Below are 57,671 nucleotides of genomic sequence, written 5' to 3'. Positions count from 1 at the left end.
CATGGCGTAGATGCGCCGGCCGACCGTCGTGCGTTTGGTAACGAAGGCGTAGATCGCGATCAGCACCAGCATGACGACGAGAACGTTCGGCAGGCCCCTGTAGCTGGACAATTGGTAGCCGAGCCACAGAATGGCGAGTGAAACGACCAGGTTCTGGCCAATGAAGAAGCCCAGCGGCTCGACATCGATGCCATGGCTTTCGTTCACCTTGCGGCGACGCCAGGCGAGGTAGAAGAGGATGACCGGCAGGATGACCGTCAGGATCAGCGAGGTCGACTGCACGGGCGCGCCGAAGATGTTGATCATGTCGCCCGGCAGGAAGCCGGTGCTGATGACCTGGAATTCCTTCGGGAACGGGCCGATGTTCTTGCCGGCCAGCACCGTCAGCGTCAGGCCGCGGAAGATCAGCATGCCGGCGAGCGTCACGATGAAGGACGGGATGCGGTGATAGGCGATGAAATAGCCCTGCGCGGCACCGATAATGCCGCCGACGATCAGACAAATCAGGCCGGCGACCCAGAAATTCATTCCCCATGTCACGGTGAAGATTGCCGCGAGCGCGCCGACGAAGGCGACGATCGAACCGACGGACAGGTCGATATGCCCAGCCACGATGACGAGCAGCATGCCGAGCGCCATGATGACGATGAAGGAATTCTGCAGGACGAGGTTCGTCAGGTTGACCGGCTTGAAGAGAATGCCGCCGGTGTAGAGCTGGAAGAATACCATGATCGCGACGAGCGCGATGAGCATGCCGTATTCACGAATGTTGCCGCGGATGTAGTCGGCAACAGAAACGACGTTGCTTTCCTCGGTTGTCGGGTTGACCGGAGTCATTGTCTCTTCTCCCCTGAGCGCATGATAGCGCGCATGATGGTTTCCTGGCTTGCTTCTCCCTTCGGCAGTTCGGCGACGATGCGTCCTTCGTTCATCACGTAGATGCGGTCACAAGTGCCAAGCAGTTCGGGCATTTCCGATGAGATCATCAGAACGCCCTTTCCATCGGCGGCAAGCTGGTTGATGATAGTATAAATCTCGTACTTTGCGCCAACGTCGATGCCTCGGGTAGGCTCGTCGAGGATCAAAATCTCGGGATCGGAGAACAGCCACTTCGACAGCACGACCTTTTGCTGGTTGCCGCCGGAAAGATTGACCGTTTCCTGGAAGATGCCGTGCGAGCGAATGCGCAGCTTCGACCGGTAATCCGTCGCGACCTTCATCTCCTTGATGTCGTCGATGACGCTGTTGTTCGAAATTCCGTCGAGATTGGCGAGCGTCGTATTGTGCAGGATCGTGTCGTTGAGCACGAGGCCGAGCTGTTTGCGGTCCTCGGTGACATAGGCAAGACCCGCATCGATCGCCTTGCGCACGGTGCTGACGTCGACCGGCTTGCCCTCGACGAAGACCTCGCCGCTGACCTTGTGCCCGTAGGACTTGCCGAAGACGCTCATGGCGAATTCGGTGCGGCCGGCACCCATCAGGCCGGCGATGCCGACGACCTCACCTTTGCGGACGGTGACGTTGATGTTGTGCAGCACCTGGCGGTCGCGGTGATGCTGGTGATAGGCGTTCCAATTCTTGACTTCGAAGATCGTTTCGCCGATCGGCACGGAGCGCGGCGGGTAACGGTCGGCGAGGTCGCGGCCAACCATGTTCTTGATGATGATGTCTTCGCTGATCTCGTCGGCGTGACAGTCGAGCGTCTTGACGGTCATGCCGTCGCGCAGGACCGTGATCTGATCGGCGACCTTGCGGATCTCGTTCAGCTTGTGGGAAATGATGATCGAGGTGATGCCCTGATTGCGGAACTCGATCAGCAGATTGAGCAGCGCGTCCGAGTCCTTCTCGTTGAGCGAGGCCGTGGGCTCGTCGAGGATGAGTAGCTTCACACTCTTCGACAGCGCCTTGGCGATCTCTACGAGCTGCTGCTTGCCGACGCCGATGTCGGTCACCAAAGTGTTCGGGGATTCGCGCAGACCGACCTTCTGCAAAAGCTGCTTCGTCCGGTTATACGTCTCTTCCCAACTGATGACTCCGTTCTTGGCATTCTCGTTGCCGAGAAAGATGTTTTCGCCGATCGACAGCAATGGCACAAGCGCCAGTTCCTGGTGGATGATGACGATGCCGATTTCTTCGGAGTCCTTGAGGACCTTAAAATGGCGCGTCTCGCCTTCGTAGACGATGTCGCCTTCATAGCTTCCGGTGGGATAGACGCCTGATAGCACTTTCATCAGGGTCGATTTTCCGGCCCCGTTTTCGCCCACCAACGCGTGAATTTCACCCTTGCGAACCTTGAGGTTCACGTTCTCCAGCGCCTTAACGCCTGGGAACGTCTTGGTGATGCTCCGCATTTCGAGGATTGTGTTGTCCATAGTCAAAGTTCCAGCGCCGGCAGCTTGAAACAGCTGGGGCGATCATAAAATCGAAGGCCGGAACCCGCAAGCACGGGCTCCGGCCTCCTGTTTAACTTACTTCAGCTGGTCTTCGGTGTAGTAACCGCCGTCGACGAGGATCTGCTTGTAGTTGGTCTTGTCGACGGCAACCGGCTTCAGCAGGTAGGACGGAACGACCTTGACGCCGTTGTCGTAGGTCTTGGTGTCGTTGACCTCAGGCTCCTTGCCGGACATGACGGCATCGACCATGGCAACAGTGACCTTGGCGAGTTCGCGGGTGTCCTTGAAGACCGTCGAGTGCTGTTCGCCAGCGATGATCGACTTGACCGACGGGACTTCAGCGTCCTGGCCGGAAACGACCGGGAGCGGCTGGTCAGCGGAACCATAGCCGACGCCCTTCAGCGAGGAGATGATGCCGATCGAGAGGCCGTCATAGGGAGACAGGACGGCGTCGACCTTGGCGTCGGTGTAGTTGGCCGAGAGCAGGTTGTCCATGCGGGCCTGGGCAGTAGCCGCATCCCAACGCAGCGTGCCGACCTTGTCCATGCCGGTCTGGCCGGACTTCACGACGAGCTTGCCCGAGTCGATGTAGGGCTGCAGAACGGACATCGCGCCATCATAGAAGAAGAAGGCGTTGTTGTCGTCCGGCGAACCGCCGAAGAGTTCGATGTTGAACGGGCCCTTGCCATCCTTGAGGCCGAGGGCGTCAACGATGGAGGTCGCCTGGAGAACGCCGACCTGGAAGTTGTCGAAGGTGGCGTAGTAGTCGACGTTGGCCGAGTCGCGGATCAGGCGGTCATAAGCGATGACCTTGATGCCGGCGTCGTGAGCCTTCTGGAGAACGTCGGAAAGCGTCGTACCGTCGATCGAAGCGATGACGAGAACCTTGGCACCCTTGGTGACCATGTTTTCGATCTGCGACAGCTGGTTCGGAATATCATCGTCAGCATACTGCAGGTCGGTCTTGTAGCCGGCGGCCTCAAGCTGCTTGACGATGTTGTTGCCGTCGTCGATCCAGCGAGCGGAGGACTTCGTCGGCATCGCGATGCCCACGAGGCCCTTGTCCTGCGCCATGGCAGGCATGACGAAGGAAGCGACGCCGAAGGCAGCCGCAGCCATCAATGAGATAATGGATTTCATTTCTCTCTCCCTTGTTAATAGAGCAGCGGACGAAAAATCGCCCGCCCCGAAACTGTGGCAGGTTCCGTATTGGATAGTTACTTCAGATGGTGAGAAACGAAGTAGGTCTCCTCCACGATCTCACACGTGTTGAGTGCCAACCAGCACACGGCGGCAAACTGGTATGGATTCCTATAACTGTCAAATAGAATAAGTGGTAATGTGCATAACAATTTTGGTATATCGTTAAAAAGTATTACTTTTGATGGAGCGCAGTGGGAGGCTGCAACCATGACGATCGTTTCAGAGCCCATTTCGATGGATCACGTCGATATCCACAGCGACAGTTTCGGCGACGACAGCTTTCTCCGTTCGGGACTTAAGCTGAATCACCTGCGCATGATCGTCGCAATCGAAGATAGTGGACAGATTTCCGCAGCTGCGGATGTCCTCAACATCTCGCAGCCCGCCGCATCGCGCATGCTGTCGGAAATGGAGGCGATCACCAAGACGCCGCTCTACGAGCGCGTCGCCCGCGGCGTGGTGCTGACGACCTTCGGCGCGGCCCTTGCCAGACGCGCCCGCAAGATCCTTCTGGAGTTGCGCGAGGCGAGCCGCGAGATCGCCGAATTGAAGAGCGGCAAGGGCGGCTCGGTCTTCATCGGTGCGGTCACGGCGCCGGCCATGAGCCTCGTTGTGCCGGCAATCAACAAGGTGCGTAAAGCCTATCCCGGCATCGAGATCAACATTCAGGTGGAGACGAGTAATGTGCTCGCCCGCGAACTGCTCGCCGCCCGCCACGATTTCATCATCGGCCGCATTCCCGACGATCTCAATCCGCGGCTGTTCGAGGTCAGGGAGATCGGCATCGAGCGGGCCTGCCTGATCGTGCGTAACCACCATCCGCTCCTGAAAAGAAAGAAGACGAGCAGCCTTACCGACGTCAGGGATTACGACTGGGTGTTCCAGCCGCCGGGCACGCTGTTGCGTCGCACGATCGAAGACATCTTTCTGTCCCAGGGCGTGGCGCTGCCCGAAAATATCGTCAACACCTCCTCGTTGCTGCTCACCTGCGCCATCGTCTGCGAAACCGATGCGATCGCGCCCGTCGCCGTCGACGTCGCCCATTTCCTGGCAAGCCAAGGCGCCAAGGCGTCCGACGTGCGCATGCTGCCGATCGATTTCGACATCAACGTCAAGCCCTACAGCCTGATCACCGCGAGAGAGCGGGCACTGCCGCCGAGCGCCAGGCTGCTCTACGACATCATTCTCGAGGAGAGCCTGAAGCAGGGGGCTAAAGCATGATGCCGAGAAGGGTCGGCGGTTTTCGGGCGACATCATGCTCCATCGATCGAACCGGCAAGCCCTGCGCCATCTTGACGGGCTCTAATATCCTCGAGAGGAAGGCGCATGCTGTTCGGACAATCGGTATTTCAATCAGTGCTCGAGCGGCTGAAGGCGGAGGAAGAACCGGCCGAAGAGACACAAGCGCCGCCTGCCCACCGCGTATCCGGGCTCGCCACCGGCCTCGCATTCGATGTCATGGAAGGCATCTCGGTTGCCTCGCAGCGCGTCGGCCAGGCCTACTTCGACAATCTCAACGCCGAACCGGCGGCCGAGGAGGCTCCCCCGCAGGAGCCGGAACCGGTCATGCCGGACCATCTCGCCCGCATCGCCCCGGAAGAGATTGCCGCGGAATTGGCGATCGCTGCCGCCGATACCCAACAGACGCTGAACGAGAAGCGGCGCGCCTTTGCCAAGGCCAACCATCCTGACGGCGTCGCAGAGCCTTTCCGCGACAATGCCAACAGGCGCATGATGATCGCCAATCTCTTGATTGACGAGGCGATGCGCCGCCTGCCGCACAGGTGACGTTCTCGAGCGCAGGCAAGCCTTCCCAGAGCAATTCCGTTTTTCGTCGGATCAATGATTGCTCAATCTCTTCGTTTTCACGCAATTCCCGGCGCAAAACCGCTCCACACTTTCTGAATTGCTCGAGACTTTGGGAGAGCCGCCGGTTCCCGGCCCGATTTGTGAACGCTATATAGGCTGTTTTTCTGGGATTCAACCGACCCCCACCATAACCGGTTTGATCATTTCTCGTTATGGTAGCGAATAAATCACCAGCTTTTTGTTACCAGCGATAGCGTATTTCAGGATCCGGATAGACCATGCCTACGCCCTTTTCGGTAGGGCATAGCGCTAACTGGCGAAATTGAGCACGAGAGAACCCGTTGTAACATAGGGCGGTTTAGATGTTTTAAGGGAGACCGCCGACATGTCATCTACGGAAGACCCAAAGCTGCCACGCAACACCGCGCGCAGACATTTTCTAGGTGTGGCTGCAGCTACCGGCGCTCGTCTCGCCGCCATGGCGGCCATGGCCACGGCAATTTCCACCTCTCCGGCCAAAGCGATGGGTCGACGTTGGGGACGCGGCGGCTCCGGTGGACACGGAGGTTCCGGTGGGAGCGGTGGCCCAGGCGGAAGAGGTGGCCGTGGCGGCAGCGGCGCAAATTGCTTCCTGCGGGGAACGGGGATACTCACGGATTGCGGTAAGAAGCCCGTCGAGGATCTCAGCATCGGCGACCGCGTTGCCCTTGCTGACGGCAGCACCCGTCCGGTAAAGTGGGTCGGCCGCCAAACCTTCAAGATGAGCGGCGCGCGCTGGCAAAAGGACGTCGTGCCGATCAGGGTATCCCGCCACGCACTCGATGGGCACACACCCCATTCGGATCTCTTTCTCTCGCCTGGCCACGCGCTGTACCTCAACGGAGTTCTGATCCAGGTGAAGGAGCTCGTGAACGGCACGACGATCGCACCGGTCATGCCCGCCGCCGAGGGATCGATCGATTACTTCGCCGTCATGCTCGATACGCACGAAGTTATCCTTGCCGAAGGTGCTGCGGTCGAAACCTTCCATCTGAAGGACAGCAATCACGAGAACTTCTGCAATTTTGCTGAATACCAGCGTCTCTACGGCGAGGAACGCATCGTGATGACACCGTTTGCGCCGCTGCTGGGAGGTGGCTGGTCACATTTGAGAGCGCTTCTCCTGCTCAGCGTTTCGCCGCTGGTACCGGTGCGCGATCCATTCGGCGATGCCTGCGAAAAGATCGAGGCGCAGGCTAGGGAACCGTCACTCTGACAGGACGGTAATACGTCGGGGGTCGGACTGCGGCATGCGAAGCCGTGCGCCGGTTGTGCAATAGTATCAAACTAGGACGTCAAGCGCGGCGCGCATCGAAACGATCGCGGCGCGCTTCGATCACTCCGCCTTCTTCTCTTCGGCTTTCTTCTCGTCGTCTGCTGCCGGCTCATCCCCGTCCGCGTCATCGGGTGTGACGATTGCAGCGGTCTCCGGCGGTTTCGGATCGAACGTCCAGAACAATACATAGAGGGCGTAGGCGCCGGCGCCGCCCGATATCACGCCCCAGAAGGGATCGCCGGTGACGAATTCGACCGTGGCCCAGGCGAAGCAGACGGCAACGATGGCTATTCGCACCCAGAGGCGGCGATATGCCGGATGGTTCGGATCGATCAGTTGCATTCCTGCTCCACGGTCACTTGTGTCGCACTGCCCTCGGCCTGTGCCGCGCTTGTCTCTAAAGCCTTTCCCGGACAGTTTAAAGCATTCTGTTGAATCGACCGGCATCGAAAGTTCGATCGAACCGCTCCTGCGGGACGCTTCCGTCCGAAGGAAAGGCTCTGGTTCGAATCTTGCAAATGTGAAAGATCCGCGGACTTGACGCGACGCCGAGAAGGTGGAATGAAAATTCCGGATTTTTGGCAATTCGGTTTATTTGTTCCGAATTTGAGGGAGGTTGAAATGACTGTGAGATTTGGTCTTCTCGGCGCCGGCCGTATTGGCAAGGTTCATGCGAAGGCCGTCAGCGGCGATGCCAATGCGACGCTGGTTGCGGTGGCGGACGCCTTTCCGCAGGCGGCAGAAGCCATCGCTTCGGCCTATGGCTGCGAGGTCCGCACCATCGAAGCCATCGAGGCCGCCAAAGACATCGACGCCGTCGTCATCTGCACGCCGACGGACACCCATGCCGACCTGATCGAGCGATTTGCCCGCGCCGGCAAGGCGATCTTCTGCGAGAAGCCGATCGATCTCGACGTCGACCGCGTCAAGGACTGCATCAAGGTGGTGGAAGAGACCGGCGCCAAGCTGATGGTGGGCTTCAACCGCCGCTTCGATCCGCATTTCATGGCAGTGCGCAAAGTAATCGACGAGGGCAAGATCGGCGAGGTCGAGATGGTGACGATCACCTCGCGCGATCCCGGCGCCCCACCGGTCGACTATATCAAGCGCTCGGGCGGTATCTTCCGCGACATGACGATCCACGATTTCGATATGGCCCGCTTCCTGCTCGGCGAAGAGCCGGTTTCGGTGCTTGCGACCGCCGCCGTGCTCGTCGACAAGGCGATCGGCGAAGCCGGCGATTATGACAGCGTCTCGGTGATCCTCCAGACTGCTTCGGGCAAGCAGGCCGTCATCTCCAACTCCCGCCGCGCCACCTATGGCTACGACCAGCGCATCGAAGTGCACGGCGCGAAGGGCATGGCAGCGGCCGAAAACCAGCGCCCGGTCTCGATCGAGGTGGCGAACGGTGACGGCTACACCCGCCCGCCGCTGCACGATTTCTTCATGACCCGCTACACCGAAGCCTATGCCAACGAGATTGCAGCTTTCATCGCCGCGATCGAAAAGGGCACGAAGATCTCGCCCTCCGGCGCCGACGGCCTGGCAGCGCTCGCGCTTGCCGACGCCGCCGTGCAGTCGGTCAAAGAAGGCAAGCTCATTAGGATCGGCTGACGGCCCTCTCCCGACCGTAAGCCGTGCATGAGATGGCCGGGCTCCGCCCGGCCGTTTTGCGTTTTGAGCATCGGCACGCGTATTGAAGACAAGCCGCCTCCCGCCGAGTGCACGGTTGCTTATTCGGGGCATTGGCCTCCACCAGGGGCCGGCGTGGATCCCAGGCTCAAGGCTTGGGATGACGGAGAGTGGGAGCGTCACTGCCAACTCGGCGTCGGCGCGGCGGATGATGCCTTACGCATCCGGCTCCGGACGCGGCGGTGCAGCGCTTATCGGCTGCCGCCACCTTCTCCCAGTTTTACCGGAAAGAAGGAATATGCCGCCCCCAGCCCCTAACCGAAATGTGGAATCCAAGCAGATACTGGTGCCCCTCCCCTTGAGGCATGGGTGTTTGAGGCGGTTTAACTTGCTGGACATATCTTCGTGAAGCAATCTGCGCACTCGCGTCGCAAAAACTGTCGCTTTAGTCAGGGTCTGGCGACAAGAAGGAACCGCAATATGGATGCGATTATTGAGATTGCGACGACAAAAGATGTCGAGCCGTGGGCGCAGCTTCGCGTTGCGCTGTGGCCGCATCACTCGCTTGAACATCATCGAGCTGAGTTGGGCCGGGCGTATCTTTCAGAAAGTGGACAGGCCGTCGCGTTCATCGCTCGAAATCCTGCGAATGAAACCGTCGGGTTTGCTGAGGCGACTTTGCGACATGATTATGTGAATGGATGCAGCAGCTCGCCCGTTTTATTTCTCGAAGGGATTTATGTCCGGCCTGTTGACAGGCGAAAGGGCATCGCACGATTGCTTTGCAATGCCGTTGCCGATTGGGGGAAGTCGCTTGGGTGCATTGAGTTTGGCTCTGACGCGCTGCTTGAGAATTCAGCCAGCCATGCGCTTCATACCGCTTTAGGATTTGAGGAGACACAGCGCGTCGTGTTCTTCCGAAAGCCACTTTAGACCGGAGTTGCCCTTCCACAAGAGCCGCCCGGCGTTTCGCCGTCTCAATCCGTCCCCTGCCCCCCCGAGATCACGATATCCTGGTCGATCACCGACAGCGCCCGGTTGAGGTGACCCTCGAAGACGAGGATGGGTTCGTCGGGGACGACGCGGATTTCGGGCATGCCTTCCATGCGCACGATGTGGGATTGGCCGAGACCCTCTTCGATGCCCTGGCGCAGCAGGTCGTAATAGCGGGTGCCGGGGCCGGTGATGGCGATGGGCATGCGTTCGGTAAGACTGAGCATGCGCGACAGGCCATTGCCCAGCGCCAGCCCGGCCTGGCGGAAGGCGAAGGCGGAGGTGCGGTTACCCTGGCGGGCGCGGGCGGCGATCTTGTCGAGTTCGGCAACCGGGACGAATATGGCGGGGATCGTATCGAGGGGCACTTCGAAGGCGCTGCGCAGGATGGCGTAGAAGCCGGCATAGGCCTCGATGCAGCCGCGCGTGCCGCAGCGGCAGAGGCCGCCATTCGCCATGTGCAGCATGTGCCCGAAATTCGGCGCCGAAATTTCCTGGCCGGTCTGGCCTCCGCGCCGGACGATGCCAAGGCCGATGCTGTGGCCGAGCGACAGCGCCGCGAGCGAGCGGAAATCGGCGCCCTTGGCGATCTCCTCGCGCGCGCCGAGCGCGGCGGCGACGAGCAGCGTCTCGTTATCGAGAATGACCTTGGCCTGCCATTCCGACCGAAGCGCCGATTCGAAATCGATTTGATCGCTGCCGAAGATCGGCGACCAGACGAGGACGGGTTCGGCGGAATGGACGAGGCCCTTGCTGCTGATCGAGATCAGCAGCACCTTTTCCTGGGAAATCCGGGAACGATCGAGAATACGCGAAAGCCCGGCCTGCACCGCTGCGAGGAAACGGGCGGCACCCGAGGGATCATGCGAGCGCTCCTCGCTGAAGCGGTCGATCAGCTTGCCGGCATAATCCACAAGCGAATATTGCACCGCATCCGAGGAGATGACGACAACGATCAGGTAGCCGCAATCGCGCCGCTGGCGCAAAAGCACGCGCGGCCGGCCGCGGCCGCTGGCCGCCTGCTGCTCGGATTTTTCGATGATCTGGGCGCGTTCCAGATCGGCCGTGATCGCCGAAATGGTGGCCGAGGAAAGGCCCGTGAAATCGGATATCTCAGTATGGGCGAGCGCGCCGTGGCGGCGCAGCACGGACAGCACGAGCACGCTGTTTCTCTGCCGGACCAGCTCCGTGCTCGACTTGGTCAGCATGAATGCCGCCCTCTCCCTGTGCTCGCATTTCAACAGCTAGAGCATGACGGCCTGTCTGAAAACCGCTCATGGTTTTCGGCATCATGCTCTGGTTCCGCCCCTCGTTCCCACTGCATCTCCGGCCGCTGCCGCGCAAGCAAATTAAGCCGGTAGTGCAGTGTTGACAGTTGAAAAAATCTCTGACAGTTAATTTCTCGACTGTCGAGAAAAAAATCGAAATCTTTCTCGACAGCTTTCGCGGTGGCCGGAGGAAGCAATGGGCTGGGCCGGTCGCAACTCACTCGGGAGGACATTATGAAGTCTATTATGAAACTGATGGCAGGGGCTGCCATCCTCGTTTCGGTGCATACTGCCGCCATGGCTGCCGATCTTGTCGTCGGCGTTTCCTGGTCGAATTTCCAGGAAGAGCGCTGGAAGACCGACGAAGCCGCCATCAAGAAGGCTCTCGAAGCCAAGGGCGCCAAATATATTTCCGCTGACGCGCAGTCTTCTGCCGCAAAGCAGCTGACCGACGTTGAATCGCTGATCTCGCAGGGCGCCAACGCACTGATCATCCTCGCCCAGGACTCCGACGCGATTGCCCCGGCGATCGAAAAGGCAGCCGCCGAAGGCATCCCGGTTGTCGGCTACGACCGCCTGATCGAAAACCCGGCCGCCTTCTACATCACCTTCGACAACAAGGAAGTCGGTCGCCTGCAGGCCGAGGGCGTCTTCAAGGTGAAGCCGGAAGGCAACTATGTCTTCATCAAGGGCTCGTCTTCCGACCCGAATGCCGACTTCCTGTTCTCGGGCCAGCAGGAGGTTCTGAAGGCTGCGATCGACGCCGGCAAGATCAAGAATGTCGGCGAAGCCTATACCGACGGCTGGCTGCCGGAGAACGCCCAGCGCAACATGGAGCAGTTCCTGACGGCCAACAACAACAAGGTTGACGCCGTCGTCGCCTCCAACGACGGCACGGCCGGCGGCGCGATCGCAGCGCTCGACGCCCAGGGCCTCGCCGGCTCCGTTCCGGTCTCCGGCCAGGACGGCGACAAGGCGGCGCTGAACCGCATCGCGCTCGGCACGCAGACGGTTTCCGTCTGGAAGGACAGCCGCGAGCTCGGCAAGCGCGCCGCCGAAATCGCTCTCGACCTCGCCGGCGGCAAGGACATGAGCAAGATCGACGGCGTTCAGGCCTTCAAGGGCGGCCCGAAGGGCGTGGAAATGCAGTCCGTCTTCCTGAAGCCGCTTGCCATCACCAAGGACAATCTGAACGTCGTCATCGACGCCGGCTGGATTTCCAAGGCTGAGGCCTGCCAGGGCGTCAAGGCCGACGCGGTCGCTGCCTGCAAGTAAGCCAGCGCTGAACTAGAATGACCGGCGCCGCAGCGGATAACGCTGCGGCGCCGGATGCGGACGGGAATTCCAAAGACGAAGTTTTCTCCGCCTCGCCGCACCATCGCAGATTTGCATTCCCTGCCGGAAGAGCGTCGCGACGCCACGCGACCGGTTTCCGGAAGCATCGCGGTGGTCAGTTGAAGAACAGACGAATGACGCCGTTGGCAGCCTCTCGCGCGCCGGCGCAGCCGTCAAAACAAAATGGGGGAACGGCAAACCCATGGCCGATGTATTAAAATCAACGACCTCAAGCGGACCGCGAGCGGCGGAAGCCAATCCGGTGGCCCGCTTCTTCCGCGCCACCGAGATCGACACGCGCCTGCTCGGCATGATCGGCGCGCTCGTCATCATCTGGATCGGTTTCCACATCATCACCGGCGGCCTGTTCCTGACCCCGCGCAATCTCTGGAACCTCTCGGTCCAGACCACCGACATCGCGATCATGACGACGGGCATGGTGCTGATCATCGTCACCCGCAATATCGACCTTTCCGTCGGCTCCGTGCTCGGCCTCTGCGGCATGATCATGGGTGTCACCCAGGCGCAGATCCTGCCGCAATATCTGGGCTTCGACAGCCCCTTCACCTGGGCGATCACCCTTTTCGTCGGCCTGATCGCCGGCTGCCTGATCGGCGCCTTTCAGGGAATCATCATCGCCTTCCTGAACGTTCCCTCCTTCATCGTCACCCTCGGCGGCCTGCTTGTCTGGCGCGGCGCGACCTGGCTCGTCACCAGCGGCCAGACTGTTGCCCCCATGGACCAGACCTTCCGCATCATGGGCGGCGGCGCGGAGGGCTCGATCGGCGCCACCTGGAGCTGGATCGTCGGCATCGCCGCATGCCTCTTCGTCATCGCCAGCATCATCGGCTCGCGCCGGCAGCGCCGCCGCTTCGGCTTTCCGCTCAGGCCTGTCTGGGCGGAATATTTCCTGGCGAGCCTCAGCTGCGTGCTGATCCTCGGCGCGGTCTGGATTGCCAACAGCTACTACTGGCCGATCAATATCGCCAAGCGTTACGCCGAGGCCAACAATATCCCCTGGCCGGAAACCGGCCTGGATATTCCCTACGGCATCGCCGTTCCGGTGCTGATCGCCATCGTCGTCGGCATCATCATGACCTTCATCGCCACGAGGCTGCGCTTCGGCCGCTATGTCTTCGCGATCGGCGGCAACCCCGAGGCGGCGGAACTCGCCGGCATCAAGACCCGCTGGGTGACGGTGCGCATCTTCGCGCTGATGGGCATTCTCGCAGCCGTCGCGGCGGCGATCTCCACCGCCCGCCTCAACGCCGCCACCAACGCGCAGGGCACGCTCGACGAACTCTACACCATCGCCGCCGCCGTTATCGGCGGGACGTCGCTGGCGGGCGGCACCGGCACGATCGCCGGCGCCATGCTCGGCGCGCTCGTCATGCAGTCCCTGCAATCTGGCATGGTGCTGGCGCATGTCGACACTCCGCTGCAGAGCGTCGTCGTCGGCACCGTCCTCGTCGTTGCGGTCTGGCTCGACACCGTCTACCGCGCCCGTGCCAAGTGAGAGGAGCCCAAGACATGACTGATCAACGCACTCCCCTCGTGGAACTGAAAAACATCTCGATCTCCTTCGGCGGCATCCACGCGGTGGACAATGCCTCGGTGGATCTCTACCCCGGCGAAGTGGTGGCCCTGCTCGGCCACAACGGCGCCGGCAAATCGACGCTGATCAAGATCCTCTCCGGCGCCTACAAGCGCGATGGCGGCGAGATCCTGATCAATGGCGAGCCGGCCGACATCCGCAATCCGCGCGACGCCAAGAAATACGGGATCGAGACGATCTACCAGACGCTTGCCGTAGCCGACAATGTCGACGCCGCAGCCAACCTCTATCTTGGCCGCGAGCTGAAGACCCGCTGGGGCACACTCGACGACGTGGCGATGGAGGCCTCGGCGCGGCAGGTGATGGGACGGCTCAACCCCAACTTCAAGCGCTTCAAGGAGCCGGTGAAGGCGCTTTCGGGCGGCCAGCGGCAATCGGTGGCAATCGCCCGCGCGATCCTCTTCAACGCCCGCATCCTGATCATGGACGAGCCGACGGCGGCCCTCGGCCCGCAGGAGACGGCGCAGGTGGGCGAGCTGATCAAGCAGCTGAAGAAGGAAGGCATCGGCATCTTCCTCATCAGCCACGACATCCACGACGTCTTCGACCTCGCCGACCGCGTCTCAGTGATGAAGAACGGCCAGGTGGTGGGCCATGCCCGCACCGAGGACGTGACCAAGGACGAAGTGCTGGGCATGATCATTCTCGGCAAGGTGCCGCCCAAGGCCATCCCCGGCCCCGGCGCCATGCAGATCTGACCGCTGCAAGCCCCTGCCCCAGACAACCGAGCTCCGCCGCCCGCGAGGCCGGCGGAGTTTTCATTTGTGCACCAAGGCTTGCGGATAAAAACACGTGCCAAATCGCAAGCATCGGTATTTCTGAGAATTCACGATTGAAGCCGGCCGCAAGCTAGGCTAAGAACCACCCATCGGACAGGCGATTCAAACCGCCTTCGGCATGCACCCGTAGCTCAGCTGGATAGAGTGTTGGATTCCGATTCCAAAGGTCACAGGTTCGAATCCTGTCGGGTGCGCCACCGCGATTTCTGTCCATTCTGGACACATAGGTTACGGTTTATTCCTGAGACATAGGTAACACCTTTGCGCCGAAAGGGTTCGGCAATGGTTCGAGCCTGCATGTCTCGTCATCGAAGTATCCCAGGTCGTAAGACACGCGGCGATACCGTCAGGTTGATCGTCAGAGAGGTGGATGGAGAAGAACACCTATCTGTCGGTGCACGAGTTTGATGAAAGACAGCGAAGCGGATGGGACGGCTTGATTTGCGAGCTTTTTGGCAGCGATCCTGACCTTGCGATGCTTCTCGACAATGTGGCGGCCATTCTATCCGAGCACGCCGCGGTATTGGCCGACGACATCGCCGACCCAGAAGGTGACTGCGCGTGATCTGACCAGGTCATCCCTACGCAATGTCGTCGGGCTCGGACGTGCCGCTGCGCCACCTGCGGACATTGCCAGTCACAAAGAAAAGATTACTTTAGACGCAAAGGCTCACCTTTTGGGAGTTCCAGCTGTGGGGGCTTCATATTGTCGCCACGTCTGTGAGGAGGGCATGGCATCTATGTTGTTGGAAGATTTGTACCGTCTGATGAAAATCGGGCACGTGCAGGCTCAGGGGGTTGTCGACACCATGACCCAGCCCGTTGTCGTTCTCGATCAGCATTTCTGTGTTACGACTGCGAACAATGCGTTCATCAAGACTTTCGAGGTCGACCGTGAAGACATTTTGGCGGAGAACTTCTTTCGGCTTGGAAACGGCCAGTGGGATATTCCGGAGCTTCGGCAGCTCATAGCGTCGGTCATCCCACGGGCGTCCGCCGTCATCGGCTTCGAAGTGAGGCACGATTTTCCGACGATCGGCCAGCGTACATTTCTTGTCGACGCCCGACGCCTTGTTCATCCCGACGACAACAGCCCCAACCTCCTGGTCATCTTCGACGACGTCACGGAGCGCCAGCGCCACGACGCCGAGATGGACTTCATCGTCGCCGAGATGAGGCACCGGCTGAAGAACCTTTCGGCCGTCATTCGGTCGGTCGTGAACAATACCAGAGCGGACGATCCTGTTGTTGCAAGCTTCAAGGAGTCACTGCTTGGCAGGCTGGACGTGACCTTTCACGCTCAGGAGCTCGCCGCGCGAGGCAAGGCGGCTGACTTCGAAACCTTGGTGAGGGACGCGGTAGGCATGACTGTTTCAGAACGGCTCGAATGCTCCGGACCGTCCGCAGAACTTTCAAGTTCACACGTTGTTCCGGTCAGCATGATTTTCCACGAGCTCGGTACGAACGCAGCGAAGTACGGTGCTGGTTCCGTTCCGGGTGGAAGGATTAGTGTGACCTGGGAGTCGGACACCGGGCCGCGGGAGCGGACGCTTCTCGTATGTCAATGGCGCGAGGAAGCAGGGCCGCGCATCTCTCAGCCTGAGCGCAAGGGCTATGGGACTGAACTGATCGAAGGCCTAGCAGCCCATATGGGTGGAAGCGTGGAACTTATCTATCCTCCCAGTGGTTTCATTGCGATAATCAAAATCCCGATGTGAGGTCATGTGAGCGGTACTTTCGAAGCGAGGGCCGGAGGTGAGACCAAGGTCCTCGTCGTCGAGGACGAGTTCTTTATCGCCGATGAACTCCGACGCAAACTGACCGCTGCCGGGTTGCTGGTGCTTGGGCCGGTATCATCGAACGAGGGCGCGCTCGATCTGCTGGAGCAGCAGCGACCTGCTATCGCCGTTCTCGATATCCATATCGGCGGGACAAGGGTGAATCCTGTGGCCGCAAAGCTTCGGCAGTTGAATGTCCCGTTCGTTCTGGCGACAGCAAGCCCGCCCCATGAAATTGCATCTGATCCGGTCCTCGCGGGCGCAGTCATCCTGGAAAAACCAACAGATTTGGATCGTCTGATAGAAATCGTCCGCAGGGTAATCAAGTGACGATTCAGTGCGCGAAGAGCCGTTCGCGTAACAACTGGGCATACGCTTTTGCCGAGACATGTGCTCTCCTATAACGCATAAACCAAAGCGTCATTCTGATATTCCCTCAGCCACTTATATGACAGGTGCCGCAGCCTCCGTCATGCTTCCAGGGCCTGCATTGGCAAATGGCGACGGCGCCGCCCTCCTCGAAGACGCCGCCGATCCATCGACGACATTCCCCGGGGCAAATCTGCAGATCATGCTGCGCCGCGCCGCCCTGATAGTGCGTAACGCCGGGTCGATCACGCTCGATCCCGATCTGGAGGAAGCCGTCATAGACGTGTCGAGCGAGCTGGGGCTTGATCGTGACGATGCGATCAGGTTCATCGTCCGGAGAAGAACACCTATCTGCCGGTACAACAGCTTGACGAGGATGGGCATGTTGATGGGAGTGCCTGAACTGCGCAGCCGTCGCTCTGGTAAACCTCGATGCCGGGGTTGGCAGCTGCAATTTGAACTTGAGAACTGAAATGCATCTGCCCGCCGGAAGGATCGGCTTTCGATGATCAAGCCTGAACTCGCATTCGCCATCATAATGATGAGCAACTTCGCAGCTCCGATCGGGGCTTTTATCGCTGGGTGCACGTGGCCGCGTTGGTGGAAGACATTGCATTCTTTGGCGGTGATCTGGGTCGTTCTGTCAGTATATGTATGCGACAGAATGACGTTCACGCCACATATCGCACTGTGGACGGCTCGTACGAAGGATTAGATCAGTTTCTAGTCGTCGTTGCCATCTTGTTGCAGCAGCTAGCCATTCTCATGACCTATGTAGCTTGGTATGTGTGTCGCGAATTTGTTAAGCGGCGGCGGGCATCTCGAAGAGAAGCGAAGCCTTTCTGAGGAGCATCCAATGATCCACGAATTGCGCATCTATACATGTCTGCCGGAGAGGCTGCCGGCACTGCAACAGCGTTTCGAGACCGCGACACTGGCGATCTGGGAACGCCTCGGCATCCGCTCACTCGGCTTCTGGACGACGATGATCGGTTCTTCCAGCAACGATCTGACCTATCTGCTCGAATGGCGGTCACTGGCGGAGCGCGAGCAGAAATGGGCCGAATTCATCGCTGATCGTGAGTGGCAGGAAGCGAAGGCGAAGAGCGAGGCGGATGGGGCGATCGTTGCCAACATCACCAGTTCGTTGCTGAAGCCGACACGCTTCTACCGCGGCTTCTCCAACCCGTCGGAATAACGGCAACGGCCGGCCGACACCCCATGACCATGCCCGACACAGCCAACTTTCTCGAGGACGCCGCCAACCGGATAGACGAAATTTCCAGGCGGGATTTGCAGATCATGCTGCGCCGCGCCGCCTGCTCGTTCGCAACGCCGGCTCGATCACCTCGACGATGATACTGAACGGAATGTATCGAGCGAGCTGGTGCTGACGCGAAGACGCTATCAAGTATATCGTCTGGGAGTGGCTGGAGCAGAACACCTATCTGCCGGTGCACAAGCTGGACGCGATACGGATGGAGAAGCTTGATTGAGTGACGATCGAATTCAGCTATTGATTGGCTTGTGCGCCTTGGGCGGCTTTTGCGCTTACAGCTGGTATTGGTTCATCAGATCGATCATTTTTATCGCAGAAACGGCTTCGATTTCAGCAAAGATTTTGGGCCAAAAATCTATCGTGGGGCAAGTTTTGCAGGTGACCGCTTCTTGGCGACGCCGAAAGCGAAGCTTTATATCATTAGGCCCTTCGCAGTGGCGGTAAGCTCTTTCATGACGGTGGCTTTTGCTTTGGCCTGTCGGGAATTATCAAACATTGCGCCGGTTGCCGGCCGTAGCGCCCGACCGGTCCATCCAAACTCATGAACTGCCGCCTCATCCTGTTCCTCCCTTAACCCCTTATATTAGGCATGGCGGAGCTTGTCGTCATGCTTCCAGGCGGTAATCCCCCCTCCCAAAAGGCAATCGTGAACCACGTTGACATCGATGCGCGATCCCAGCACTGGTAGATGAAGGCGAAAGCTGCAAGTCCTGTTTGAAAAATGGGCCTACATAGCTTTGGGGGATAGATGCCTTTTCTGGGTTTGCCTTGGGTCATTGGCCCGGTTCCAATTATACTGACAGTCTGGGCTGCATACGCTTGCAGTATCGCTGTTGTAAAGCAAAGGCCAACCAGTGGGGAGGCTTTTTTCGGCGCACTATTTCTTCCGAGCGGTCTTATTGCAATCGCATGTCAGTTATTTCTTTCACGTCTGAACTTTACTGCTCTGCTAATTAGCAATCAAATAGTCTCAAGCGCATGCTTTCTTATTATCCTGCACGCCAGCGGCTTCCGCAGAGTACCGGTTGCAAATCGAACACCTAAAGAAACGTCACAGGCCAGATCGTTCATGATTTTAACGTCTTCTTACATTTTTTTTAATGTAATTCTATGGTGGTTTCCCGGCGCCAATAAATGCACTATTGCGAAATGCTTTGTTTACGAATGGGCACTGGGTAGAATAGACCATATGTTTGCAAAGATATATCCGGAGACTTTGTTCGGAACATTGATGCTTATTGGAATACTGTCTTTTCTTTATTACGAATTTTCAAAAATCTGGCGCGACCGCTTTTCGAAGTGATGGAGGAGATGCAGCAAGTTAGCGCTGCCGCGCGAGGACACGATCAGGCGCTGTCCAGGAGTGGATGGAGAAGAACACCTATCTGCCGGTGCACGAGCTGGACGAAGTCGGCCAAGTGGATGGCCCTGCTTGAAGTTCAATGTACTTTGGTCGTTGATGTCTGATAAGTTGTGCGCATGGATATTGATTTAGATCGACCCGAAGCCATCAGAAGTCGCGTTAAGCGGATCATTGCAGGCGATTTTGATTACTCCCATTTCGCCACCACCATTATGTGGTTACGAGAGCGTGTGGCGAAAAATAGCACATTGCATGAGCTTGGCGATTTTCTGGCCCATCCCTACCGTGACCGCGGCCCAACGTCAGCTGCCGTAAGCGACCTGCTGATGGATTTTTTGGATAACCTCGAAGTCCTAGATCCTAAAAAAGTCGGAGCCGAGCTGGCCGAGCGCGCCGTGAAGGTTGAGGAAATGTACTTCGAGTTCCGCCAGGCCTTATTGGATGCCGGCCTATTGCTCGCAGAGGAAGACGAGGCACTGGCGACGGCTTATGAAGCATTTGTCCTTTTTACACTCTCTTGTCTGCACGAGAGCGTTCTAATCACCAAAGGATGGGACGTTGTTCTCAGGGTGGCGATCACCAACAATGGGAACCTCGCCATCTTCGGACGCACATTTTTAAACAAGAACGGTCGCGCTTTCAGAACAAACTTTCTGATATTCTCCACCACTCTTGCCGCCGCAGATTGGCTGATTGCGTCAGTGACTGCCGGATTTGTCAGGGAGCCGCTGATGTACACTGCCGCTCCGAAATTAATCTCCTTCGAGGGCCGATAGGCTCCGCCATCAGTCGATCTCGTAGACTGCCGCGGTGTCCTGCTCCTCCCGCAGCCCTTTGTAAGAAGCATGGCGCAGCTTCCCATCGTGTGTCCAGGCCCGGTATTTGATCTCCGCAACAAACGCTGGACGGACTTGGACCGCGTTTCGCTTCCGGCCGCTTGCCAATCGTCGGTTTATTCATCTGCTCGCGAAGCTCCAGGTCTCGCTGCCTTTGAAGACCGTCAGGTCGCGACCGTCGAGAAAGAGGAGGTCGAAGACCATCAAGACCGACTCCCAAGAAATCCGTTTTCCACCGCGGCCGCGGAGCGACTACTGAAGCCTGCCGAAATCCGACCGGCCGTGCTCGTCGAACACGACTGCCTCGCCGTCCAGTATCGCCGTCGAGACCGGAAGTCGTTTCGCCTCAGCCACGATGGCAGGGATCGGTCTGTCCAGTCATGGCCGCCGCGTGTCAGGATCCTGACGCCCTTCTGTTCAATGTGCACGGCCAGGCGGTAGCCGTCCCACTTCACTTCGAAAGCCCACTGCCGGCCTTTCGGCGGCTGCGGCTTCAATAGCGCCAGGCACGGATCGATGCGCGCCGGCATTGGGTCGAGGGAAAGGTTCGGCTGCGCAGGATCTCGGCGCCGGCACGGCTGACTGCGGAGCGGTGCGTCGGCATCGCCGCGCAGCAGCTTTGCAGGCCTGCGGGGCGTCTTTTTCATGCCGGCAGCTCATCAGCAATGCCTAAAAAAGCAATTCGCCTCGTTTGATTATTGACTCCCCCTTCGATGCGAACATAATAAGAACATCGGCGTGCGGCCGCCAATCTGAATATTGACGACATGGGAGAACGGACATGCGCGAGCAGCCGATCGGCGAAGCCGTGGATGATGATGATTTTGTTCCAGAAGGTTTGATGTGGCTGCCGGCGAAGGAGATCGACGTTTCCGAAGTGCATCAGAGCCTGGTTAAGGCCGTTGCAGGCAGCCGAGGCGTGGAGTTCTTCACGACCTATGTATTGGACGCCGCCATGGCCTCTCAATTAGGTCGTGTTCAGCTCGCGATTGACCACACCGCAGGCGAGGCTTGCGGTATCTTTCTCACCGATCGCATGGTGGCCGCCGATCCCGCAACAGGCGATCCAATTTTCGTCGATGAAGCGACAGAGCCTTTTAAGTTTCGCTATTTCGATGATGTGGAGGAGGCCGTATGGGCCTACAGCGAACATCTGAAGAAGGCCGGGATACACCCTTGGATGCAGCCATGAAACCGGAGCGAAGTTCGAAGCCGGCAGATCGCGAGCTCGCCGAGGTGGTCGCCTATCACCAGGGCGATATGGAGGCCGCGATAGGTACCCTGCTCGAGCATATCCGTCATCTTCGTCAGCAGCTCGCATTTGCGGAAGGCGCTATGAGCCGAGGTATCACTCGCGGGTGGCGACCAAGCTATGACCGAGACTGACTTACAATGCCTGAGATGAATTATAACAAGAAGTTGCGCGGGTGGAGCCTGCGCGACGCGGCCGAGGCGGGTCAATTGCTGGAGGTCACCTGTCAGTTCTGCAGGACGACCTACCGCTTTATCCCACGTGATCTGCTGAAGCTGACCAAGGATATCAGTCTCGACCGATTGGCTTCGCGTTTCCGCTGCGTACGCTGCAACCGGGGAGACTACATGAGCTTGAAGGTGGTTCAGATATGGGGGTCGGAAACAGGCAAGCTTACCGTGCGGCGTCTGATCAGGGTCGACATGGTGAAGAAGCCAGTTTGGGAAGACGGAGTTTTATGAAGTCGCGTGCCGCCGAGATAACCCTGTTGCCGCTGGCGTGAAAAAAGTCCTTCCTCATCACGTCATAGTCTGGGGGGCAACTATCACTCCGGCGCACAAACCAATGACTATCGGCAAAGGGGTGAAATCATCAACTCCGCTCTGGCCTTCGATCGGGCGAGCAGGTCATATTGTGCTTCCGTGGAATGGGACGAATACGATGTTTTCTGTTTCAGCAATCGCCAAGCTGCACAGCAATTCCGTGATCGATGGAACGGCCAGTTAATCCGGACGAAGGGGACAACAATGGCGTATGGACGCCGAGGGAGGGAGATATGTGCAATCTATACCGGATGGACGCGAAGGATTGGGTCAATAAGTGGGCCCAAGAGGTCGAGAGTCTGGTCAACCTGATGCCGGCCTATCAGATGAACCCGGACCAAATGGGCCCGATCGTCCGCAATACAGCCGATGGCCGCAAGCAGCTCGTGCATGCGCGGTGGGGATTGCCCTCCCCGTTTTTCGTGGTCAAGCAGGCTGCCGAGGCTCGGGCTGAAAAATTGCGACAGAAGGGCAAGCCCGTCGACATGGACATGCTCATCCGGATGGAGCCCGACAAGGGAGTCACCAACATCAGGAACCTCAATGTTCTCCACTGGAAGAAATGGTTCGGTGTACAGAGCCGCTGCATCGTGCCGGTGACAAGCTTTGCCGAGCCCGACCCAGCCAGCAAACAGGACGGTGGGAGCACGCCGAATGCCTGGTTTGCCCGTGATGAAAGCAAGCCGTTGATGTTCTTCGCGGGTATCCATGTTCCGCAATGGCAAAGCGTCCGGAAAGTCAAGGATGGCCTTTCGACCGACGATCTCTATGCCTTTTTGACCACCGATCCCAACGATGTCGTCAAGCCGATCCATCAGAAGGCAATGCCCGTCCTCCTGTTGACGCAAGAGGAAGTCGACGTTTGGATGCGCGCCCCCTGGGAAGAGGCAAAGACGCTCGCTCGCCCGCTGCCAAACGACGCAATCAGGGTGATATCGCGCGAGGCCTATGGCTCGACCATAGTCGACACGGCCGGGGAGCCGGCGCAAACAAGTTTGCTATAGACGCCATGAGCATTACCAACCATTCGGCCGCACCCGGTGCCAATGTACACTTCGAGCACTACTGCGAGGAGCCTGGGTGCAAGGAAAGTGAGATGCCGCGACCTACAAAGCGAACGCCTCGCCTGGCACTTCTCGCACTCCCGATACTATTAGCAAGCTGCAGGACTGCCGAACGGTACGATCCGGTATATTCTACTCAAATCCCGCCAACGGCAGCCGAAAGATCAGCTGTCATCGATTATGCACGCAAGACCTATTACAATGAGCGTGAAATCAGCGACGCGAGCATATCGAACGTACTGACGCTAAGTGGTGGCGAGCGGATCATCTGCATCAGGTTTAAGGCGAAGAATCAACTCACTGAACGTGCCGGCGTGACGACAGAATCCCTGTACTATGACCAAAGATACGGGTTTGCCCTTGGTGGTTATATGCATGACGACTACCGCTGCAATTCCGGATGGCTATTTTATTCTCCGTTCGCCGAATTGGAGCACCTTTTCTAGTGCCTGCTGACTCGCGGATTAGAGCTGCCGAAGCATGGACCACTGCTTTGGCTTCGGAACCTTCATCACGACGCCACGTTAATTCACTGCGTGCGCTTCGCGCCCTCAACCGCCTAGTTTTTGCACGCTGCCTAGCCCCGTAAACAACGGGGCTTTTTTTGGTCCGGTCGGGAACAACACGCTGCGAGGATTGTGAGAATCGTGGGACGTGCGGGAGCTGTGCAGTAAGTTCGTGGATTCCAGAAACTGCCGCTTATCACAACAGAGCGATGCCAGCTTCGCTACCGGCGCTGTTCCGAGCCCGACAGCCCCTGCGGCGAGGCAGGTTTTCCGCTTATGGGGCTTATGCCGCACTTGGCCTTGGCAGCTTGCCACGCGCGTTGGAAGAAACGGATTTCTGTGGCAATGGTTTCGCGGAACGGATCGGTTTGGTTGAAGTAGTCGCGGTCCAGACCGAGCTTTGCACCGTCTGCATCGCCGTCGTAATAGGTGCCGAACAAATGATCCCAGATCGGGAAATAATTGGCGAAATTCTTGTCGTGATGTTCCCGCATTCGGGAGTGATGGATGAAGTGGTCGCGTGGTGACTGGATCACGTATTTGCCAAACCAGCCATGCCAGGGAATGGCACTGTGCTTGACCAGACCAATGGCGCCAAAGGTGATGGTCACGAAGGCGAATTCGGCCGTTGGCAGGCCGATAAGCAGCGCCGGAACGACCATAATGGCCATGTTTACGGCCTTCTCCAACGGATGCTCCCGCGACGAAGTCAGCGCGTTGAACTCTTCGGCTGCGTGGTGAAATTCGTGCAGCCGCCATAGTACGGGCAGCCGGTGCATCAACCGATGCTGCCAGTAGCTCAAGAAGTCTGATAGCACTAGGAACAAGAGAACATGTGCCCAGCCTGGCAGCCTCCGGGCAAGGTCCAGGTGGGGGGCATCCTGAGCCGCGCTGGTGATGGCATAGGACAGACCAAATGATGATAGCGCCGCGAATAGCGTAATCATTCCCGTCGCCTGAAGGACGAAATAGACGATGTCGGTGATTGTGGATTTGCTGCGTTCGAAGAAAACCCGACGGAACCCGGAATTGCCGAACCCCACATAGGTGAGTTCCACTGCGAAAACCGTCAGAACCAGGCCAATGGAAATGGCGAAACTGAGCGCCATTGCCGCACCATTCAGATAGTAAGTGTTGTAAAAAAAGCTTCCAAGCTTGTGCAGGCAGTATTCGACCAGCACCATGGCAATGCGACTCCAAACACGAACCCGTACAGCTTGGTCCTAACGATGCACTTTTGCCAGATTGCTCAAAGCACGATCGGGGCGTCCTTTTGATGTATTACCGGCGGTGGAAGTGCAGTCCCGGGAGGCATGCAGGAGGGTCGACGAGCACTACGCAAAACTGGCTGGAATTCCATTTCCGGCCGAAAGGCTCATAAAAAGAACTTAGGACGGGAATAATAATAGGCACCGCCGTCGTAGGACTTTAGGCCGTGCTGAGATTTGCTTTAATGGTCTGCCAGCGTACAGGAACCCGGCCAATCACCAACCGTTAGTGACACGGGATCGCAAAGGAGCCCTAGCCAGGGCCGGTCCGCTCACTCTTCACCCCCTTTGCGGTCCCACCCCTTCCAATTCGTGGCCAGCCATCACGTGATTCAGCGGCGCGGTGGACAGGACGCCGTCGCATCGGCCGCTCATCAACATCTTTCGAACGATTGGCGAAGAGACCGGTAAGAAGATCCTTGCGGAAGGCTTCGCTCGCAGCTGGAGCCCGAGGCGACGCAACGATTGGTGAAGTCGAATAGGATGGCCGCCCAACGTACAGGAGATACAATGCTTGGGGTATAGCAAAGTGATCGCTGAGCAGCCCACCTCAATGTTACGAAATATTACTGCAAGTAGAAGTCAATTTGTGTTTTCGTGCGAAATCCAAAAATAGATCCATTAGTTGAAAAACTCGCCGACGCAGAACTGTTAAAAGTAATATTATTGAAAAAATTCTGAGCTTGTGCAAAATAGTTTGCAGCGCCTAGATGCGCGATGCCTACAACGGACCCCGCTTTGCTACCCCGCAAGCCGCGGGGCTCTTTTTGTCCAGCATCGTACCGGAACCGCATTCCGGCAATAAAGGTTAACTCACCGGATCGCGGGAGAAAGCCAGTACTTTCAGATCGCATAATGCCTTCCTCTTAGCGATCCACCCCATCCCAGAGTTGGGTCGTGCGGAGGCAAGTTTCCCGGTCTGCTCCCAAAGCGACGCTCCGCGCGACTCGACACTTTCGAAATGTGATGCAGGCGGAACACCGTGCCCTCCGAAATCCTGGCTTAATTAATCTTCAGCCAGTGCCGCACCCAAGCAACGGCGCCATCGCTCATATAGGCGATAGTGCCGCCCACGGTGAGCCCGGCGAAGGCGATCAACCCTGAAATCCCGTATCCTTGTTGAAAACACAAGCATGAAGATCTGGAACGTGGTCAGCCCCAGCTGGCGCGCCTTGAGCAGCACGTTCAGGTAATGCATCTGCTCGAAGAACGTCATCCGAGCCCAGTTCATTTCGAACTTACGCGTTTGCCGCGCGACTCCACGCCGGGCTGTTCCATTCACGGCTTTAAAGCCGAGTTGGCGTCTGGCACTACCGGCCGAATGCTCCGACGGATGTTTATTAGACATCCGTGAAACATGCGGCAAAGTCATGTATAATGGCTGGGGAGAATTCATGTCGGGGGACTAAGACATGGAGCGGAGATTATCTGCAATTCTGGCCGCCGACGTCGTCGGCTACTCCGCACTTATGGAACAAGACGAAGCGGGCACATTTGATCGTCTTCGAGCGCGACGCACCGAGCTTTTTGAACCCGAGATTGCCCGGCATCATGGGCGCATCTTCAAGCTCATGGGCGACGGCCTCCTCGCGGAGTTCGGCAGCGTGGTCGACGCCGTCGAATGTGCCGTGTCTCTGCAGCGCGGAATGACTGAGCGGAACGCCGCTGTTCCCGAGGAGGACAGGTTCAACGTCCGCATCGGGATCAACATCGGCGAAGTGATCGTCGACGGTGACGACCGCTATGGCGAAGGCGTGAACGTCGCGGCGCGGCTGGAGCAACTCGCGCCACCGGGCGGGATCTGCGTTTCTGGCAAGGTGGCGAAGGAGGTCGAGAACAAGCTCGCGTTTACCTTCGACTCCGCTGGCCGGCAGAAGGTCAAGAACATCGAAGAGCTTGTCGATGTTTACCAAGTGCGCATCGACGCCGCGCCACGGCGACGCATTCGGCAAAAGCGGCGAATCGGCAGACGATGGTGGGCCCTTGGAGTCCCGGCAGCAATCGCGGCCGTAGTGGCCGCATGGATGGCGTTACAGTATCCGCTGACACTGACCTCTCCTGCAGGCTCCGGCGCGATGCCATCTGTCGCCGTACTACCCTTCCAGGATCTAAGTGCCGACAAGAGCTTGGGGTACATGGGAGAAGGGCTGGCGAACGACGTCATCGCCATCCTCTCGCGCTTTTCGGACATTGCGGTCGTGTCGCGAACGTCGTCGTTTGCATACCAGGACAAGCAAGGCGACATCCGCCAGATCGGCAAGGAGCTGGGCGTCGGCTATGTCGTCGAGGGCAGCGTACGCAAGGAAGGCGATAGAATGCGCATCGTTGCACAGCTCATCAACACCAGAACGGGGGACCATGTCTGGGCGGATCGCTTCGACAAGGCCGGAACCGACCCATGGGCGCTTCAGGACGAGTTGACCGGCAAGATCGTGGGGGCGATGACAGGCGAATTCGGAGCCATTCGCAAAGCGGACTACAGTCAGGCCTGGGGTAAGGATAGCACCAACCTGGCTGAATACGACTACTACTTGCGCGCGGAAAGCCAGTTGAATCTTTACACCAAGGAAGGTCTCGAGCGGTCCGGTGATATCTCGCGACAGGGACTGCAGATGTTCCCCGGCTCCCCCCTTCTGACCGTGGAGTTGGGGTGGTCTCATTGGTTGAAAGTGGCGCTGCTTCACAGCCCTGACCCGCAGGGTGATCTGCAGGAGGCGGACCGACTGGTCAAGCAGGTCCTCGCAGACAAGAACCTAAGCCCGCAAGTAGCGCGATTGGCACACTGGCTCAACGCTTGGCTCCTCACGCTCAAGCGAGACCATGACGGGGCTGTTGCGGAAATGAACAAGGCCATCGCGGCGGCACCCTATAATGCGTTCACCCTGACGGATGGCGGAAGTATTTTCCTGCAGGCGGGCCAACCCGAGAAGGCGCTGGAGCTGACCGATGCTGCAGCCGCGCGGGACCCGGCATTGGCCTGGTTCTTCAACTACACGCGAGGCTTCATTCTTATCGTGCTTGGTAAGAACGAAGATGCGGTCGAGGCGCTGAAGGCCACGGAATTCGCCGACGCGCCATTGCAACTAGCCGTCGCCTATATGCGGCTGGGACGCGAGGCAGACGCCCGCACTGCCGTCGAGAAGATGCTCAAGTCAGCTCCGACCGCGACGATCCAGTCGTGGCGGCAGACCTGGAACTTCCGAGATCCTTCTATTATGGATCAAGCCGCGGCAGACCTCGCGCGCGCCGGCCTTCCGCCGCAATAGGCTGTCGAGGGTATTCAGCCTTCGTGGCGGATTCCATTCGTGCCGCGGTCTGCCCATGGGCAGGTTTGGCAGAGCCCCGGCGGAACTTTTGCGTGCCTTCTCCAATTTAGCCAGTACTTGTTCGGAGATGTGCGCCATGAATGTGAGCGACGAAAGAACTGTCTCCTTGTGGGCCCCGCTCAGGGTTATGCCCGACGCCACCCCACTCACGCGGAACGATGAGGCCGATGCCGTAGTCATCGGTTCCGGAATTGCCGGCTTGTCGGTAGCCTATGAGTTCGCCCTTGCGGGGCAGAAGGTGGTTGTCATTGATCGCGGCCAGATAGGCAGCGGCATGACGGCCCGCACGACGGCGCATCTGTCATCCATATGCGACGACTATTTCTCCAAGTTGATCGATCTTCGGGGGCGGGAACTGGCCCGGCAGTTTTATGAGAGCCAATCGGCTGCGATCGACCGTATCGAAACGATCCAAGGGAGCGAAGGCATCGCCTGTGATTTCCGACGTGTCGACGGGTTCCTGTTTCCATCGTCCGAAGGAGAGAAAGCCGATCTCGAACGCGAACTCGGCGCCGCACTGCAAATCGACGTCGCGGTCGAAAAAGTCACGGGTCTGCCATTTGCGGGATGCGCTGCGACATCAGCACTTCGTTATGCCCGTCAGGCGACATTCCATCCGCTCAAATATCTCCGTGGACTGACGGCGGGCATTCGCGCCCGCGGCGGGAAGCTCTTCTGCGACACAGTGGTCGAGCAGGTGGAGGAGACCGAGGAGCGTGTCCGTGTGTCGACGAACTCAGGCTTCACCGTCACCGGCAAATGGGCAGTGGTCGCCACCAATTCGCCGATCAATGACCGCGTCGCCATTCACACGAAGCAAGCGCCGTATCGGACCTATGCGATGTCCTTCGAGATCGAACGCGGGGCCATCGCAGATGGGCTATATTGGGACATGGAAGATCCCTACCATTACGTTCGTCTGCAACCCGGTGACGGCGCGAGGGACTTTCTCATCGTCGGCGGTGAAGACCACAAAACAGGAGCAGTCGACGATGCTTTAGAGCGCTTCGCGGCTTTGACGGCCTGGACCAGGCGTCTGATCCCCGATATTGGCGCCGAGACCCATCGTTGGTCGGGCCAGGTCATGGAAACGATCGATTACGCCGCCTTCATCGGCCGCAATCCCGGCAATGAACGCGTGTTCGTCATCACCGGCGATTCCGGCGAAGGCATGACCCATGGCGTGGTCGCTTCGCTGTTGATCCGCGATCTCGTTCTCAATGGCGACAGTCCGTGGCTGGAACTTTACCAGCCCTCGCGCAAGACGCCGCGGGCGATCGGCGATTACCTGATTGAGAATGCGACGGCGATCAAGAATTTCGCAGAGTATGTCGCGCCCGGTGAACTCGATTCCGTCGAGAAGTTACAGCCCGGAGAAGGCGCCATTGTCCGGGAGGGCCTCACCAAGATTGCCGCTTTCCGAACAGAAGATGGGACGCTCTACAAGCAATCGGCATCTTGCACACACATTGGCTGCCACGTGCACTGGAATTCCCTGGAGCGCTGCTGGGACTGTCCTTGCCATGGCTCACATTTCGCCGTCGACGGCACCGCTTTGAATGGCCCGGCCGTCTCGCCCTTGGGTGACGTTCGATAGCCTCTTCGCCGCTCGCAGAGATCCGACACGCGTTTAAGACGATCGCGCCCAGAAGCTGTTCTTCGCGCATCCGGCGAGAAGGGTGCGACGGAAAGTCGGGTTCTAAGGGTGCCTCCCACGTGAGAGGGTCAGTTCTTCCCCGCTACTGACGGCTTTCGACAGGATGTCTCATGCCAAACCTTTACGACCGAAAGGTTGATGGCTCCCTCTGCATGCGCACCAAAGCTCAGAGTGGTGCGAACAGCAATAAGCTTTACGCCGCGGGCGGCCAATCTCCATTCACCAAGCTCCCACATCCCCTCGTTAGCAATTTATTGACCATAAGCTGGCTTTATTGAGCCTGATGGATGCGGAGCTTTCCCGCCCGTCGACGAGTGTTTGGTGTAGGACGGGTTTGTTCGTGTTCAAGTATTCACTGCAGGGTTTGTCGGCCGGAGCCTTGGGCGGAATTACCGCGCTCCTCTCACATGCGGAACGCTTCGCAGCGCAGACCATTCTGCCGGCGCTGATTGCGCTGCCGGCGCTTGTCGCTTCTGCATCCTTGGCCTCGGCGGAAGATCGGGCGCTCAAGCTGTTCTTTACCCATACGGGCGAGAGAGCCACGATCACCTACAAGCGGGATGGAAAGTTCGATTCACGGGGCCTTGCCCAGATCAACCGGTTTCTGCGCGACTGGCGCAGGAACGAGCCGACCCGCATGGATCCGCGGCTGCTCGACCTTGTCTGGGAGGTGTATAGGAAGAGCGGCGGCAAGGACTATATCCACGTCGTCTCCGCCTATCGTTCCCCCGCCACCAACAACATGCTGCGCAACCGCTCGCGCAGCACCGGCGTCGCCAAGAAGAGCCAGCACATGCTGGGCAAGGCGATGGATTTCTACGTTCCCGGCGTGAAGCTTTCGACGCTGCGTGCTGTTGCCATGCAGATGCAGGTTGGCGGTGTCGGCTACTATCCAACCTCGGGATCGCCCTTCGTGCATCTCGACGTCGGCAACGTCAGGGCCTGGCCCCGCATGTCGCGACAGGAACTCGCGCGCATCTTCCCGGACGGTAAGACGATGCATCTTCCGGCCGATGGCCGGCCGCTGCCGGGATATAATCAGGCGGTTGCGAACTACAGGAAGCGCGTCACTTCCACCTCGATAGAGATCGCCAGCACCGCCGGAGAGGACGAAGAGGTGGTAGCCTCGACGCCGCCGAGGCGCGATGCCGCAGATAGCAAGCTGGTGACCGCGCTTCTGCCGACGCCGAAAAGCCGGGCATTGAATGCGCTGGCACTACAGACCGGCGCCGGCGAGCCGGATGACAAGGACTCCGCTCCGGACCTTGCATCTCTCCAGATTCCGATACCGGCGATGCGCCCGGTAGCCCCCGCGCAGGATGCGGCCGCAGACGACAGGCTGGAGACTGCCTCGATCGGCCCGATTGCCGCGCTTCCGGAGAGACGGCCGCCTGCACTGCCGGTCCACGCCCGCTTCAATCCCGTCATTGCTGCACAGCAGACCTCCAGGCAGGGCGCTGATATGATCGCCTCCCTGCCCATGACCGCTTCCTGGGAGGAAGCCGATTTCCTTGGATCGACTTCGGAAGCGGCGTTGCTGCAATGGGCGCTGCATTCTCCGGGCGAAGCGATCGGCTTGAGCGCGCCTCGCCCTTCCCCCCGCACGGTTCACCGTGAGGCGGATGTCGCGGCGTCAGGCGTGGCTGTCACCCCGGTCGCCGCCAGAGGCCCGTTCGACGCCAGCCGGTTTGCCTCGCCGCCGGAGGGCTGAGCTCGATCATGAGGGCCTGACGCGGTTGCAATCGCGGCCGAGATCTGCAAACCGGTCCCCTGCTTCCTTTTCGCTGCCCTGATCATTTGGAGCAACGGGCGCTCAATGCCGCAACACGCGCCATGGAGGGCCGCAATGACAGGGTGCCATTGGCGGCCGGCTAACGCCTTCTCGCTTCTTGAACGGCGGCGCATAATGCAATCTGGTGGGAATGCCGATTTACAACAACGCAGAAAATAAGGATTGAAATCGGCCCCGACCACAAATCTTTTGTCAGGCCGGACTGTTCTCCGCCAAGATCTCTATGTTAGGCAGCCCAAAAGCGCCAATCTTGCGCGCGACAAGTGACGCTCTCGATATCGAAGGCCGCTAACATTGAAGGTTTACAGACCAGAGATCGATGGCTTGAGGGCCATATCGGTTATAGCCGTTATCCTTTATCACGCCGAGTTCACCGTCGCCGGCCGCACGCTGCTTCGAGGCGGGTACATTGGCGTCGATGTATTTTTTGTGATCAGCGGCTTCCTGATCTCCAAAATCTTGCTAACAGAACTCGAAGCTACAGGGCGCATTGATTTCCTCAAGTTCTATGCCCGGCGAGCGCGACGAATCCTGCCCGCGCTGTTCGCGGTCGTTCTCACGACAATGCCCTTCGCCTACTGTTTGTTGTTGCCGTCGGAGCTCCTGGACTACGCCAACTCCATAGGCTCGTCGCTCCTGTTTGGATCGAATATCTATTTCTATTCTACGGCGGCTTTGTACGGAGAGCCCAGCACCCTTCTCAAGCCCTTTCTGCACACTTGGTCGTTGAGCGTCGAGGAGCAATTTTATATCGGATTTCCGGTCTTATTGCTGATCGTGCGCCGATACCTGAGATCAAGGTTTTTGCCGTGCGTGTTGCTGGTGGCATCCCTCAGCTTTGTATTGTGTGTCGTAACGGTACGGTATGATCAGCAACAGGCCTTTTACTCGCCACTCACCCGGGCCTGGGAACTGCTGGCCGGAACACTTCTCGCCTATCACGAGGTGAGGCGTGGGCGAACTCGGCCTCGGCCTTTGCTCGCGGCAGCCGGGTTTGTACTCGTTCTTGGTTCGCTCATCCTGTTCAGAAAGGGCACGGTTCACCCCGGCCTGTTGACTGCGATCCCAGTCATCGGGACCTGTCTGGTGCTCGCATTCGCCGGCCATCAGAACGCAGTCGGGCGCCTGTTGGCTTCTCGGCCTGCGGCGCTCACCGGACTGGTATCCTACTCTTTATATCTATGGCATTACCCGATCTTCGCCTTCTGGCGGCAGACAGACCTGCACTTCAGCAATGGCGATAAGTTTCTTGCCGTCGCAGTCACGGTCCTGGTCGCGGTCGTGAGCTTTGTCGTCGTCGAAAAGCCCCTTCGCCACACCAGGAAAAGCCGCGCTCTCTGGATCACCCTGAGCTCATCAGTGGCAACCATCACGGCTGCTGTCGTGTCAGCAGTCTCTATGGCGGGCTTTCCCCACAGGTTGGATGAAGTCTATCCACCTCTCGCGCAGACGAACGAAGCACGGCTCGAAAGCACTTTTCACAGCCTGAACAACGACATCCAACCTGGGAAGCCCATTATTTTCATAATTGGGGACTCGCACGCCAGAAACTGGTCAATCGCGCTGAAAAATTACATCGATGCCGACCGGTATGAAATCGTGTCAATCAGCTACTTAAACTGCCTGGTCGAGATCAAGAACGATATCGTCAAGGCCCCCTCTCGCGCCAGCATTTACGATCAGTACTGCATTCCCTTCGAAAAATACGTCAACGACAAAGCATTGCTCAGCCGAACGAAAGCGATTTTCCTTACGAGCCTTCGGCCTTTTGAGTACACCGTCAACCCCTTCAGGTTCGAGCTTATTTCCTGGATGAAAAGCCACTCGGATAACGCGCGAGTTTTCGTTTTCGGAAATTATTTCCAGCTCGAGGAATCGCAGTCGTGCCTGGGGCTCATGTTTCAGAGAAAATCCGATGCCTCCATATGCCTGCGGGAAGCGAGCTATCCGCCGGCCAACCAGCCCTTGGAGCAACTGCCATTTTTCCCATCTGACCTTGCATTCACCTACGTCGACATCGTCAAGCTTCACTGCGATTACAACAAGGAGAAATGCCTCACCAGCAGCAGGGGTGTTCCGTTCATCACAGACTGGAACCATCTGACAGCGGAATTTCTGACAACCCTGATCGGTGACATTCTGGAAAAGAGAACCGCCGACCTACGGGTCGACGGTCTGCTCGATTTCCTGGTGCCGCCGCACGCCAGACAATCCGAACGAACTGCAAGTTCCCAGCCGAACGACGGTCCGACGTCTTCGGCATCTCCATAAGATTGAGCGGCGAGACGCCGGGCAGTATTGCCGGCTCTGATTGCGCTGGAAGCGGTAGAGCCACCATGTAGTTCTGCGTCCACTCAGTGGCATGCGTGAAAGAATACTCTCAGATTGCAAAACCGCGGACGTGATGAAGAACGCCGACAAGCTTAGATATGCGATGTCTGGTTGAAAATTTATCACTTATCGCAGCGTCGGAAAAATGGTGAACTGTTCAACTCAATAGGAGCGACGTCAAAGATAATTATCCATTATCTTGGCTGCCGAATTGAAGCAATAATGAGCAGAATCCAAGGAACTTCTTCAAAGCAGGTTCGTTAGCAGAGTGGATGTGATCGTCGCTTAGCCGAGGTCGCATCTGTCCTTTCCAAACCTTACCGGCCCCGCCAATCCAACGGGGCCTTTTTTCAGGGTTACTTTGTTCTGTACGGCACCGTACCGCAACTCTTTGCCACCCGCGGCCGTTAATCGCTCCGGATCGCGCAGAGGGAGCTCTCCTGTCTCCGCGCGCACCCCTGTTACTCTGTGCGATCCAACAATCCCTCAGGACATCGTCCCACGATCCGGGTGTGCCCGGGTAAGCCGACTATCGCTCGCCGCCCCAGATGATCCGACCGCCATAGCGATAAACTGATCGCTGCGCCTCACGACAGCTTGTCGGCGCAGGCTGATGGCCGGCAGGACGATCATCGAACCAGACCCGGCAGCGCCCCGGCGGCGGCAAATGTCCGCGGGGAATAAGGAATAGCGCCAGGAATCGTCACGGGGATCCAAGGCGTGGTAAGAGCCTTTGCCGCTCTCGTCCTTGTAGGGATCGGCAGGCGCGGGTGAGGCAACCAAAGTGACGGCACCGGCAAGAAGAAGATATTTCAACATCGGCATACCTCGCAGTCTTGTCACAGCTGCCTTCTCATATGCGCGCTGGTTGCCGGAACGAAATGCGCGGATGCCGATGGCGCGGAGAAGCTTGCCAGCTCAGTGGGCAACCGCAATCACGGGAATACCGGCTTCTTCCGCAGCGAGAATGAGTGCGGCGCGCGCCACATCTGGCGGGATATTGCCCTGGATGGCATCGAGGCATGTTTTTACAGCCGCTATATATTCTCGGCCATCGCCCGTCGGCCAGCCGTTGATCAGGGCATCGGCAACATCACTCAATGACCGAACCAGCCTGTGCTCTTCCTGACCGCTCATCACAAGCATCAGAGGAGCGAAATCTTCGCTTCTGCGCCAATCCACCATACCGACTGCCTGCATTGCCATTCGTTCCTTAACCTCACAAGAAGCCTCCATCCGCTGGAGAACGGGATCGCCAGATTGACGCTTCGCCGGGATGTGCCGCTGGCGTTGGCGAGAGCGACCAAGACCTTCCCGATGTCCCTTCAACAGGACGGGAAGCATCTAAGGCAAATGATGGCGGGGGGAAGCCGGACCTAAGTCGGACTGGCAGGCCGGCACCCGCTATTTATATTAGCTTCATGTAACTTGTAGATCCGTGGAGGGGCGGAACAGGAGGAGGAGATGAAATTCGGCCCCGATAATAACAGCCATGAAGAACGCTGCCCGCAAGGCCACAGTTCGGCAGCGACCATCGCAACGATCGAAGCGGCCATTTCCGCTGATCGCGACATCGACAGCAGCGCCATCGAGGTGAGGATGCTCGGTCCTGTCGTGCTGCTCGAAGGCTATATAACGAAGCCTGCCGACCGGGAAAAAGCCATTTCGCTTGCGGCAATGATCGTCGGTGAAGAGAACGTGCACGACCGGATGTTGAGCCGTTTCCCGACGCAATAGCTAGCGGAAACCGATTGGGCTAGGACTAAGGTCGGCTACGCCCCGGCCTCAAGTCCTAGCCCTGGAACACATCCTCCATTTGCCAGTTGCAACCTCCAGCGGAACAAACCGCGCCAAAGGAGGAAAACAAATGAATATCAAAGCAGTAACAACTGCCGCCGGCGTCCTGCTGGCGTCGGCTTCTGCCTTTGCGCAACAGTCGACGGTCACAGGTGCAGTCGGTGGCGCGGCAACGGGCGCGATCGTCGGCGGCCCGGTCGGCGCTGCTGTCGGCGGCATTGTCGGCGGCGTCGCAGGCAGCATCATCGATCCGCCGCCGCCAAAGGTGGTGACCTATGTCGAGCAGGCTCCGGCGCCTGCTGAACGCATCGTGGTGAAGGAAAGGGTCGTCGTCGGGCAGCCTCTGCCGGAGACCGTCGTCGTGACGCCGATTCCGGATGATCCGAAATATGCCTATGCGATCGTCAACGATCAGCGTGTGATCGTCGAACCTTCCTCGCGGACGGTCATCCAGGTCATCGAGTGACCGACCGGCGGCACCGGACCGCCATTCCAGACAATCAGGGGCGCGCATGCGACGCATGGGAATGCGGGCGGGATCGCGCGTCCAAACTTCGGAGATTGATGATGAAAAGCACCCACCTCACCATGCTTGTCGCAGCGCTGTCACTCAGCGTATCGCCGCTTGCGACACTGCCGGCCGCGGCCCAGCAGGACACCCAAAAGAGCGGCCAGACTCAGTCCGGTTCTCAAAGCACGGATTCCGGTTCGCAGGCCGGCTCCGGCCAGACGGGTGCCGAGTGCACCCCCGACGCTTCCGGAGCCTGCCCGCAGGGTCAGTCGACGCAGCAGCAGCCCGGCCAGGGTTCCGAGACTGAGAAGAGCGCCGAGCAGCCTTCGACGGATAGCAAATCTTCGGCGGGAACTACATCCGGATCGCAAGATGCCAGCGGCGGTACGACCACTGAACAGAAGCCCGCCGCCAAATCCGGCAGCACGGATAGCAGCGGCGCAGCCACCACAGGCACGAGCGGAAGCGCTGCCACGCAGAGCGGCGATGCGAAGCAGCCGGCCGATCAGAACGCGACGACGACAAACAAGAGCTCGTCCGAAACGAATGTCGACAGCAGCACGACGACGAACAACCAGACGAACACCACGACTAACGTCAACATCTCGGTCGAGCAGCAGACGGAAATTCGCACTGTCGTAAAGGAGGTGCGTGTCGAGCCAGTGAAGGAAGTGGACTTCACAGTCTCCGTCGGGGTGAAAATCCCGCAGAAAGTGCGGCTTGAACCGCTGCCGCCGCGCGTCGTGAAGATCCTTCCGCAATATGAAGGCTACCGCTTCTTCATCCTTGCGGATGGCCGGATCGTCATCGTCGATCCCGATGCTCTGACGATCGTCTATATCATCACGGCGTAACCAGCAGGAGGTCCCGGCGGCGCCGTTTTCGCCGCCGGCCCGCACCCCTGTGTACGCACATTGAGTGACTCGCGTTCCTCCCGGCTTGAGCGTTTACTTGACGGGTCTGGCGGAGGAAGCAGACCATGGCCATGTATCTCACACGCTTCAGCTACACGCCCGAGACCTGGGCGCGCATGATCGAAAAGCCCGAGGATCGCCGCGAGGCGGCACGCAGCTACATCGAATCCGTGGGCGGCAAACTCCATGGGTTCTGGTACGCCTTCGGCGAGCATGACGGGTGGAATTTATGGGAGGCGCCCGACAACGTGTCGATGGCGGCCGTGACGCTCGCCATTGGGGCCGGCGGCGCGCTGAGCTCGATCGAGACCACTGTGCTCCTCGATGTCGAGGATACGATCCGGGCCCTGGAAAAGGCAAAGTCGATCCGGTACCGCCCGCCGGCAGCGTAGGCAGCGGCAGAATCAAGCGCGCCGCGACCTTTCGGATCCGCTCGCGCTTCAGCTCATTGTTTACGCATGCTGCTGTCGCAGGACCGCAGCCTACTCGCTCTGCCTGAAATTCCGGATCCGGTCGAACAGCACCGCCAGCACGATCGCGCCGCCGATAAAGGTCCCCTGCCAGAAGGCGTTGATGCCGAGCAGGCCGAGGCTATTGCGGATCACTTCGATCAGCGCCGCGCCGACGAGGGCGCCGAAGGCGGTGCCGACGCCGCCGGCGAGATTGGCGCCGCCGATGACGGCGGCCGCGATGACCTGGAGCTCCATGCCGGCGCCGATATTGGTGGTGACGGCGCCGAGCCAGCCGGTCTGGACGATGCCGGCAATGCCGGCCGACAGCGCCGAGATCATGTAGACGGCGACCTTGATGCGGCGCACGGGAACGCCGGTCAGCGTGGCGGCATGCTCATTGCCGCCGATTGCGAAAACATAGCGGCCGAAGCGCGTCCAGCGCAGCACGAAGCCGGTCAGAAGCGCCAGAACGATCATATACAGGACCGGATTGGCAATGCCGAGGAACCAGGCGCCGCCGCCGAGCGCCAGGAGCTGGTCATGATCGGGCCCGAACTGGAAGACGACGGTGTTGTTGGAGGCGACCATGGCGAGGCTGCGCGCGATGGACAGCATGCCGAGCGTCACCACGAAGGGCGGGAAATCGAGATAGGCGATCATCACGCCATTGAAAGCGCCGACGATAAGCGCCGTCCCGATCGCCGCCGCTATGCCGATTTCGATGCTGTAGCCGGCATTCATGGTGACCGCGAGCACCATGCTGCAGAGGCAGAGCACCGACCCGACCGAGAGATCGATGCCGCCGGTGATGATGACGAGCGTCATTCCGAGCGCGATGATGGCGACGAAGGTGACGTTTCGGGTGATGTTATAGAGGTTCTTCGCCGTCGCGAAGGAATCCGTGGCGAAGGACAGGAAGATGCAGGCGAGAATGACGGCGATCAGCACCCAGAAGGTCTGGCTGCCGACGAACTCCGAAAGCCGGCTTCGCTCTCTCTGCGCAATCGTCTGATCGAGGGTAACTGCCATTGCTGACCTTCTTTTCTGCCCGTGGCGCGCCGCTCAAACCTGTTCGATGGCGCCTGTTATGAGACCCGTCACTTCCTCCGGCGAACTCGCCGCAATCGATTTGTCGGCGACCTTGCGGCCGCGGCGCATGACGATCACCCGGTCGGCGACGGTGAAGACGTCGGGCATGCGATGGCTGATCAGCACGACCGCGATGCCGCGGTCGCGCAGCTCGCGGATGAGATTCAGGACCTCAGCCACCTGGCGGACCGATATCGCGGCCGTCGGCTCGTCCATCAGAACGATCTTCGCCTCCGACAGCATGGTGCGGGCGATCGCCACCGCCTGCCGCTGGCCGCCCGACATCTGCTTGACGAGGTCGCGCGGGCGGGTTTCCGATTTCAGCTCCTTGAAGATCTCGCCGGCCCGCCGATACATCGTCTTGTAATCGAGGATGCGGAACGGGCCGACGCCGCGGCGCAGCTCCCGACCGAGGAAGACGTTGGCGGCTGCCGTCAGATTGTTGCAGAGCGCCAGATCCTGATGGACGATTTCGATACCATGCTGGCGCGCCTCGACCGGCCGATGCATGACGATTTCCTTTCCGTCCAGCCGCATCGTGCCTTCGCTCGGCCGGAAGTTGCCGGCGATCATCTTGACCAGCGTGCTCTTGCCGGCGCCGTTGTCGCCCATCAGGCCGACGACCTGGCCGGCTTCGAGCGTGAACGACACGTCGTTGACCGCCTGGATGGCGCCGAAATGCTTGGAAATATTGGTGAGTTCGAGAACCGCTGCCAGCCGACCACCCTCCCCTGATACCGCAGACTTGCCGCCGCGGCCCGCTGGCCGTCAGACGCCTACGATCTCGCTTTGCCAAGCTCCTCCCGGAAAAGCGATTATGTTCATTTACGCAAATGCCTGAAGAATCGTCAATCAATTGTCCGCGTAAAGGGGCCGCCAAAGCAAAAATCTACTTCGCCGCGCAAATACCGATTGACGCCGCAAACGCGTAGATATTAGCTGTTGCTGGGAGAGAGAGCATGCTGATCCTTGTCACCGGGGCTACGGGCAAGGTCGGGCGGCGCTTCATAACTGGGCTGCTTGACGAGCCGCGATTTTCCAAAGCACGCATTCGCGCGCTATGCCACAATCGTGTGCTTGAAGAGACGGACCGTATCGATGTTGTCAAGGGCTCGATCGCCGACAGCGCCGTCGTTGCAGCGGCGATGCAAGGTGTCACCCATGTGCTGCATCTCGCCACCTGCAAGGAAACGCCCGACGACGTGATCGACGTGACGGTCAAGGGGCTGTTCTGGCTGCTCGAAACCTTTCGCTTAAGCCCCACAGCGCGGCAATTCATTCTCATCGGCGGCGATGCCGGCATCGGCCATTTCTTCTATCGCCATGACGGGCCAGTGACCGAAAAGACGCCGCATCGCGCCTATCCCGGCTGCTACGCGCTCTCCAAGGTGCTGGAAGAGGTGATGCTAGAGCAATTCGCCATCCAGTACGGCATCAACAGCTGCTGCCTGCGCGCGCCCTGGATCATGGAGAAAGACGATTTCAAGTTCACCCTCTCCTTCGGCGACGATGTCTTCGGCGGGCCTGATTGGAAGAGCCTGGTGCCGCCGGCCGATGCGGCGCGTTACGCGCGTGACGGCACGGTGCCGCTGCTGCGCGACGCCGACGGGCAGCCGCTGAAGCGCAATTTCGTCCATGTCGACGATTTGGTCTCCGCGATAATGGCGGCGATCGACAATCCGCGCGCCGTGGGCCAGCTCTTTAACATCGCGATGGACCGGCCGGTCGATTACGGCGAGGTCGCCGCCTATCTCGCCCGCACGCGCGGGCTCGGCTCCGTCGACATCTCGAGCGAATATCACTCGAACTGGATGGACAACAGCAAGGCGAAGTTCCTGTTGGACTGGCGCCCCGTCTACGATCTGGAAAAGCTCATCGATTCAGCCTGGGAATACCGGCGTTCGGGGGAGGAGCCTCGTATCGTCTGGTATCCCGGTTGATAACAGGGCGGGCGAAGGCGCCCGTCTTTCCACAAAGGGAGGAAGCTATGAGGAAGGCATTATTGCTGGCTGCCGCTGCAGTCGTGGCGTTCACGGCCGGCGAGGCCATGGCCGCCAAGAAGCAGCTCGTCATCGTCGTCAAGGGCCTCGACAACCCGTTCTTCGAGGCGATCAACCAGGGCTGCCAGAAGTGGAACAAGGAAAACGCTTCGGCCGAATATGAATGCTTCTATACCGGCCCGGCATCGACTTCGGACGAGGCCGGCGAGGCGCAGATCGTCCAGGATATGCTCGGCAAGGCCGATACGGCAGCAATCGCCATCTCGCCGTCCAACGCCAAGCTGATCGCCCAGACGCTGAAGACGGCAAATCCGAGCGTTCCCGTCATGACCCTCGATGCGGATCTTGCGGCGGAAGATTCTGCGTTGCGCAAGACCTATCTCGGCACCGACAACTATCTGATGGGGGCGAGGATCGGCGAATACATCAAGAAGGCCAAGCCGAACGGCGGCAAGATCTGCACCATCGAAGGCAATCCCGGCGCCGACAACATCCTGCGCCGCGCCCAGGGCATGCGCGATACGCTGAGTGGCCAGAAGGATCTCCCCGCATTGAAGGGCGAAGGCGGCTGGACCGAGGTGGCCGGCTGCCCAGTCTTCACCAATGACGACGGCGCCAAGGGCGTGCAGGCGATGACCGACATCCTCGCCGCCAATCCCGATCTCGACGCCTTCGGCATCATGGGCGGCTGGCCGTTGTTCGGCGCACCGCAGCCCTATCGCGACCTGTTCAAGCCGATGGCTGACAAGATCGCCAAGAACGAGTTCGTCATCGGCGCCGCCGATACGATCGGCGAAGAGGTGGCGATCGCCAAGGAAGGTCTGGTGACGGCGCTCGTCGGCCAGCGGCCCTTTGAAATGGGCTACAAGGCGCCAAGCGTGATGATGGATCTCATCGCCGGCAAGCCGGTCGAGGATCCAGTCTTCACCGGGCTCGACGAGTGCACCAAGGACACGGTCGACACCTGCATCCAGAAATGACGCCTCAATCGGAGCGCCCATTCCGGTGGGCGCTCCCCGGATTACCCTTCGACTTGCGAAAAGATCCAGTCCGAAAAGGCGCGCATGGCCGGCGTGACCGGCCGCGACTGCAGGCGTGTCAGCCAGTAGCTTCCGAGCGAGATGGCTGTGGCGAAGGGCTGGACGATCGCGCCCGAGCAAAGGTGCCGTGAAAACATCGCGGGTGGGGCGAGCGCCACGCCGAGCCCCTGGAGAGCCGCCTCCATCATGCCGACCGAGGAATCGAAGACGATGCCGGCATTGACCTGGTCGGCCGGCGGCACGCCTGCGGCCTGGAACCAGGTGCTCCACTCGTCCGTCCGGTAGCTGCGAAGCAGTGTCGCCCCGGCAAGGTCTGCCGGCGATCGGAGATCGTCGGCGAGTTTCGGGATGCAGAGCGGCGAAAGCGGCGCCTCGAACAGGCGCCGCGCCTCCGTGCCGTGCCATGAGCCGCTGCCGAAACGGATGGCGAAGTCGAGCCCTTCCGCCGCCGGATCGACGCGGTTGTTGTTGGTGGAAATCCGCAGGTCGATGAAGGGGTGCCGGCGCTGGAAATCCGCAAGCCGCGGCAGGAGCCAGCCGACGGCGAAGGTTCCGACGACGCCGAGGAACATGAGTTCGCGCACCTGCCCGGCCTCGATCCTGTCGAGCGTCGTCGCCATCTGGTCGAAGGAGGCGGTCACCGTCGGCAGCAGCGCCTCGCCTTCCGCGGTGATCTTCAGACCACGCGGGAGGCGCTGGAAAAGCGCCACCCCCAACCGCTTCTCCAAGCCTTTCACCTGCTGGCTCACGGCCGCCTGGGTGACGCAAAGCTCGATCGCGGCGCGGGTGAAGCTCAGATGCCGCGCGGAGGCTTCGAAGGCTCTGAGGCCGTTCAGGGGAAGGAATTGCCGAACCATGTGCGCCCTAGAAATTCTTATGGCTGCTGCGAGATATCATCGTTTGTCGTCATAAAACAGGGCAGCTAAATCCCCTTCCCGGGCGCATTTTTTTCGCTTGTATCGACCGCCCTGACGATTTGGAGATAATTGATATGAAGAAGGTTGGGATAGGAATCTTATCGGCCGCCTTGATCTCGGCATGCACCTGCACAAGCGGCTTTGCCGCCGATGCCGCGAAAGTGAAGGCGATCGCCGACGCCGCGATCAAGCCGGTCATGGATAAAAACGCCATTCCAGGTGTTGCCCTCGGCATCATCGTCGACGGAGAGCAGCATGTCTTCACCTATGGCGTCGAATCGAAGGAGACGGGCAGGCCGGTGGCGCCGACCACGCTTTTCGAACTCGGCTCGATCAGCAAAACCTTCACCGCGACGCTGGCATCTTACGCTGAAGCGAAGGGCGAACTTTCGCTTGAAGACACGGTGGGCACATATCTGCCGGCGATGAAGGAAAAGCCGTTCGGCGAGGTCGAACTGATCGATCTCGCAACCCATGCCGCCGGCGGATTTCCGCTGCAACTGCCCGACGACGTGAAGACCGAAAAGCAGCTGCTTTCCTATTTCGCAGCCTGGCAGCCCTCCTACGCGGCTGCTACGCAAAGAAGTTACGCCAATCCGAGCATCGGCATGCTGGGCTATATCACCGCCAAAGCCATGGGCGACGATTTCGCCGCCCTGATGGAAGGCAAACTGTTTGCCGCTCTCGGATTGAAGAACACCTATATTAATGTGCCGAAGTCGCGGCTCGCCGATTATGCTCAAGGATATAAGCGCACCGGCGAACCGGCGCGGCTGACGCCGGCCCTGCTCTCCTCTGAAGCCTACGGCGTAAGATCCACGGCCGGCGACATGGTCCGCTTCGTCGGCGCCAATATGGGCTTGGTCAAGCTCGACGGCACGCTGCAGCAGGCGATTGCAAGGACCCATACCGGATATTTCAGCGTCGGGGCGATGACCCAGGATCTGATCTGGGAGCAATATGCCTATCCAGCGGTTTTGGCGAGCCTGCTCGAGGGCAATTCGGCCGCGATGCTGAAGACCATTCCTGTGTCTGAACTACGGCCGCCGATGAAACCGCGTGACGATGTCTGGATCAACAAGACAGGCTCGACCAACGGTTTCGGGGCCTATGTCGCCTTCATTCCGAAGGAACGCCTTGGAATCGCCATCCTGGCCAACAAAAATTATCCCAACGAAGATCGGATCGCCGCGGCCTATCAGATATTGACCGCACTTGCGGCCGACTGATCGCAAATAGGCGCAGTCGGCGTGACGGACGCCGGAGCCAGCTGTCCGCGCGTATTTGAAGCACACGGAGGGCAACGTACGAACGCAAAGTGCTCGTCTCGAGTCGGACCTTAGCCCGATGCGCGACTGTGCCCTTGTGATAGAGAACGCTTGGTGGCTGACGGATATGCTGTGGCCGAGCCGGACACAGCATATGTCCCGGAGTCCGCAACCTCGGCCCGCAGTAAACTTGGTGATACTACCGTGGGTATTGCAGATGAATAATTAAGATTAACGCGCGAGTATTTCTTAGAATTTCTCGAAGCAATTGCCAGCCCTTATAGGGAATGCTAATAAACAATTACCTTTCTTTAAGTCATCAGGGGCAATGCAAATGAAAACTGTATTGATTTCGGGCGGAGCGGGGTTCATTGGATCGCATCTGTGCGACCGACTTCTACTCCGGACGGACGTTGAGAAACTGGTAGTTGTCGACAATCTTTGGACCGGACTTCTTGAAAACATCGAGCACATCCGGGACCCGCGTTTCCACTTCGTGAAATCGGATGTCGAAACCCTGCAGACCTCCGATCAATTCGACGAAATCTACCATCTTGCCTCTCCCGCATCGCCGCCCTGGTATATGAAGGAGCCGAAGCGAACGATTTCGGCTAATCTTCTTGGGGCGATGCGACTTCTCGACCTCCTGAAGAAAGGCGGCCGCTTCGGCTTCACCTCCTCTTCCGAAGTCTATGGCGACCCGCTGGTCTCGCCGCAGCCGGAATCCTACAAGGGTCAGGTCGACTGTACCGGGCCGCGCTCTTCCTATGACGAGAGCAAGCGCTGCACGGAATCGCTGCTGTTCGAGATGCAGCGCACCCAGGGGCTTGACGTCAAGGTCATCCGTCCCTTCAACATTTACGGCCCCCGCACCCGCGCCGACGATGGGCGTGCGGTCTCCAACTTCATAACCCAGGCGCTTTCGGGCCGGCCGATCACCGTCTTCGGTGATGGTCTCCAGTCCCGCAGTTGGGGCTATGTCGACGATATCGTCGACGGCTTCGCCCGCTATTTCTGGATAAACGAAACTGACTATAAGGGGCCCTTGAACATCGGCAACGATCGCGAGATCTCGGTTCTCGAGGTCGCGCAATATGTCTCCCGCCTCGTCGGCGGCGCGCCGATCGTTTTCGAGCCGTCACCCCCGCAGGATCCCACCAACCGTCGGCCGGACCTCAGCAGGGCAAACTACGTGATGCCCGAATGGTCGTGCAAGGTCAGTTACGAACAAGGCGTGGCCCTGACGCTCGAATGGTTCAAGGAGAGAATGAAGGCCGACAAGCAATCATCAAGGCTGCGCAGCGCGCATCGTTGATGCCGGCCCGTCGGAGCCTCGCCGCGTCCTTCCGGACTCGCGAAGGTTGCTCCGATTTCCTCAACTAACGCATCGTGCTTTCCGGAGATCGATCCTGATGAGGCGCGATGCGCAGAGCTCAAAGGTGCGATCGAGAGTGTGTTGATGCGAGTACTAATTCCATCTGATCTCAAGGACATAAATTTTCCCGTACCAATTCACTATCTCGATCTCGCCTCGGTTGACGTCGATGCCGTTTCGCCCGCCCTTTCAGAAGGGCTTGCTGTCTTTCTGTCGGATGGCCTTCCTGTCGGACAGGCCTATGTTGAAGCGCCTGAGAAAGCATCTGCGTTGGCTGAGCGTGTCGTCCAGCGCGTTACGCTCGACCATGCGCGCCAGGTAGCGCAAACTCCCCTCAACAATCGCGACGTCAGCATTCTTATCTGCACCAAGGACCGGCCGGAGGAACTGCGCCGTTGCCTGGCTTCGATCCCGGAACAATCGCTTCGTCCTGTCGAAATTATCGTGGTGGACAATGCCTCCGCCGGGGACGCGACCCGTCGCGTCGTCGAGGAAGCGGGCGCAACCTACGTCCGTGAAGACCGGGTCGGGCTGGATCATGCCCGCAATGCCGCCATCCGTGCGGCAAAAACCGAATTCGTCGCCTTCACCGACGACGATGTGGTCCTCCACCGGGAATGGCTGCAGAACCTGATGAAGGCGTTTGACCGTCCGGACATCGGCTGCGTAACCGGCCTGATCCTTCCCGGAGAACTCGCAACCCCGGCGCAATTCATCTTCGAAAAACACTGGAGTTTCGGCAGAGGCTATATCAGGCAGGATTTCACCAAGGATTTCTATAACAGCCATGCGCGCTTTGGCGCGCCGGTCTGGACGATCGGCGCCGGCGCAAGCCAGGCCTTCCGCCGCAAGGTCTTCGATGAGATCGGCCTGTTCGACGTTCGCCTGGACATGGGCGCCGCCGGCTGTTCCGGCGACTCCGAATATTGGAACCGGCTCCTTCATCATGGCCATGTCTGCCGTTATGAACCGACCGCCGTGTCGTGGCATTTTCATCGCAAGGATATGAAGGGACTCGCCAGGCAGATCTACCAATATATGAGCGGCCATGTCGCGGCCCTGCTGGTGCAGTATCAGAACACCGGCAACCGCGCCAATCTGCGGCGCATCCTCATTTCCTTTCCGAAATATTATGCCGGACGGCTGCGCAAACGCCTGCGCAAGGGTGCCACGTCGAACGATTTCTTTCTGAGGCAGGAAATGCTCGGAAGCATCAATGGCGCGCTCTACGTTCTGCGCCGATGGAAGATGCCCGCATGGTGAGCGCCGCGACGCCGGATATTTCCTTCCTCATCCCTGCCTATAATGCAGAGGATACGCTCGCAGAATGTCTCATCAGCCTGCAGCGGCAGACGCGGACGAATTGGCAGGCGGTGGTGGTTGACGACGGTTCGAGCGACCGCACCTGGGAGGTTCTTCAAGGCATCGCCGCAACGGACGTCCGCATTCTCCCCGTCCGCCAGCCGAACGCCGGTGCGGCGGCAGCGCGAAACCATGCCGCGCGTCTGGCGGCCGCGCCCCTGCTCTGTATGCTCGACGCCGACGACTGGTTAGATTCGACCTTCATCGAAAACATGCAACCAGTGGCCGAGGATGGATCTCGGCCCGTTATCGCTTTCTGCGCCTATCGCAGGGTGGCCCCGGACGGGCGCATGATGCGGGTGGAGCAGCCGCCCGTCCTTGCGGGCGACGCCGCCAAGCGCGAGTTCTCGTCCTTCTGCGCGCTCGCCATTCATACCGTCGTCTTTCCCAAGAGCCTCTTCGAGGGAATAGGAGGCATGGACGAGACCCTGCAGACCTGCGAGGACTGGGATCTCTGGCTGCGTATGGCTTTTGCGGGCGCCGAATTCCGCCGTGTCGACGCTTGCTTGGCTTTCTATCGAATGAAGACTGGCTCTCTCTCCGGCGATCCTTTCAAAATGGTGCGTGACGCCATTCGCGTGACGACGAAAGGAGAAGCGCTCCGCATGCAGGAAGGCTTGTTGGCCGAGGGGCCGGAGGCCGGCTGGATTACGCCCGCCGTCAGCCAACTGCGGATGCTCTGCTGGGTCGTTGCGGCAAAACTCGATCCGGCGATGGATATTGCAGCCCTTGCCGCGTTCCTCCCCGAAATGCCGGACGCCGCGGGTTATGAGAGCTTTTTTGCCGGCGTCATTCTGCACGGCTTGGAGACGGGGCTTTTGCCCGAGCGGGCCGACGATTTGATCGATGCGCTTGCCAAATGGCAGCCGATTTTCCTCCTGCTCATCCAGCTGATTCAGCGTCATTCCTTGCCCGGCACCGGTCGCAAGATCATCGAGGCCGCGGCCTGGCAAATATCCTCCGGAAATCTTCTGCGATCGTTTACGCTCGGCAATGTCAGGGTTGTCAGCGTCGAGCTCGGCGCGCTTTCCAGAATTCCCAATGCCGAGCGGGCCGACACACTTGTCATGCACGCCTTCTCAGGCGAACAGCATGTCGGCTCCTTCGTGGGGCCGCTCTGGGGTGATCTTTCGATCCGGGCGCAGATCAGGCTGATCATGAAGGAGATGCAAGCGGTCGAACATCTACAGACGCCGACGACGCTTGCCTATGCCCGTTCCTGGACGACGGAAGCAGTGCGGGGCTTCAGGGCCATCGGCGGTCTCATCATAAGGGACGGCCGCCGTCGAGGACGCCTGAAAAGGCTGTTGGCGCGCATCGCCGGCAATGCCCTCCTTGCCACGGCGCCAGGCGACGAACAGGACAATGACGCCCGGCTGTCCGAGGTTCTGCGGGATCTCCGACGCGGCCTGAGCCCGCGGCTTGCAAAAGCTTCGAATACAGGCCCAAAGGAAGGAACACAAACGGCAGCCCCTCAGTCCGAAGAAGATTATTGGGAGCATATATTCGAACGCCCGGACCCCTGGAATTACGTGTCGGTCTACGAGCAGGTCAAGTACGAGCAGACATTAAGCCTGATCCCGAAAGGGATCGGCAAAGCTCTCGAACTCGCCTGCGCCGAAGGGATATTCACCGACAAGCTAGCGCAGAGGGTTGCCCATCTCACGGCGACTGATATTTCCCAGCGGGCAATCGATCGAGCGATCGATCGATGTCACGACCATCGCAACGTCGAGCTCTACGTTCTCGACTTCGTCAAGAACGATCTCCCGGGCGAACAAGATCTGATCGTCTGTTCCGAAGTCCTTTATTACATGAAGGACGAGGAGACGCTGGCAAACGTCTGCCGCAAGATGGCGGCGGCCTTGAAGCCGAACGGCTACCTGATTACCGCTCATGCGCATATCCGCAGGGACGAAGCCGATCGGACCGGATTCGACTGGGGCAACCCTTTTGGCGTCGGGACGATCAAGAAGGTGTTTGCCGAAGAAATCGGGCTTGCGTTGGAAGAATCGATCGAGACAGATCTTTACGCCATCCATCGGTTTCGGAGAGGACCCGCGACGGCCGCTCCCGTCCTGCGGACCGAGACGCACGGAAGTCCACTGGACGCGGATGTCGCAAAACACGTCATCTGGGGACCTGCCGGTGTAGAACGCGAGGTTGCGTGGGAGACCGAGGTCACGAGCTCCGTTCCCGTTCTGATGTATCACAGGATTGCGGACAAAGGCCCGGCAGCACTCCAACGTTTTCGCACGCCGCCAGCAGTCTTCCGCAAACAGATGCAGTTCCTCCGGCGGCAAGGCTATTACACGGTGACCTCTGAGACCCTGGCCACTCTTCTGCGAAGCGGAAAACCGATTCAAGGCCGCCCGGTGATGCTGACATTCGATGACGCCTACCTGGACTTCCGGACGCACGCCTTCCCCATCCTTGCCGAGAATGACTTCCGAGCCGAGGTGTTTGTTGTCACCGACAAAGTTGGTGGTCGGTCAGACTGGGATTGCGCCTATGGCGAGCCGGCCCCGCTGATGTCCTGGTCGGACATTGAGGCCCTGCATGAACAAGGTGTCAGCTTCAGCTCCCACCTGGCATCGCATGCGCCTGCGACCGCCATGGATAACAAAGACCTGCTCGCCGAAGCCATGGTGTCGCGAAATGCCCTGCAGTGCCGACTTGGAGCCAGCGCTGACGCCATCGCGCTGCCCTATGGGGCGACTGATTTCCGCGTCCCCGGCATTCTGGCGCAGGCCGGCTACGCGATTGCCTTCACGACCCGTCCGGCAACGGCCGCCTTCTCCGATAACCTTTACGCTCTCCCGCGCCTCGAAGTGCGCGGGGATCGCCCCCTTGAAGACTTTCCTGATCTCATCGGCCTGCCGGGCGCCTTTATCGGATGACCAAGCCATGACCACCACAGCCATCCCGCTCATCACCGTCGTCATACCGGCTTATAATGCCGAGAAGACGCTTTTGGAGACGCTGACGAGCGTCTCGAACCAGTCCTATGACCGGCTCGAAATTCTCGTGGTAGACGATGGGTCCCGCGACGGCACTCTCGAGCTCGCGCATGACTATCGTCTAAGGGACAATCGTGTCCGCGTTCTCACCCAGGTCAACGGCGGGGTGGCGCGTGCTCGCAACCACGGCATCAGAGAAGCGCGCGGAGTTTATATCGCCCCCGTCGATGCCGATGACGTGTGGCATCCCCACAAGCTCGAGCTCCAGCTCCAGGCGGTGCGGAAACTTCCCGAGGGTAAGGGTGTCGCCTATAATTGGTATGCAGCCATCGACGAAAACGGAATCATTTTCGGCCACTCGCGCCCGGTCCTCCATCAAGGCAACATCTTCGAACCTCTCTTGCGCGAAAACTTCATCGGCAATGGCAGCACACCCTTGATGCCGCGAGAGGAAATCATCCGCTGCGGCGGCTATGACGCAGGCCTTCGCGACAGTGGCGCCGAAGGCTGCGAGGACCTGAAACTTTATCTGGCGCTGGCAGAGACATTACCCTTCGCCCTGGCTCCCGATTTTCTCACGGGTTATCGCTTCACCAGGGGAAACATGTCGAGCAATGCCCTTCGGATGCTAAAATCTCACTCTCTGGTGATGGAACCGATCATCAAGCGTTATCCGCATCTGGCGCACGATATCCGGGCGGCAAAATTCAACACGGCGCGCTGGTATTTCAACAGAGCCTTTGCCGCGCGCGATTATAACCAGGTCAGGAAGCTGGCGCCGATGATGGCGAGGGAATACTCCCCGCAGCTGATCGCCCATGGGTTGCAACAGCGATTTCGCCAGGTGAAACGTCATGGCATCCGCGTTGCAAAGCGCCTTCTCGGAAAGCCCTCGGCTCCGAAAAATGTCTTTGCAGGGGCAGCCATTCCGCAACCTGGCACGCCATTCAGCGATCGTTTCGTGCCGATCGGGGAGTTGCTCAGCCCGACGCGTTCGCGGATGACCGACAATGCATAGAATGCGACAATCCGCTTCCTCCCGGCCAACCAACGCGTACAACATGGTCATTGCGGCTCGCTTTCGTGAGCTTCGGCAACTCGTGCCGGCGCTGCGGCTCAAGATGACTGTCATGATCATCCTGGGAATTCTGACGGGATTCTCAGAGATGGTCGGAATTACCTTGCTCGTCAGCCTGGTTTTTCTCCTCGGCCAACAAGCTTCCGGCGTCGGCGCATCCCTGCCGGCGTTTTTCGGCGGAGTCGATCTCAGTCTGTCGAAACCGGTACTGATCGGCATCTTAATCGGCTCCATTCTCCTCAGAATCTCCTTGGGATTTGTAAATTCCCTGATTGACAGCGCCGTTAACCATCAGATCAGCGACTCCATGCGGGATCGTCTCTATGCCAAAGTCTTGACCATCCCCTTCCAGCGCTTTCAGAGTTATGAGCGCAGCGACCTGATTAACGTCATCGCCACTGAATCCTATGCAGTATCGTCAGCCCACGCCAGCCTTGTGCGTCTGGGAGTGAATTTCGGCACCATCGTGATCTTCGGCGTGGGCATGCTTGTCATGGCGTGGCCAATTGCCGTACTGGCGCTCGCCTTCGGTTGCATTCACAATTTCGCTTTGGGGTTCTTCGCCGGTGCCTATCGCCGTCTAGGCGCTTCAGCGCTCGCCGCGGTGGAATCATTGACGCAGTTGAGCTGGACAACGCTGCAGACCTTAAAAGCCGTCAAAAGCTTCGGCCTCGAAAAGCGCCACCAAAAGTTGTTCGAAGAGCTCTCGAGGGACGTGGGCCACACCTGGCGCAGGTCCGACTGGATGGGTGCGACGACCTCACTGGTGAGCGAAGTCCTCACTTTTGCGGTCATCCTGACAATCATCCTTTCTTCGCAATTCCTTCCAGTCGATTTCAAGGCAGCGCTCTCTGCAACGATCCTCCTTTACAGGCTTCAACCCCATATCAAGGGATTCGACTCCCAGATCCTGCGTCTTTACGAGATGGAAGCGTCCCTGCACAACGTGCTGGCGCTGCTTTCCGAGAAGGATGACGCCAAACAGGCCTTGCAGGGGGAGCCGGTCAAAAGGCTCTCGGAAGCCATCGTCTTCCACGATGTTTCGTTCACCTATGAGCATGCGACCGCACCGGCTGTTCACAACCTCAACTTTTCGATCAAAGCAGGTGAAACGACGGCCCTGACAGGACCGAGCGGCTCCGGCAAAACGACCATTCTGAACATGATCCTCGATCTCATTCAGCCGACGCGAGGCCTGATCACGATCGACGGTCGAAATCTGGCAACCCTTGATCGATCCAGCTGGCTGCAACTGCTATCGGTATCGGGCCAGGATGTTGAGCTGATGGAGGGCACGGTTTACGACAACATCCGCTTCCGTCGCGATATCTCCGAGCAGGACGTCCGTTGGGCCGCCGATGTCGCCTGCGCCACGGAATTCATCGAGAATCTGCCGGAAGGCTTCGACGAATGGCTGGGCGACGAGGCGGTGCGGCTTTCGGGTGGACAACGGCAGCGGATCGGCCTGGCGCGCGCACTCGCCGGCAGACCCCAAATCCTGCTGTTGGACGAAGCGACGAGCGCGCTTGACGAAAATACCGAGATGCGGGTGTTTTCGGCGATCCAGGAAGATGCTGACAGAACACTGATCGTCGTCAGCCATCGCCCCGCTGTCGCGAAGCTGATGAAGAACCAGATAGATCTTCGCCCGCCAATGCTCGCATCCACATCCAAGCTTGGGTGACGGCGATGGAGATGTCACCCATATCGGGGATTCTCGTGGCAGTCGTAATCCCCGCTTATAATGCCGAAGACTACGTCGCCCAGACGCTTCAATCCGTCATCGATCAAACACACACGGCGCTGGAGATCATTGTCGTCGATGACGGCTCGACGGACGAGACGGCGTCCATCTGTCGGCGCTTTGCAGCAGAGGATTCAAGGATCCAACTTCTGTCGACGGAAAACCGTGGCGTCGCCGCAGCCCGCAATGCCGGGATCGAAGCATCGAAAGCAGGCTATATCGCCTTCCTGGATGCGGACGACCTGTGGCATCCCACTTATATCGAGAGAATGCTGTCAGCACTTCATCCCCTGCCCGACACCTGGGGTGCGGTCTATGCTCTTCACCGTCTCATCGATTCCGAGGGATATTGCACGAAGTCGGGCTCGTCGCTCAGCGCCCGGGAATCCATTCTCATTCGTCACCTCGTCTTCCGCTTCGTCGGCAATGGCAGCGGCTTCATGGTGCGCCGCGCGGTCATAGACAAGATCGGCGGCTACGATTCGAGCTATGCCAAGCGGGGCATCGGAGGATGCGAAGACTTTGATTTCGAGCTCCGCACCGCCGAGCATTTCAAGATCGAGGCGGTGCCACTCGGCCTGGTGGGTTATCGCGTTCATTCTGCAGCCATGTCTGCCGACAGATCCCGAATGGCACGATCGCTTCTGGCGGTGACTGAGCAATGTGCCGCCCGCAATCCGGGACTTCCCGCTTTCGTTGTCAGCTGCGCCCGCGCCTCGGCTCACCTCTATGCGTTCTCGAAATTTGCAGCTTTGAGAGATTGGCGCAGCGCCGCAGCCTCACTTAAACACATCTACCATCATAGCCCGCTGCTTGCAGCAGGGGTCGTCATCAAACTGATCGTTTCGAAAGCTATCAGAGCCGCAAACAAGGCGTTGTTCAAAGTCTGGCCGATCAAGCAATCCAAGCAACAATATTTCAAGAAATTCGAGGATTTGGATCCCCTTATCCCTCTGGTCGGCGGGTGGTCCCGTTTCCGAACGAGGTCCCTGTTCAGGCGTTTGTCGGAGATCGACCGGTGCGGCGGAAAGTCCGCTGCGATCGCGAGGAGATAGAGCATCTCCGCAATTGAGGAAAACGAAGAGGCCTTCAAAGCTCGGCATTTCCACTCAACTGGCAATCACCCCATAATTTTGAAGTAAAATTCAGTAGACTCGCCGATGCCGATAGGAGTTTGACAATAAAGTGTGGGAAATCGTAATTGCCCCAATAATAATCTGTGACATAATCAACTTTAAAAGCAATTATAGCCTCGCACTGTGCAAGCAATCTAATCCGAGGGCCCGTCACCACCCCGACGGGTCCTCGACCTTGCGAGGCGACAGGCTGGTGCAGATAGATCCTGCATCGGATGGTAATACTGGTCTGTGTAGATGGGCTGAGAAAATCTGTGATGTCGACAGGAAAGGACAGTCGCTCCTTCTCTTACTGCGCTAACATCTCGCTCGACACCGGAACTAACGCCGCTTTTGCTTCAGGAGAAAACTGGCTGATTTCAAAGAGGCGTCACGCAGACGATATTATTTTCAGTTATAGATCAGCATGTCGTCTTTTTAATCTAAACACCACCACATCCGCCGATCATTATTAGGCAAGGCTTATTCGCCTTTTAGTTGATATTGAAACACAACCTGCATGTGAAACCTTCATTTTTACCTTTTGATGAAACCATACTTATACCTCACCTGTCGTGGAGTTATTGGATTTTTCCCTGAAAATATCGGGAATAAACTCATTTCGAGAACAAAACTTCTGCCGTTCATTCCTGCTTTGCTTTCTCGCAAACGCGTTGATCAACCGGTCTATAGAAGAGGCCGCCACGACGATGATCCACCGGTCTCCGGGAACCGCGTCGGTACCGAAGACTGGCAAGGCAATTCAGCATCAAAGAATATCGGGTGTGGAGGCGAGTTTGGACTTTGATATGCCGACAAATCAAAGGGTTGAACTGTTCGCCAGGCCGCCGACCAGACCGATGTAAGGTCAGCCTTGGATCGGTCAATACAAGCTCGTCAGATGGCGGAGACCCTCCAGGCGAAGATCCTCTAGGCGAAGACCACCCTCAGCGTAAGAGACGCTCACCATTCCCGACATAGAACAATCAGTCCTCCTGCACAAAAGAGCTGGCCTCATTCACCAAGCCTGAATGCCCCCACGTTCCAACCTGTGTCGAAATGGTCGCACCCCGCCATCGAATTAACCTTTCATAAAGCATTTGCTTGCTCAACTTATAATTTGTGTCATGGTCACTGCAAGTAGTGAGGAGCCGACCTGATGAGTGATATGGCATCGCAGATTCCGGAATTTGGTTATGATGAACGCGTGATGATCTGCCGGAAACAGATTGAGAAGGCGGTTTATCAGTTCATTGCAAACACGAAGGTCGAGGGGTGCGATCCAGCGGAAGTCGCAATGGCCATCGCGGACATTGCCGACGACTACATATTACTGCTGGCCCAGAAGCGCGATTTGACCCATTGAGATCAGGATCGGCCACCCGGCCGATCATTAGACAACCGCTGAAACCAAACAGCCGCCGTCTCCTTGCCCGGAGACAACGTCAACGAAACTCCTTACCATTCTTGACGCTTGTTACGCTCGACATCAAAATCACTCGAAGGTGAGTCGACTGTACGCTTTCACATCGCTGCTCGCTCCCGAATGACTCGCCGCACGGGCTGATTGGCCACGCGCCGACCGACACCCGTGGTCGCGAGCTTGCGAGGTAACGCCGTGGGCAAAGTGCCACCAACAGTCGGTCCTCCTCGCGATAGCCGACCTCGGCATCGGAAGTTCGCGAGCAACCACGGCTGGCTGCTTTGGCCAGCGCTTTTGATACCCATTTTGCTTCTTGCAAGTATCGTTGCTTATTACCGTGAAATCCGCCCCGTCGATCCTGCCGGACTCCTTGAACACCAGAGCCTTAACAAGACTGCCCAATCACCACGCACAGCCCTCGATACGGCGGCTCCTTCTCCTCTCCCGCCGATAACTGTATCGCGGCATCTGACCGAGGTCCCCAAGCTGGAGCTTGCAAGTCAGTTTCTGCGGAGGTGGCTGGTCTCGGGGCCAAATATTTGCGGCGGTCTTCGAGAGGCCGGCATCGAGATGAGCGAATGGAAAGCCGCATCGATGCGCAATCGCAATTACGAATGTTATTTTCAGCGCATCTACGAACGGGACGAGGTACGACCGATCAGTTCGACCTTCGTTAAGGTTCGTGGAAATGAAATTGGTGAAATTCTTGAGATCCGCGCCAAGATCATTGGACCGAAGACAGATGCACAGGGACATCTCGCCCCGGCCGTCCTGCGCATTTTCGAGATCATTGTGAAGCGGGCGTGCTGGCCGGATTTTGGGGACGCGCTTACGTCGATCCAAAACCTTAGCGATGTTGAATACGAACGATTCGGCGCTTATCTTACCTTCACCCGCGACGCCGGCAGCGAAAATAGCTTTAATTTTGCTCTTGGCATTAAGGCGACCTCAGCATCGCAGATGAGGACCAAGGCCTATTTTTCGACAGACCGATGGCTAGTCACGAGAACTCCCCGCAGTGTTCCTGCAAATTTCGGTCTCATGAACCGCTTGGTCACGTCCGCATCAGCCAATTGCGCTCAATGACGCGTAAGCACTAGTCACGATCCGAGATCGAGCTTGAACTGCCACTGCAATAGCCAGCTCCAGCGACCGTCAACGATGAGAGCGTCTCGCCGAGCAGGTGAACGGAGCGCTTGAATGAGCGGCTACAAACATCTCACCCCCGAAAGCTCACATCAGTGACTTCTTATGCTCACCAGCGGAACCGGAGAGCTCAATTCAGCCAAGTCTCTGGTCAGCCCCTCCCCGACTTCCTGCTTCACGGCCTCAAGAGCAAGATCAAGGCAATTCGTGGCGAATTGCAGTTTGACATCCTGAGCAACCTGTCGCGCGTAGGCGATCATCCTCGCCAGTGCGACCAGTTCGTCCAGACCGTCCTCCGCCCCGAGATCCCCATTTACTTTAGCAGCCGATGTCACGCCCATGCCCATTTCTCCAACGAATTGAAGGAATGATACGCGGGCTGACGTGGTCGAGCCCGTGAAAAAAGCGTGACACAACTCCCGGTGACTGTCGTCGTTCTCCCTTCACAATGCAGGCCGTGTGGAGAATGAGGTTTCGTGGAGTTTCCAGGACAAATCGGCATCCACGCGAATGTCAGCTGCTGACTGCACTGCTTTCAGCAATTCAAGGGCATCGATGCGTTTTTGATCGACGGAATGCGAGACAAGGGTGGCGAGGAGGTGAGGGCGATCCGGCTCGGCTATGCCAGCGCATTGCTCGACGATTGCCCGCCACGTCCGTCTTTTGAAGAATATCGCGCTTGCGGCATCTTCGATGACCTGGCGCAACCCACCGGGGAGCAACTCATTCCTTTCCATGGCATCGAGCGTGGCGCTGACATTGACGAGCGGTATCGTCAGCGGCTTGCCGCCCAGAGCGCTCGGCGCGTGCACCAGCGCCACGGCGGCATCGTCGACCAACCGGCCCGTACGGTAGTCTTCAAAAATGCGGCCGATCCCGATCATCCCGAACGAATGACATTCCGCAGCACGTAACGCGCCCATACTTGCGGCTCCGAGAACCGTCACACCAAGCGAAAGAGCACGGAGGATTTCCTTATGCCAAACCGGGGCGGCGTATTCGAAGCCGCCATCGATCAGGCCGATGACATTGGCACCTTGATCCACTGTTGCCAGAACATCGCCCTGCGTGGCTGGCGGCAGGACGCGTATCGACCCGCCGGCAAGTGAGGCCGCTTCGGGAAGACTGGGACCTGCGAAAATGATCTTCAAAAGCCTATCGCCCTGGCGAGCGCCCTTGTTCCAAACGGGCGAGCACGCTGCCCTTCCGGATTTTCGAGCTCCGGGATGACGACCTTGACGACGCCAAAGGGAAGCGTTTCGTCGCTGAGGCGAACGACGATCACCGAACCGATCGCTCTGTTTCGCAAGGCGTCCAGCACATGCTGCAGCAAATGCGCTAGATCCTGATTTTCCGGCGTTCCACCAGTGACAGGACCGGCGACCGGCGAGACGGGAACTGCGTCGAAGGCCCGCCGCATCAGCGGCGGCAAGGACCTTGAGAACGTGACGGGAGAAATATCGTCCCTGGCTCCGCTGATATAAGTGAGCCGCGATTGCACGGCTTCCGTTACCGCCCGGATGGCCGCGCGCACGGGAGACGGATGGGCTCCCGTACCGCCGGTCACCTCGACAAGGCGGATATCCCTGGCGCACTGGCGATCCCGCTGGCCTGGAACGGCATCCCGTGGCCCCAGAATGGCAGTGAAACAGGGAATGGCGATGTCGCTGGTAATATCGAAGAGCCTGAGCGCCAATCCTGACCTTTCGATCTTGTCGATCAACCCGGTCAGTGCATCGTCCTGGAAACCGCGAGGGTCGACGCAGCCGGCATAA

The 57,671-nt window shown here is 58.8% G+C and carries 50 protein-coding genes, 1 tRNA gene and 6 pseudogenes (2 of these 57 cut by a window edge); 42 read left to right on the top strand and 15 right to left on the bottom strand.

What is annotated here, in order from left to right; genetic code table 11:
• From mmsB to chvE, 3 genes are all read right to left on the bottom strand, one after another.
• Nucleotides 1–837, bottom strand: the 5' portion of a protein-coding gene (gene mmsB / locus FFR93_RS08790) for a multiple monosaccharide ABC transporter permease (protein WP_064711438.1). Its footprint begins 369 nt before the window's first position; the window shows 837 of its 1,206 coding nt (coding positions 1–837); it begins with the start codon at nt 835–837; the stop codon falls past the left edge of the window.
• Nucleotides 834–2,372, bottom strand: a complete 1,539-nt coding sequence (gene mmsA, locus FFR93_RS08785; protein ID WP_138392944.1) for a multiple monosaccharide ABC transporter ATP-binding protein — start codon at nt 2,370–2,372, stop codon at nt 834–836. Before mmsA ends, mmsB begins: the two co-directional genes overlap by 4 nt.
• A 96-nt stretch (nt 2,373–2,468) precedes the next feature.
• A complete protein-coding gene (gene chvE, locus FFR93_RS08780; protein ID WP_064684463.1) occupies nt 2,469–3,533 on the bottom strand; it encodes a multiple monosaccharide ABC transporter substrate-binding protein in 1,065 nt (354 codons plus the stop codon).
• Nucleotides 3,534–3,803: 270 nt separating this feature from the next.
• Between chvE and FFR93_RS08775 the strand changes: the two genes are divergently transcribed.
• The 3 genes from FFR93_RS08775 (at nt 3,804) to FFR93_RS08765 (ending at nt 6,660) form a co-directional block, all read left to right on the top strand.
• Nucleotides 3,804–4,817 carry a LysR family transcriptional regulator gene (locus tag FFR93_RS08775; RefSeq protein ID WP_138392943.1) on the top strand — a complete coding sequence of 338 codons (1,014 nt, stop codon included), beginning with the start codon at nt 3,804–3,806 and terminating at the stop codon, nt 4,815–4,817.
• Nucleotides 4,818–4,922: 105 nt separating this feature from the next.
• Entirely contained in the window at nt 4,923–5,384 is a 462-nt protein-coding gene (locus FFR93_RS08770; RefSeq protein WP_138392942.1) for a hypothetical protein, read from the top strand.
• Nucleotides 5,385–5,790: 406 nt separating this feature from the next.
• Nucleotides 5,791–6,660 carry a Hint domain-containing protein gene (locus FFR93_RS08765; RefSeq protein WP_138392941.1) on the top strand — a complete coding sequence of 290 codons (870 nt, stop codon included), beginning with the start codon at nt 5,791–5,793 and terminating at the stop codon, nt 6,658–6,660.
• Between the two features lie 120 nt (nt 6,661–6,780).
• Here FFR93_RS08765 and FFR93_RS08760 read toward each other — a convergent pair whose 3' ends face one another.
• Nucleotides 6,781–7,062 (bottom strand): hypothetical protein, encoded by a 282-nt coding sequence (locus FFR93_RS08760; RefSeq protein WP_064711436.1) that lies wholly within the window; start codon nt 7,060–7,062, stop codon nt 6,781–6,783.
• A 279-nt stretch (nt 7,063–7,341) separates the two neighbouring features.
• On the opposite strand from FFR93_RS08760, the gene iolG reads away from it, so the two are divergent.
• The gene (gene iolG, locus FFR93_RS08755) at nt 7,342–8,334 is read left to right on the top strand and encodes an inositol 2-dehydrogenase (protein ID WP_138392940.1); all 993 of its coding nucleotides are present in this window, start codon (nt 7,342–7,344) and stop codon (nt 8,332–8,334) included.
• A 498-nt stretch (nt 8,335–8,832) separates the two neighbouring features.
• Nucleotides 8,833–9,285 carry an aminoglycoside 6'-N-acetyltransferase gene (aac(6'), locus tag FFR93_RS08750; protein WP_138392939.1) on the top strand — a complete coding sequence of 151 codons (453 nt, stop codon included), beginning with the start codon at nt 8,833–8,835 and terminating at the stop codon, nt 9,283–9,285.
• 44 nt (nt 9,286–9,329) lie between these two features.
• Here the strand turns inward: aac(6') and FFR93_RS08745 are convergent, their stop codons facing one another.
• Nucleotides 9,330–10,553 (bottom strand): ROK family protein, encoded by a 1,224-nt coding sequence (locus FFR93_RS08745; protein ID WP_138392938.1) that lies wholly within the window; start codon nt 10,551–10,553, stop codon nt 9,330–9,332.
• Between the two features lie 294 nt (nt 10,554–10,847).
• Between FFR93_RS08745 and xylF the strand changes: the two genes are divergently transcribed.
• The 12 genes and pseudogenes from xylF (at nt 10,848) to FFR93_RS08675 (ending at nt 19,907) form a co-directional block, all read left to right on the top strand.
• Nucleotides 10,848–11,888 carry a D-xylose ABC transporter substrate-binding protein gene (gene xylF, locus FFR93_RS08740; protein WP_138392937.1) on the top strand — a complete coding sequence of 347 codons (1,041 nt, stop codon included), beginning with the start codon at nt 10,848–10,850 and terminating at the stop codon, nt 11,886–11,888.
• 262 nt (nt 11,889–12,150) lie between these two features.
• Entirely contained in the window at nt 12,151–13,464 is a 1,314-nt protein-coding gene (locus FFR93_RS08735) for a sugar ABC transporter permease (protein WP_138392936.1), read from the top strand.
• A gap of 14 nt (nt 13,465–13,478) precedes the next feature.
• A complete protein-coding gene (locus FFR93_RS08730; protein ID WP_064705864.1) occupies nt 13,479–14,261 on the top strand; it encodes an ATP-binding cassette domain-containing protein in 783 nt (260 codons plus the stop codon).
• A gap of 201 nt (nt 14,262–14,462) precedes the next feature.
• Nucleotides 14,463–14,539: transfer RNA gene (locus FFR93_RS08725), tRNA-Arg, on the top strand.
• 173 nt (nt 14,540–14,712) lie between these two features.
• On the top strand, nt 14,713–14,907 hold the full coding sequence (locus FFR93_RS08720) for a hypothetical protein (protein ID WP_138392935.1): 195 nt from the start codon (nt 14,713–14,715) through the stop codon (nt 14,905–14,907).
• On the top strand, nt 14,894–16,060 hold the full coding sequence (locus tag FFR93_RS08715; RefSeq protein ID WP_348640321.1) for an HWE histidine kinase domain-containing protein: 1,167 nt from the start codon (nt 14,894–14,896) through the stop codon (nt 16,058–16,060). Before FFR93_RS08720 ends, FFR93_RS08715 begins: the two co-directional genes overlap by 14 nt.
• Nucleotides 16,061–16,066: 6 nt before the next feature.
• Nucleotides 16,067–16,450, top strand: coding sequence for a response regulator (locus FFR93_RS08710; RefSeq protein WP_138392934.1), 384 nt, complete (start codon nt 16,067–16,069; stop codon nt 16,448–16,450).
• A 160-nt stretch (nt 16,451–16,610) separates the two neighbouring features.
• Nucleotides 16,611–16,891 (top strand): annotated as a pseudogene (locus FFR93_RS08705) (CopG family transcriptional regulator).
• 454 nt (nt 16,892–17,345) lie between these two features.
• Nucleotides 17,346–17,687 carry an NIPSNAP family protein gene (locus FFR93_RS08695; RefSeq protein WP_138393473.1) on the top strand — a complete coding sequence of 114 codons (342 nt, stop codon included), beginning with the start codon at nt 17,346–17,348 and terminating at the stop codon, nt 17,685–17,687.
• Between the two features lie 23 nt (nt 17,688–17,710).
• Nucleotides 17,711–17,981: pseudogene (locus tag FFR93_RS41350) on the top strand (CopG family transcriptional regulator).
• A gap of 1,142 nt (nt 17,982–19,123) precedes the next feature.
• Nucleotides 19,124–19,204, top strand: a pseudogene (locus FFR93_RS41340) (CopG family transcriptional regulator); the annotation flags it as partial.
• A gap of 43 nt (nt 19,205–19,247) precedes the next feature.
• Complete coding sequence (locus FFR93_RS08675; RefSeq protein ID WP_138392933.1) at nt 19,248–19,907, top strand: hypothetical protein; 660 nt, start codon at nt 19,248–19,250, stop codon at nt 19,905–19,907.
• A gap of 9 nt (nt 19,908–19,916) precedes the next feature.
• Here the strand turns inward: FFR93_RS08675 and FFR93_RS08670 are convergent.
• Nucleotides 19,917–20,614: pseudogene (locus tag FFR93_RS08670) on the bottom strand (hypothetical protein).
• Nucleotides 20,615–20,748: 134 nt separating this feature from the next.
• Between FFR93_RS08670 and FFR93_RS08665 the strand changes: the two are divergent.
• The 5 genes from FFR93_RS08665 (at nt 20,749) to FFR93_RS08645 (ending at nt 23,271) form a co-directional block, all read left to right on the top strand.
• Nucleotides 20,749–21,159 (top strand): hypothetical protein, encoded by a 411-nt coding sequence (locus tag FFR93_RS08665; RefSeq protein WP_138392932.1) that lies wholly within the window; start codon nt 20,749–20,751, stop codon nt 21,157–21,159.
• Nucleotides 21,156–21,353: a hypothetical protein gene (locus FFR93_RS08660; RefSeq protein WP_138392931.1), complete on the top strand. Its 198-nt coding sequence runs from the start codon at nt 21,156–21,158 to the stop codon at nt 21,351–21,353. The genes FFR93_RS08665 and FFR93_RS08660 overlap by 4 nt, the downstream gene beginning before the upstream one ends.
• Nucleotides 21,354–21,359: 6 nt before the next feature.
• Entirely contained in the window at nt 21,360–21,680 is a 321-nt protein-coding gene (locus FFR93_RS08655) for a hypothetical protein (RefSeq protein WP_138392930.1), read from the top strand.
• A gap of 314 nt (nt 21,681–21,994) precedes the next feature.
• The gene (locus FFR93_RS08650; RefSeq protein WP_138392929.1) at nt 21,995–22,765 is read left to right on the top strand and encodes an SOS response-associated peptidase; all 771 of its coding nucleotides are present in this window, start codon (nt 21,995–21,997) and stop codon (nt 22,763–22,765) included.
• Between the two features lie 92 nt (nt 22,766–22,857).
• Nucleotides 22,858–23,271: a hypothetical protein gene (locus FFR93_RS08645; protein ID WP_171049144.1), complete on the top strand. Its 414-nt coding sequence runs from the start codon at nt 22,858–22,860 to the stop codon at nt 23,269–23,271.
• Nucleotides 23,272–23,552: 281 nt separating this feature from the next.
• Here the strand turns inward: FFR93_RS08645 and FFR93_RS08640 are convergent, their stop codons facing one another.
• Nucleotides 23,553–24,515: a sterol desaturase family protein gene (locus FFR93_RS08640; protein WP_138392927.1), complete on the bottom strand. Its 963-nt coding sequence runs from the start codon at nt 24,513–24,515 to the stop codon at nt 23,553–23,555.
• Nucleotides 24,516–24,933: 418 nt separating this feature from the next.
• Here FFR93_RS08640 and FFR93_RS41335 point away from each other — a divergent pair.
• Nucleotides 24,934–25,071: pseudogene (locus tag FFR93_RS41335) on the top strand (thermonuclease family protein); the annotation flags it as partial.
• A 530-nt stretch (nt 25,072–25,601) separates the two neighbouring features.
• On the opposite strand, the pseudogene FFR93_RS41330 reads toward FFR93_RS41335, so the two are convergent.
• Nucleotides 25,602–25,715, bottom strand: a pseudogene (locus FFR93_RS41330) (DUF1515 domain-containing protein); the annotation flags it as partial.
• Between the two features lie 296 nt (nt 25,716–26,011).
• Here FFR93_RS41330 and FFR93_RS08625 point away from each other — a divergent pair.
• The 4 genes from FFR93_RS08625 (at nt 26,012) to FFR93_RS08610 (ending at nt 33,645) form a co-directional block, all read left to right on the top strand.
• Nucleotides 26,012–27,865 carry an adenylate/guanylate cyclase domain-containing protein gene (locus FFR93_RS08625; RefSeq protein WP_138392925.1) on the top strand — a complete coding sequence of 618 codons (1,854 nt, stop codon included), beginning with the start codon at nt 26,012–26,014 and terminating at the stop codon, nt 27,863–27,865.
• Nucleotides 27,866–28,001: 136 nt separating this feature from the next.
• On the top strand, nt 28,002–29,522 hold the full coding sequence (locus FFR93_RS08620; RefSeq protein WP_138392924.1) for an FAD-dependent oxidoreductase: 1,521 nt from the start codon (nt 28,002–28,004) through the stop codon (nt 29,520–29,522).
• A 343-nt stretch (nt 29,523–29,865) separates the two neighbouring features.
• Nucleotides 29,866–31,293, top strand: coding sequence for a DUF882 domain-containing protein (locus tag FFR93_RS08615; RefSeq protein WP_138393472.1), 1,428 nt, complete (start codon nt 29,866–29,868; stop codon nt 31,291–31,293).
• Between the two features lie 375 nt (nt 31,294–31,668).
• Entirely contained in the window at nt 31,669–33,645 is a 1,977-nt protein-coding gene (locus FFR93_RS08610; protein WP_138392923.1) for an acyltransferase family protein, read from the top strand.
• A 978-nt stretch (nt 33,646–34,623) separates the two neighbouring features.
• On the opposite strand, the gene FFR93_RS08605 is transcribed toward FFR93_RS08610, so the two are convergent.
• Nucleotides 34,624–34,905, bottom strand: a complete 282-nt coding sequence (locus tag FFR93_RS08605) for a DUF982 domain-containing protein (protein ID WP_138392922.1) — start codon at nt 34,903–34,905, stop codon at nt 34,624–34,626.
• Between the two features lie 264 nt (nt 34,906–35,169).
• Here FFR93_RS08605 and FFR93_RS08600 point away from each other — a divergent pair, with 264 nt between their 5' ends.
• From FFR93_RS08600 to FFR93_RS08585, 4 genes are all read left to right on the top strand, one after another.
• Nucleotides 35,170–35,442: a BON domain-containing protein gene (locus tag FFR93_RS08600; protein ID WP_138392921.1), complete on the top strand. Its 273-nt coding sequence runs from the start codon at nt 35,170–35,172 to the stop codon at nt 35,440–35,442.
• A 130-nt stretch (nt 35,443–35,572) separates the two neighbouring features.
• Nucleotides 35,573–35,968 (top strand): DUF1236 domain-containing protein, encoded by a 396-nt coding sequence (locus tag FFR93_RS08595; RefSeq protein WP_064705882.1) that lies wholly within the window; start codon nt 35,573–35,575, stop codon nt 35,966–35,968.
• A gap of 101 nt (nt 35,969–36,069) precedes the next feature.
• Nucleotides 36,070–36,867: a DUF1236 domain-containing protein gene (locus FFR93_RS08590; protein WP_138392920.1), complete on the top strand. Its 798-nt coding sequence runs from the start codon at nt 36,070–36,072 to the stop codon at nt 36,865–36,867.
• Nucleotides 36,868–36,992: 125 nt separating this feature from the next.
• Nucleotides 36,993–37,319, top strand: coding sequence for a GYD domain-containing protein (locus FFR93_RS08585; RefSeq protein WP_077989933.1), 327 nt, complete (start codon nt 36,993–36,995; stop codon nt 37,317–37,319).
• 90 nt (nt 37,320–37,409) lie between these two features.
• Here the strand turns inward: FFR93_RS08585 and FFR93_RS08580 are convergent, their stop codons facing one another.
• Nucleotides 37,410–38,408, bottom strand: a complete 999-nt coding sequence (locus tag FFR93_RS08580) for an ABC transporter permease (protein ID WP_138392919.1) — start codon at nt 38,406–38,408, stop codon at nt 37,410–37,412.
• Between the two features lie 33 nt (nt 38,409–38,441).
• Nucleotides 38,442–39,185: an ATP-binding cassette domain-containing protein gene (locus FFR93_RS08575; protein ID WP_064705886.1), complete on the bottom strand. Its 744-nt coding sequence runs from the start codon at nt 39,183–39,185 to the stop codon at nt 38,442–38,444.
• A gap of 242 nt (nt 39,186–39,427) precedes the next feature.
• Here FFR93_RS08575 and FFR93_RS08570 point away from each other — a divergent pair, with 242 nt between their 5' ends.
• Together FFR93_RS08570 and FFR93_RS08565 are read left to right on the top strand one after the other, a co-directional pair.
• The gene (locus FFR93_RS08570) at nt 39,428–40,408 is read left to right on the top strand and encodes an NAD(P)-dependent oxidoreductase (RefSeq protein ID WP_138392918.1); all 981 of its coding nucleotides are present in this window, start codon (nt 39,428–39,430) and stop codon (nt 40,406–40,408) included.
• Nucleotides 40,409–40,455: 47 nt separating this feature from the next.
• Entirely contained in the window at nt 40,456–41,448 is a 993-nt protein-coding gene (locus FFR93_RS08565; RefSeq protein ID WP_064711414.1) for a sugar-binding protein, read from the top strand.
• 41 nt (nt 41,449–41,489) lie between these two features.
• Here the strand turns inward: FFR93_RS08565 and FFR93_RS08560 are convergent, their stop codons facing one another.
• The gene (locus tag FFR93_RS08560; protein ID WP_138392917.1) at nt 41,490–42,365 is read right to left on the bottom strand and encodes a LysR family transcriptional regulator; all 876 of its coding nucleotides are present in this window, start codon (nt 42,363–42,365) and stop codon (nt 41,490–41,492) included.
• A 134-nt stretch (nt 42,366–42,499) separates the two neighbouring features.
• Here FFR93_RS08560 and ampC point away from each other — a divergent pair, with 134 nt between their 5' ends.
• The 9 genes from ampC (at nt 42,500) to FFR93_RS08515 (ending at nt 55,836) form a co-directional block, all read left to right on the top strand.
• Nucleotides 42,500–43,654 (top strand): class C beta-lactamase, encoded by a 1,155-nt coding sequence (ampC, locus tag FFR93_RS08555; RefSeq protein ID WP_138392916.1) that lies wholly within the window; start codon nt 42,500–42,502, stop codon nt 43,652–43,654.
• A gap of 373 nt (nt 43,655–44,027) precedes the next feature.
• Nucleotides 44,028–45,008 (top strand): NAD-dependent epimerase/dehydratase family protein, encoded by a 981-nt coding sequence (locus FFR93_RS08550; RefSeq protein ID WP_138392915.1) that lies wholly within the window; start codon nt 44,028–44,030, stop codon nt 45,006–45,008.
• A gap of 144 nt (nt 45,009–45,152) precedes the next feature.
• Nucleotides 45,153–46,331 (top strand): glycosyltransferase, encoded by a 1,179-nt coding sequence (locus FFR93_RS08545; RefSeq protein ID WP_138392914.1) that lies wholly within the window; start codon nt 45,153–45,155, stop codon nt 46,329–46,331.
• Complete coding sequence (locus tag FFR93_RS08540; RefSeq protein WP_138392913.1) at nt 46,325–49,330, top strand: trifunctional glycosyltransferase/class I SAM-dependent methyltransferase/polysaccharide deacetylase; 3,006 nt, start codon at nt 46,325–46,327, stop codon at nt 49,328–49,330. Before FFR93_RS08545 ends, FFR93_RS08540 begins: the two co-directional genes overlap by 7 nt.
• Before the next feature lie 7 nt (nt 49,331–49,337).
• Nucleotides 49,338–50,408 (top strand): glycosyltransferase family 2 protein, encoded by a 1,071-nt coding sequence (locus tag FFR93_RS08535; RefSeq protein WP_138392912.1) that lies wholly within the window; start codon nt 49,338–49,340, stop codon nt 50,406–50,408.
• A complete protein-coding gene (locus tag FFR93_RS08530; RefSeq protein WP_138392911.1) occupies nt 50,401–52,152 on the top strand; it encodes an ABC transporter ATP-binding protein in 1,752 nt (583 codons plus the stop codon). The genes FFR93_RS08535 and FFR93_RS08530 overlap by 8 nt, the downstream gene beginning before the upstream one ends.
• On the top strand, nt 52,149–53,267 hold the full coding sequence (locus tag FFR93_RS08525; RefSeq protein WP_138392910.1) for a glycosyltransferase family A protein: 1,119 nt from the start codon (nt 52,149–52,151) through the stop codon (nt 53,265–53,267). Before FFR93_RS08530 ends, FFR93_RS08525 begins: the two co-directional genes overlap by 4 nt.
• A gap of 1,219 nt (nt 53,268–54,486) precedes the next feature.
• Nucleotides 54,487–54,693, top strand: coding sequence for a hypothetical protein (locus FFR93_RS08520; protein WP_064705897.1), 207 nt, complete (start codon nt 54,487–54,489; stop codon nt 54,691–54,693).
• 363 nt (nt 54,694–55,056) lie between these two features.
• Complete coding sequence (locus FFR93_RS08515) at nt 55,057–55,836, top strand: DUF6030 family protein (RefSeq protein WP_348640320.1); 780 nt, start codon at nt 55,057–55,059, stop codon at nt 55,834–55,836.
• A 152-nt stretch (nt 55,837–55,988) separates the two neighbouring features.
• Here the strand turns inward: FFR93_RS08515 and FFR93_RS08510 are convergent, their stop codons facing one another.
• The 3 genes from FFR93_RS08510 to FFR93_RS08500 all read right to left on the bottom strand — a co-directional run.
• Nucleotides 55,989–56,237 (bottom strand): hypothetical protein, encoded by a 249-nt coding sequence (locus FFR93_RS08510; RefSeq protein WP_064705899.1) that lies wholly within the window; start codon nt 56,235–56,237, stop codon nt 55,989–55,991.
• 102 nt (nt 56,238–56,339) lie between these two features.
• Nucleotides 56,340–57,047 carry a TfuA-like protein gene (locus FFR93_RS08505; RefSeq protein ID WP_138392909.1) on the bottom strand — a complete coding sequence of 236 codons (708 nt, stop codon included), beginning with the start codon at nt 57,045–57,047 and terminating at the stop codon, nt 56,340–56,342.
• On the bottom strand, nt 57,044–57,671 hold the 3' portion of the coding sequence (locus tag FFR93_RS08500; protein ID WP_138392908.1) for a YcaO-like family protein. 560 nt of this gene lie beyond the right edge of the window; only the last 628 of its 1,188 coding nucleotides appear in the window; the start codon falls outside the window, past its right edge; its stop codon occupies nt 57,044–57,046. The genes FFR93_RS08505 and FFR93_RS08500 overlap by 4 nt, the downstream gene beginning before the upstream one ends.

Origin of the sequence: Rhizobium sp. MHM7A (assembly GCF_005862215.1) — a bacterium.
GTDB classification, from domain to species: Bacteria; Pseudomonadota; Alphaproteobacteria; order Rhizobiales; family Rhizobiaceae; genus Rhizobium; species Rhizobium bangladeshense.
This window is presented reverse-complemented; position numbering and strand designations above follow the sequence as displayed.

Coding starts and splice junctions, on each gene's coding strand:
- mmsA (WP_138392944.1), bottom strand. CDS start 2,372: ATGGACAACACAATCCTCGAAATGCGGAGCATCACCAAGACGTTCCCA.
- chvE (WP_064684463.1), bottom strand. CDS start 3,533: ATGAAATCCATTATCTCATTGATGGCTGCGGCTGCCTTCGGCGTCGCT.
- FFR93_RS08775 (WP_138392943.1), top strand. CDS start 3,804: ATGACGATCGTTTCAGAGCCCATTTCGATGGATCACGTCGATATCCAC.
- FFR93_RS08770 (WP_138392942.1), top strand. CDS start 4,923: ATGCTGTTCGGACAATCGGTATTTCAATCAGTGCTCGAGCGGCTGAAG.
- FFR93_RS08765 (WP_138392941.1), top strand. CDS start 5,791: ATGTCATCTACGGAAGACCCAAAGCTGCCACGCAACACCGCGCGCAGA.
- FFR93_RS08760 (WP_064711436.1), bottom strand. CDS start 7,062: ATGCAACTGATCGATCCGAACCATCCGGCATATCGCCGCCTCTGGGTG.
- iolG (WP_138392940.1), top strand. CDS start 7,342: ATGACTGTGAGATTTGGTCTTCTCGGCGCCGGCCGTATTGGCAAGGTT.
- FFR93_RS08745 (WP_138392938.1), bottom strand. CDS start 10,553: ATGCTGACCAAGTCGAGCACGGAGCTGGTCCGGCAGAGAAACAGCGTG.
- xylF (WP_138392937.1), top strand. CDS start 10,848: ATGAAGTCTATTATGAAACTGATGGCAGGGGCTGCCATCCTCGTTTCG.
- FFR93_RS08735 (WP_138392936.1), top strand. CDS start 12,151: ATGGCCGATGTATTAAAATCAACGACCTCAAGCGGACCGCGAGCGGCG.
- FFR93_RS08730 (WP_064705864.1), top strand. CDS start 13,479: ATGACTGATCAACGCACTCCCCTCGTGGAACTGAAAAACATCTCGATC.
- FFR93_RS08720 (WP_138392935.1), top strand. CDS start 14,713: ATGGAGAAGAACACCTATCTGTCGGTGCACGAGTTTGATGAAAGACAG.
- FFR93_RS08695 (WP_138393473.1), top strand. CDS start 17,346: ATGATCCACGAATTGCGCATCTATACATGTCTGCCGGAGAGGCTGCCG.
- FFR93_RS08675 (WP_138392933.1), top strand. CDS start 19,248: ATGGATATTGATTTAGATCGACCCGAAGCCATCAGAAGTCGCGTTAAG.
- FFR93_RS08665 (WP_138392932.1), top strand. CDS start 20,749: ATGCGCGAGCAGCCGATCGGCGAAGCCGTGGATGATGATGATTTTGTT.
- FFR93_RS08660 (WP_138392931.1), top strand. CDS start 21,156: ATGAAACCGGAGCGAAGTTCGAAGCCGGCAGATCGCGAGCTCGCCGAG.
- FFR93_RS08655 (WP_138392930.1), top strand. CDS start 21,360: ATGCCTGAGATGAATTATAACAAGAAGTTGCGCGGGTGGAGCCTGCGC.
- FFR93_RS08650 (WP_138392929.1), top strand. CDS start 21,995: ATGTGCAATCTATACCGGATGGACGCGAAGGATTGGGTCAATAAGTGG.
- FFR93_RS08645 (WP_171049144.1), top strand. CDS start 22,858: ATGCCGCGACCTACAAAGCGAACGCCTCGCCTGGCACTTCTCGCACTC.
- FFR93_RS08640 (WP_138392927.1), bottom strand. CDS start 24,515: ATGGTGCTGGTCGAATACTGCCTGCACAAGCTTGGAAGCTTTTTTTAC.
- FFR93_RS08625 (WP_138392925.1), top strand. CDS start 26,012: ATGGAGCGGAGATTATCTGCAATTCTGGCCGCCGACGTCGTCGGCTAC.
- FFR93_RS08620 (WP_138392924.1), top strand. CDS start 28,002: ATGAATGTGAGCGACGAAAGAACTGTCTCCTTGTGGGCCCCGCTCAGG.
- FFR93_RS08615 (WP_138393472.1), top strand. CDS start 29,866: ATGGATGCGGAGCTTTCCCGCCCGTCGACGAGTGTTTGGTGTAGGACG.
- FFR93_RS08605 (WP_138392922.1), bottom strand. CDS start 34,905: ATGCAGGCAGTCGGTATGGTGGATTGGCGCAGAAGCGAAGATTTCGCT.
- FFR93_RS08600 (WP_138392921.1), top strand. CDS start 35,170: ATGAAATTCGGCCCCGATAATAACAGCCATGAAGAACGCTGCCCGCAA.
- FFR93_RS08595 (WP_064705882.1), top strand. CDS start 35,573: ATGAATATCAAAGCAGTAACAACTGCCGCCGGCGTCCTGCTGGCGTCG.
- FFR93_RS08590 (WP_138392920.1), top strand. CDS start 36,070: ATGAAAAGCACCCACCTCACCATGCTTGTCGCAGCGCTGTCACTCAGC.
- FFR93_RS08585 (WP_077989933.1), top strand. CDS start 36,993: ATGGCCATGTATCTCACACGCTTCAGCTACACGCCCGAGACCTGGGCG.
- FFR93_RS08580 (WP_138392919.1), bottom strand. CDS start 38,408: ATGGCAGTTACCCTCGATCAGACGATTGCGCAGAGAGAGCGAAGCCGG.
- FFR93_RS08570 (WP_138392918.1), top strand. CDS start 39,428: ATGCTGATCCTTGTCACCGGGGCTACGGGCAAGGTCGGGCGGCGCTTC.
- FFR93_RS08565 (WP_064711414.1), top strand. CDS start 40,456: ATGAGGAAGGCATTATTGCTGGCTGCCGCTGCAGTCGTGGCGTTCACG.
- FFR93_RS08560 (WP_138392917.1), bottom strand. CDS start 42,365: ATGGTTCGGCAATTCCTTCCCCTGAACGGCCTCAGAGCCTTCGAAGCC.
- ampC (WP_138392916.1), top strand. CDS start 42,500: ATGAAGAAGGTTGGGATAGGAATCTTATCGGCCGCCTTGATCTCGGCA.
- FFR93_RS08550 (WP_138392915.1), top strand. CDS start 44,028: ATGAAAACTGTATTGATTTCGGGCGGAGCGGGGTTCATTGGATCGCAT.
- FFR93_RS08545 (WP_138392914.1), top strand. CDS start 45,153: ATGCGAGTACTAATTCCATCTGATCTCAAGGACATAAATTTTCCCGTA.
- FFR93_RS08540 (WP_138392913.1), top strand. CDS start 46,325: ATGGTGAGCGCCGCGACGCCGGATATTTCCTTCCTCATCCCTGCCTAT.
- FFR93_RS08535 (WP_138392912.1), top strand. CDS start 49,338: ATGACCACCACAGCCATCCCGCTCATCACCGTCGTCATACCGGCTTAT.
- FFR93_RS08530 (WP_138392911.1), top strand. CDS start 50,401: ATGCATAGAATGCGACAATCCGCTTCCTCCCGGCCAACCAACGCGTAC.
- FFR93_RS08520 (WP_064705897.1), top strand. CDS start 54,487: ATGAGTGATATGGCATCGCAGATTCCGGAATTTGGTTATGATGAACGC.
- FFR93_RS08510 (WP_064705899.1), bottom strand. CDS start 56,237: ATGGGCGTGACATCGGCTGCTAAAGTAAATGGGGATCTCGGGGCGGAG.